Below are 54296 nucleotides of genomic sequence, written 5' to 3' on the forward strand. Positions count from 1 at the left end.
CGCACGCACAAGCGCCTCATCGACATCATCGACCCGACGCCCAAGGCCGTCGACTCGCTGATGCGTCTCGACCTGCCGGCGGACGTCAACATCGAGATCAAGCTCTGAGGCGGTTGTAGAGATGACTGTTGCTCAGAAGAACGTCAAGGGCGTGCTCGGCGAGAAGCTCGGCATGACCCAGGTGTGGGACGCAGACAACAAGCTCGTCCCCGTGACCGTGGTCAAGGCCGGCCCCTGCGTCGTGACGCAGGTGCGTGCCGACGAGACCGACGGCTACTCCGCGGTCCAGATCGCCTTCGGTGCGATCGACCCGCGCAAGGTGAACAAGCCCATGAGCGGCCACTTCGAGAAGGCCGGCGTCACGCCGCGCCGTCACCTCGTCGAGCTCCGCACGGCCGACGCCGCCGCCTACGAGCTCGGCCAGGAGATCACGGCCGAGTCCTTCGAGGCCGGCCAGCGCGTCGACGCGACGGGCACGACCAAGGGCAAGGGCTTCGCCGGTGTCATGAAGCGTCACGGCTTCCACGGCGTCAGCTCCTCCCACGGTTCGCACCGCAACCACCGCAAGCCAGGCTCCATCGGCGGCTGCTCGACCCCGGGCCGTGTCTTCAAGGGCATGCGCATGGCTGGTCGCATGGGTGGCGTTCGCCAGACGACCCAGAACCTCCAGATCCACGCCGTTGACGCCGAGAAGGGCCTCCTGCTCATCAAGGGTGCCGTTCCCGGCCCCCGCGGTGGCATCGTCCTGATCCGTACGGCTGCGAAGGGTGCATGATCCACATGGCCACGAAGACCCCCACGCTTCCCGCTGACATCTTCGACGTCCAGACCAACGTCCCGCTGATCCACCAGGTCGTGGTGGCGCAGCTCGCGGCCGCTCGTCAGGGCACGCACTCGACGAAGACCCGCGGCGAGGTCCGCGGCGGTGGGCGCAAGCCCTACCGCCAGAAGGGCACCGGTCGCGCCCGTCAGGGCTCGACCCGCGCCCCGCAGTTCGCCGGCGGTGGCGTCGTCCACGGCCCGCAGCCGCGTGACTACTCGCAGCGCACCCCCAAGAAGATGAAGGCCGCCGCCCTGCGCGGTGCCCTCTCCGACCGGGCCCGCTTCGACCGCATCCACGTCGTCGACTCCATCGTCTCGGGCGACCTGCCCTCGGCGAAGGACGCCGCCGCGCTGCTCGCCGGTCTGACCGAGCGCCCCAACCTGCTCGTCGTGCTCGAGCGCGGTGACGAGGTGGCGTTCAAGTCGGTCCGCAACCTGCAGAACGTCCACGTCCTGGTCGCCGACCAGCTCAACACGTACGACGTCCTGTGCGCCGACGACATCGTCTTCACCCAGGCCGCCCTCGACGCGTTCGTCGCCGGTCCCGTGAAGGCTGACAAGGCCGACAAGGAGGCCACCAAGTGAGCATCCACACCAAGGACCCCCGCGACATCCTGATCGCGCCGGTCGTCTCCGAGAAGTCGTACGGTCTGCTCGACGAGGGCAAGTACACCTTCATCGTCGACCCCCGTGCGAACAAGACGGAGATCAAGATCGCCATCGAGCAGATCTTCAACGTCAAGGTCGACAAGGTCCACACCCTGAACCGTCAGGGCAAGACCCGTCGCACCCGTTTCGGCCTCGGCAAGCGCAAGGACACCAAGCGTGCGATCGTCTCCCTCCGCGAGGGAACGATCGACATCTTCGGTGCGGGCGCCTGAGATCGACGAAGAATAAGGACACACGAACATGGGTATCCGTAAGTACAAGCCGACCACGCCGGGCCGTCGTGGCTCGTCGGTCGCCGACTTCGTCGAGATCACGCGTTCCACCCCGGAGAAGTCGCTCGTCCGCCCCCTGTCGAAGACGGGTGGCCGCAACAACGCTGGCCGCATCACCACGCGTCACATCGGTGGTGGCCACAAGCGTGCCTACCGCGTCATCGACTTCCGTCGCCATGACAAGGACGGCGTGCCGGCCAAGGTCGCTCACATCGAGTACGACCCCAACCGCACCGCGCGCATCGCGCTCGTCCAGTACTCCGACGGCGAGAAGCGCTACATCCTGGCTCCGAACAAGCTGAAGCAGGGCGACCCGATCGAGAACGGCCCCGCGGCCGACATCAAGCCGGGCAACTCGCTTCCGCTGCGCAACATCCCGGTGGGTACGGTCGTCCACGCGATCGAGCTCAAGCCCGGTGGCGGCGCGAAGATCGCCCGCTCCGCGGGTGCTCGCGTGCAGCTCGTCGCCAAGGACGGCCCCTACGCCCAGCTGCGTATGCCGTCCGGTGAGATCCGCAACGTCGACGCGCGCTGCCGCGCGACCGTCGGCGAGGTGGGCAACGCCGAGCAGAGCAACATCAACTGGGGCAAGGCCGGCCGCATGCGCTGGAAGGGCAAGCGCCCGACCGTCCGTGGTGTCGCCATGAACCCGGTCGACCACCCGCACGGTGGTGGTGAGGGCAAGACGTCCGGTGGACGTCACCCCGTCAGCCCGTGGGGTCAGGCCGAGGGCCGGACCCGCAAGGGACACAAGGAAAGCGACAAGCTCATCGTTCGTCGCCGCCGTACTGGCAAGAAGCGCTGATAAGGAGCCTTTGGAATGCCTCGTAGCCTGAAGAAGGGCCCCTTCATCGACGACCACCTTCAGAAGAAGGTGGACGCCCAGAACGAAGCGGGCACCAAGAACGTCATCAAGACCTGGTCGCGTCGTTCGGTCATCAGCCCGGACATGCTGAGCCACACCTTCGCCGTCCACGACGGCCGCAAGCACGTCCCGGTGTTCGTCACCGAGTCGATGGTCGGCCACAAGCTCGGCGAGTTCGCACCGACCCGCACGTTCAAGGGTCACGTGAAGGACGACAAGAAGGGTCGTCGTCGCTGATGGCCACCGAATCCAAGGAAGAAGTCATGGAAGCCAAGGCTTCGGCGCGGCACGTCCGTGTCAGCCCGCAGAAGGCTCGCCGTGTCGTGGACCTGATCCGCGGCAAGGCCGCCACCGACGCCGTCACGGTGCTCACCTTCGCCCCGCAGTCGGCCTCCGAGCCGGTCAAGAAGGTGCTCGAGAGCGCCATCGCCAACGCGCGGGTCAAGGCTGACCGCGAGTCGGTCGCCTTCGACGAGCGCAACCTCGTCATCACGGCCGCGTTCGTGGACGAGGGCCCGACGATGAAGCGATTCCGGCCGCGCGCCCAGGGCCGCGCCGGTCGCATCAACAAGCGCACGAGCCACATCACCGTGGTCGTCACGCAGCCGGAGAACACGAAGGGAGCCCGCTGATGGGTCAGAAGGTCAACCCGCACGGCTTCCGTCTGGGCATCACCACCGACCACAAGAGCCGCTGGTTCGCAGACTCGACGAAGTCGGGTCAGCGCTACCGCGACTACGTCAAGGAAGATGTCTCGATCCGTCGCCTGATGGAGAAGGGCATGGAGCGCGCCGGCATCGCATCGGTCGAGATCGAGCGCACCCGTGACCGCGTCCGCGTGGACATCCACACCGCCCGCCCCGGCATCGTCATCGGTCGCCGCGGCGCCGAGGCCGACCGCATCCGCGGTGAGCTCGAGAAGCTCACGGGCAAGCAGGTCCAGCTCAACATCCTCGAGGTCAAGAACCCCGAGATCGTGTCGCAGCTGGTCGCCCAGGGCATCGCCGAGCAGCTCTCGGCCCGTGTCGCGTTCCGTCGCGCCATGCGCAAGGGCATGCAGTCCGCCCAGCGCGCCGGCGCCAAGGGCATCCGCGTGCAGGTCTCCGGCCGTCTCAACGGCGCCGAGATGAGCCGCACCGAGTTCTACCGCGAGGGCCGCGTCCCGCTGCACACCCTGCGTGCGCAGATCGACTACGGCTTCTACGAGGCCCGCACCACGTTCGGCCGCATCGGCGTCAAGGTGTGGATCTACAAGGGCGACATGACGGCCAAGGAGCTCGCTGCCCAGCAGGCCGCCGCTCCGCGCCCGTCGCGTGGTCCGCGTCGTGACGGCGGTGACCGTCCGAACCGCGCCCGTCGTGGTGACCGCAACGAGACCGCCGCTGCTCCGGCAGTGAACGAGACCGCTGCTGCCGAGGCCCCCGCCGCGGCCAGCACCGAGAATGAGCAGGCCTGACCATGTTGATTCCCCGTCGAGTCAAGCACCGCAAGCAGCACCACCCGAACCGCCACGGTGCGGCCAAGGGTGGCACGACGATCGCCTTCGGTGACTACGGCATCCAGGCTCTCGAGCCGGCCTACGTGACCAACCGTCAGATCGAGTCCGCTCGTATCGCGATGACCCGCTACATGAAGCGTGGCGGCAAGGTGTGGATCAACATCTACCCCGACCGTCCGCTCACCAAGAAGCCCGCCGAGACCCGCATGGGTTCCGGTAAGGGTTCGCCGGAGTGGTGGATCGCCAACGTCAAGCCGGGTCGCGTCATGTTCGAGATCTCGGGCGTGGCGGAGCCGGTGGCGCGTGAGGCCATGCGCCTCGCGATGCACAAGCTCCCCATGAAGTGCCGCTTCGTTCAGCGTGAGGGTGGTGACATCTGATGGCAGTCGGAACCAAGGACCTGGCTCCCGAGCAGCTGCGTGGTCTGGACGACACGAAGCTGGCGGACGAGCTGAAGAAGGCCAAGGAAGAACTGTTCAACCTGCGTTTCCAGTCGGCCACCGGCCAGCTGGACAACCACGGCCGTCTGCGCGCCGTCAAGAAGGACATCGCGCGCATCTACACCGAGATGCGTGAGCGCGAGCTCGGCATCGGCTCGGCCCCCGCCGCCCCCAAGGCGCCCGAGAAGGCCGAGAAGGTCGAGAAGAAGGCTGCCAAGGCCGACAAGAAGGCCGACAAGGCCGAGAAGGCTGACAAGGCCGAGAAGAAGGCCAAGAAGGCTGACAAGGCGCAGGAGGCTGACGCATGAGCGAGCAGGAGAAGGTCGTGAGCGACCAGGCGAGTGAGCGCAACTACCGCAAGACCCGTCAGGGCTACGTGGTGAGCGACAAGATGGACAAGACCGTCGTCGTCGAGGTCGAGGACCGCGTCAAGCACGCGCTCTACAGCAAGGTCATCCGCCGCACCAGCAAGGTCAAGGCGCACGACGAGCAGAACGAGGCCGGCGTGGGCGACCGCGTGCTCATCATGGAGACGCGTCCGCTCTCCGCGACGAAGCACTGGCGCATTGTCGAGATCCTCGAGAAGGCCAAGTAAGCCACCCCCCATTTCCGTTCGGCAAGGCTCATCCGGGCAACCGGTGAGAACCAGCACGACGACAGGAGTTAGACAGTGATTCAGCAGGAGTCGCGGCTGCGCGTCGCCGACAACACCGGTGCCAAGGAAATCCTTTGCATCCGTGTTCTCGGCGGCTCGGGCCGTCGCTACGCCGGCATCGGCGACACCATCGTCGCCACCGTCAAGGACGCGATCCCTGGCGGCAACGTGAAGAAGGGTGACGTCGTCAAGGCCGTCATCGTCCGCACCGTCAAGGAGCGTCGCCGCGCCGACGGTTCCTACATCAAGTTCGACGAGAACGCTGCGGTGATCCTCAAGGCCGACGGTGACCCTCGTGGTACCCGCATCTTCGGCCCGGTGGGCCGCGAGCTGCGCGAGAAGAAGTTCATGAAGATCATCTCGCTCGCGCCGGAGGTGCTGTGAACATGGCGAAGACCACCATCAGCAAGATGAAGATCAAGAAGGGTGACCTCGTCCAGGTCATCTCCGGCCGCAGCCAGAAGAACGGCGGCGACCGGGGCAAGCAGGGCAAGGTCATCGCGGTCTACCCCGAGACCCAGCGTGTGCTGGTCGAGGGCATCAACCGCGTCACCAAGCACGTCAAGGCCGGCGCGACCGCCCGTGGCACCCGCACCGGTGGCCTGACGCACACCGAGGCCGCGATCCACGTGAGCAACGTGGCGATCGTCGACCCCGAGTCGAAGAAGCCGACCCGCGTCAAGACGCGTGTCGAGACCGTCGAGCGCAATGGCCGTCAGAAGGCGTCCCGCGTCCGTGTCGCGGTCAAGTCGGACAAGGACCTCTGAGAATGACTGACACCAGCACCAAGCCGCGCCTTCAGCAGCGCTACCAGGACGAGATCAAGAGCTCGATGCTCGAGCAGTTCGGCTACGCCAACGTCATGCAGGTTCCCGGCGTCGTCAAGGTCGTCGTCAACATGGGTGTCGGCGACGCGGCCAAGGACAGCAAGCTCATCGAGGGTGCCGTCCGCGACCTCACCGCCATCACCGGTCAGAAGCCGGTCGTGACGAAGGCTCGCAAGTCGATCGCCCAGTTCAAGCTGCGTGAGGGCATGCCCATCGGCGCCCACACGACGCTTCGCGGTGACCGCATGTGGGAGTTCCTCGACCGTCTCGTGACGATCGCCCTCCCGCGCATCCGTGACTTCCGTGGCCTCTCGCCGAAGCAGTTCGACGGCAACGGCAACTACACGTTCGGCCTGACCGAGCAGTCGATGTTCCACGAGATCGACCAGGACCGGATCGACCGCGTGCGAGGCATGGACATCACCGTGGTCACCACGGCGACCAACGATGACGAGGGTCGCGCGCTGCTCAAGCAGCTCGGCTTCCCCTTCAAGGAGAACTGACATGGCCAAGACCGCGCTCGTTAACAAGGCGAACCGGAAGCCGAAGTTCAAGGTCCGCGCGTACACCCGTTGCCAGAAGTGCGGTCGCCCGCACTCGGTGTACCGCAAGTTCGGCCTCTGCCGCATCTGCCTTCGCGAGATGGCTCACGCGGGCGAGCTGCCGGGCGTGACCAAGAGCTCCTGGTAATCGGCTCCCCGAGCCCAGAGCAACCCCAAGACCAACACACCTCTGACACCGTAGGTCGGCCACACGACGGCCCAGCCGTCGCCGGGCAGATAGCCCCGGTCGAAACCCCGGTGAGGAAGGGCGGAGAGCCCACATGACCATGACTGACCCGATTGCGGACATGCTGACCCGCGTCCGGAACGCCAACTCGGCGCACCACGACGTCGTCTCCATGCCGTACTCGAAGCTGAAGAAGAACATCGCCGAGATCCTCCAGAGCGAGGGCTACATCGCCTCGTGGAAGATCGAGGAGGCCGAGGTCGGCCAGACGCTGACCATCGACCTCAAGTACGGCCCGAACCGCGAGCGCTCCATCGCCGGCGTGCGTCGCGTGAGCAAGCCCGGTCTGCGCGTCTACGCCAAGTCGACGAACCTGCCCAAGGTTCTCGGTGGCCTCGGCGTCGCGATCCTGTCGACGTCGAACGGTCTGCTGACCGACCGCCAGGCACACGAGAAGGGCGTGGGTGGGGAAGTCCTCGCCTACGTCTGGTAAGGAGACACTGACATGTCGCGAATCGGACGACTTCCGGTCTCCATCCCCTCGGGTGTGGACGTCAAGGTCGAGGGCCAGGACGTCATCGTCAAGGGCCCCAAGGGTGAGCTCTCCCTGACCGTCGTGCAGCCGATCACGGTCGAGCTGGGCGAGGGCAACCTCGAGGTCAAGCGCCCCAACGACGAGCGCGACTCGCGCTCGCGCCACGGCCTGACCCGGTCGCTCATCAACAACATGGTCCTCGGTGTCACCGAGGGCTACGAGAAGAAGATGGAGATCCACGGCACGGGTTACCGTGTCGCCGCGAAGGGCTCGGACCTCGAGTTCTCGCTCGGATACTCGCACCCGATCCTCATCCAGGCTCCCGCCGGCATCAGCTTCGCCGTCGAGAACCCGACTCGCTTCTCGGTGCAGGGCATCGACAAGCAGCTCGTCGGTGAGGTCGCGGCGAACATCCGCAAGCTGCGCAAGCCCGACCCGTACAAGGGCAAGGGCGTTCGCTACGCGGGCGAGCAGATCCGTCGCAAGGTCGGAAAGGCCGGTAAGTAAGCCATGGCAATGATCATCAAGCGCGGTAAGTCCAAGGCTGCCGCCCGCATCCGTCGCCAGGTTCGCGGTCGCAAGAAGATCGCCGGCACCGCGGCGCGTCCCCGCCTCGTCGTGTCGCGCTCGAGCCGTCACCTCTTCGTCCAGGTCGTCGACGACACCGTCGGCAAGACCGTGGCCTCGGCCTCGACGATGGAGGCCGACCTGCGCTCCTTCGACGGTGACAAGACGGCCAAGGCCAAGAAGGTCGGCGAGCTCGTGGCCGCCCGTGCCAAGGACGCCGGTATCGAGGCCGTCGTGTTCGACCGTGGTGGCAACAAGTACCACGGCCGTGTCGCGGCGATCGCCGAGGGCGCCCGCGAAGGCGGTCTGTCCCTGTGAGCAACTTCGTGAACGCAATTGTTGAGATGAGGAACATCTGATGCCCGGACAGCAGCGTCGAGGCACCGGCCCCGCCGGTGGCGGCGAGCGCACCGAGCGCGGAGACCGCCGTGACAACCGCGGCGGCCGCGACAACCGCGACAGCCGTGACGACAAGAACCAGTACGTCGAGCGCGTCGTGACCATCAACCGTGTCGCCAAGGTCGTCAAGGGTGGTCGTCGCTTCAGCTTCACCGCCCTCGTCGTCGTCGGTGACGGTGACGGCACGGTGGGCGTCGGCTACGGCAAGGCCAAGGAAGTTCCCGCGGCCATCGCCAAGGGTGTCGAGGAGGCCAAGAAGAACTTCTTCAAGGTCCCCCGCATCCAGGGCACCATCCCGCACCCCGTCCAGGGTGAGGCCGCCGCTGGTGTCGTCATGCTCCGCCCCGCCGCCCCCGGTACCGGTGTCATCGCCGGTGGCCCGGTGCGTGCGGTGCTCGAGTGCGCCGGCGTCCACGACGTCCTCAGCAAGTCGCTGGGCTCCGACAACGCCATCAACATCGTGCACGCCACGGCCCAGGCCCTGCGCGAGCTCGAGCGCCCCGAGTCGGTCGCTGCCCGTCGTGGCAAGACCCTCGAGGAGGTCGCTCCGGCGGCCATGCTCAAGGCCCGTGCCGCCGGTATGGCTGAGGCCCAGGCTGCGAAGGCTGGTGCGTGATGGCTCGTCTCAAGGTGACCCAGACCCGTTCCGAGATCGGTGGCAAGCAGAACCAGCGTGACACGCTGCGCAGCCTCGGTCTGAAGCGCATTGGCGACGTCGTCGTCAAGGAGGACCGTCCCGAGATCCGCGGGATGGTCAAGACGGTCACGCACCTCGTGTCCGTCGAGGAGGTTGACTGACCATGGCCGACAACGCCAAGAAGTCGGGCGAGTCCGCCCTCAAGGTCCACCACCTGCGTCCGGCCCCCGGAGCCAAGACCGCCAAGACCCGCGTCGGTCGTGGTGAGGGCTCCAAGGGCAAGACCGCTGGTCGTGGTACCAAGGGCACGAAGGCCCGTTACCAGGTCCCGGAGCGTTTCGAGGGCGGCTCGATGCCGATGCACATGCGCCTCCCGAAGCTCCGCGGATTCAAGAACCCGTTCCGCACGGAGTACCAGGTCGTGAACCTGGACCGCCTGCAGCTGCTCTTCCCGGAGGGTGGTCAGGTGTCCGTCGCCGACCTCGTCGCCAAGGGTGCCGTCCGTGACGGCTTCCCCGTGAAGGTCCTCGGCACGGGCGAGATCTCCGTCAAGGTCGAGGTCGAGGCACACAAGTTCTCGGCCTCCGCCAAGGAGAAGATCGAGGCCGCCGGCGGCACGGTCACGGCCCTCGCCGGCTGAGACCAGGCTTCAGTGAACACCACACATCTCGTGTGAGCAGCGCCCCGGGCGCCCGACCCGCGAGCCGACGTGACGTCGGCCACCGCGGTGGGAGCCCGGGGCGTTGCGCCTTTGCGTTAACCTTCCACGGATTGCATGACTTACGCCGCGCCACCGCGCGGCCCCCCAGGAGGACCCAGTGCTCGCCGCCTTCGCACGCGCGTTCCGTACCCCGGACCTGCGCAAGAAGCTGCTCTTCACGCTCGGCATCATCGTGCTGTTCCGGCTCGGATCACACGTGCCGACGCCGGGCATCAGCTACGGCCTCGTGCAGGACTGCCTGCAGGCCACCAAGGGTCAGAGCGGCGACCAGAGCGGCTTCCTGAACCTGGCCAACCTCTTCAGCGGCGGTGCGCTGCTGCAGCTGTCCGTGTTCGCGCTCGGGATCATGCCGTACATCACGGCCAGCATCATCATCCAGCTGCTCACGGTCGTCATCCCGCGCTTCGAGGCGCTCAAGGAGGAGGGCCAGTCGGGGCAGAGCAAGCTGACGCAGTACACCCGCTACCTGACGATCGGTCTCGCGATCCTCCAGTCGGCGACCCTCGTCACCTTCGCGCGCAACCCGTCCAGCCTCTTCGGCGGCTCCTGCGACTCGATCATGACCGACCAGTCGATGGTCACGATCCTCATCATGGTCCTGACCATGACGGCCGGCACCGGCCTCATCATGTGGTTCGGCGAGCTCATCACCGACAAGGGCGTCGGCAACGGCATGTCCCTCATGATCTTCACCTCGATCGCCGCCGGCTTCCCCGCCTCGCTCTGGGCCATCAAGGAGAACAAGGGCTGGGGCACCTTCCTCGGCATCCTCATCCTCGGTGTCTTCGTCATCGCCGCGGTCGTCTTCGTCGAGCAGTCCCAGCGCCGCATCCCGGTGCAGTACGCCAAGCGGATGGTCGGACGCCGGATGTACGGCGGCACGTCCACGTACATCCCGCTCAAGGTCAACATGGCCGGCGTCATCCCGGTCATCTTCGCCAGCTCCCTGCTCGCCCTGCCGGGTCTCGTCGCGCAGTTCAACACCCGCGCCGACGGCAACAACCCGGGCTGGGTCTCGTGGGTGCAGGAGAACCTCGTCAAGGGTGACCACCCCTTCTACATGGCGACCTATGTCGCGCTCATCCTCTTCTTCACGTTCTTCTACGTGTCCATCACGTTCAACCCGACCGAGGTCGCGGACAACATGAAGAAGTACGGCGGCTTCATCCCGGGTATCCGGGCCGGGCGACCCACGGCCGAGTACCTCAACTACGTCCTGACCCGAATCACCGTGCCGGGTGCCATCTACCTCGCGATCGTCTCGCTCATCCCGCTCGTGGCCCTCGTCCTCGTCGGCGCCAACCAGAACTTCCCGTTCGGTGGCACCTCGATCCTCATCGTCGTCGGTGTGGGCCTGGAGACGGTGAAGCAGATCGAGGCGCAGCTGCAGCAGCGTCACTACGAAGGGTTCCTCCGTTAATGCGACTGATCATCCTCGGCCCGCCCGGCGCCGGTAAGGGCACGCAGGCCGCCCGGATCGCCGAGCGCCTCGGCATCCCGGCCATCTCGACCGGCGACATCTTCCGCGCCAACATCAAGGACCAGACCCCGCTCGGCGTCAAGGTCCACGAGATCATCACGTCCGGCGGCTACGTCTCCGACGACATCACCAACGAGATCGTCGAGGACCGGCTCACCTGGGACGACGCCGCCCACGGCTTCCTCCTCGACGGCTACCCGCGCACCGCGGGCCAGGTCGACGCGCTCGACGAGATGCTGTCGCGGCACGGGCACGCGCTCGACGCGGTCCTCGAGCTCGAGGTCGACGAGGACGCCATCGTCGAGCGACTGCTCAAGCGCGCCGAGACCGAGGGTCGCGCCGACGACACCGAGGACGTCATCCGCGAGCGCCAGGCGATCTACCGCAAGGAGACCGCGCCCCTCGCGGAGCACTACGAGGTCGCCGGCCTCCTCGTCAAGGTCGACGGCATGGGTGCCGTCGACGACGTCACCGACCGTGTCATCGCGGCCCTGCCGCAGCACGCCTGAGCACACCGCAGCGACGCCGCCGTCAGGCGTCGTCGGGTGTCGTCACCGACAAGGACCACCGATGTTCGGACGCCGGAACCGGCTCCAGGGCCGCACCGACGAGCAGCTCCGCCTCATGCGTGAGGCCGGCCTGCTCGTCGGGCGCACGCTCGAGCTGCTCGCGAGCGAGCTGCGTCCGGGCCTGACGACGCTCGAGCTGGACCGCCTCGCGGAGGACTTCATCCGCAGCAACGGCGGCATCCCCAACTTCCAGCTCGTCCCCGGCTACAGCCACACGCTGTGCACGAGCGTCAACGACGAGGTCGTCCACGGCATCCCGGGTCCGCGCGTCCTCGAGGCCGGCGACATCGTCTCGGTCGACTGCGGCGCCGAGGTCAAGGGCTGGAACGGCGATGCGGCCTTCACCGCCGTCGTCGGCGGGCGCGAGGCGGGTCGTCCCGAGGACCTCGCCCTCATCGACGCCACCGAGGCCAGCCTCTACGCCGGGATCGCCGCGATGCAGGTCGGCGGTCGTCTCTACGCCGTCGGTGACGCCGTCGAGGCGAGCATCGAGGCTGCCGCCGAGCGCGACGGTCGCACCTACGGCGTCATCGACGAGTACGTCGGCCACGGCATCGGCACCCAGATGCACATGGATCCCCAGATCCCGAACTACGCGGTGCGCGAGACGGGCCCCAAGCTCGTCGACGGCTTCACCGGTGCCATCGAGCCGATGGTCACCCTCGGCGGCATCGACACCAAGGTGCTCGCCGACGACTGGACCGTGGTGACGCTCGACGGCACGCGGGCCGCGCACTGGGAGCACTCGGTCGCCGTCCGCGACGACGGCCTGTGGATCCTCACGGCCGTCGACGGTGGCCAGGCTGCCCTCGCGGCCGCCGGGGCGGCATACGCCCCCCTCGACGTCACCGCCTGACCGCGCGCGACTCGGGGCCGTCACCGACCCACCTACGGGCTCCGGACGCGTAGCCTCACGCTCGTGAGCCTTCCCCGCAGCACCCCGTCGGCGCAGGGCGTCGACGCCGCCGGCATCCACGCGTTCGTCGACGCCGCCGAGCGTGACCACCTCGGGCTGCACAGCCTCATGGTCGTGCGTCACGGACACGTCGTCGCGGAGGGCTGGTGGAGGCCGTATGCCGCCGGCCGCGTCCACCTCGCGTACTCCCTCTCGAAGACGGTGACGGCCACGGCCGTCGGCTTCCTCGTGCAGGAGGGGCGCCTGTCGCTCGACGACCGGGTCCTCGACCACTTCCCCGAGCTCGACCGCGCCCTGGTGGCCGACGGCTGGGAGGACGTGCGGATCACGCACTGCCTCTCGATGACCGTCGGGCACGAGGAGGATGCGTGGGCACACGTCTTCGACCGGCTGAGCGGCAGCGAGGGCGGCGACGGCGACGACTGGGTCCCGCGCGTCTTCGCGACCCGGCCGACCCGGCAGCCGGGGACGGTCTTCGCCTACAACCAGGTGGCGACCTACCTGCTCGCCGTCATCGTGCGGCGTGTCGTCGGGGTCAGCCTGGTCGAGATGCTGCGACCGCGGCTGCTCGCGCCCCTCGGGCTGCCCGACATCCCCTGGCACCGCGACCCGCTCGGGCGCGAGCTCGGGTTCACCGGGTCGCACCTGACCACCGAGGCCATCGCCTCCATCGCCCAGCTCTACCTCGACCGCGGCCGGTGGGAGGGGCGCCAGCTGCTGGCCGAGGCGTGGGTCGCCGAGGCCACCCGGGGGTTCGGACCGGTCAGCGAGGACCCCGACGCGGACGACGACTGGCGCCGCGGCTACGGCTACTCGTTCTGGATGCAGCGCCACGGCTACCGCGGCGACGGTGCCTACGGCCAGTTCCTCGTCGTGCTGCCCGAGCACGACACGGTCGTGGCGATCACCGCCGAGCAGTCGCGCATGCAGTCCACCCTCGACGGGCTGTGGGCCCACGTCGTGCCGGCCATCGGCGGGAGCGGTTCCGCCGACTCCGACCGTGCCCTCACCGAGCGCCTCGCCGGTCTCGAGATCCCCGCGATGTCCGGGGACGCGCTCGGTCCGGAGTACGCCGAGTTCACCCGCTCGGAGGGCTCCGACCTGTCGGCCGACTACACCGCCGTCTCCGTGACGCGCGACGGCCCCGACGTCGTGCTCGGGCTCAGCCGGCGCGGTGAGTGGCTGCGCGTCCCTGTGGGGCGAGGGCTGTGGCGTGAGGGGGAGCTCGTGGCCGCGGGCGCGACCCTGCCGGTCGTCTCGAGTGGCGGCTGGGTCGACGAGGACACCTTCCGCGCGGAGGTCATCGCCGTCGAGACGCCCCACCGCTTCCGCATCGAGGCGCGGCTGCGCGGCGCCGACGCCGATCTGACCTGGCGGATGGTGCCGCTCACCGGCAACGACCCGCTGTGGCTGGCGACGCGCTGGTCGTACGCCTGAGGCGGGCCCGCGCCGTCATGGGCCGGTCGGGCGTCCGTCCCGGGCCGCTCGAAGGACCACGGAAGGACCCACGGACGGACCCACGGACGGACCCTCGACGGGAGCCTGACGGCTGTCGGTGCCCGGGTGGACAATCAGAGGTGCTGCGTCAGGCAGCGGAAGGGGGCCATCGTGGCCGGTGAGGACAGCACCACCGACGTGACCGGACGCGACGCGACGGGAGAGGTCGTGGCGCCCAGGGCCGCCCCCGTGGCGCCGCTGGGCGGGGTGCCCGACGGGCACAACCCGTGGCCGGCCCTCTGGGCGATGGTCATCGGGTTCTTCATGATCCTCGTCGACTCCACCATCGTGTCGGTGGCGACCCCCGCGATCCTCAGGGGACTCGACACCGACGTCAACAGCGTCATCTGGGTCACGAGCGCCTACCTGCTCGCCTACGCCACGCCGCTGCTCATCACCGGCCGGCTGGGCGACCGCTACGGACCGAAGAACCTCTACCTCGTCGGGCTGACGGTCTTCACGCTCGCTTCCCTGTGGTGCGGGCTCACCGGCACGATCACCGGGCTCATCCTCGCCCGCGTCGTGCAGGGACTCGGCGCCTCGATGCTGACGCCGCAGACGATGGCCGTCATCACCCGCACGTTCCCCGCGGCCTCCCGCGGTCAGGCCATGGCGCTGTGGGGTGCCACGGCCGGCGTGGCGATCCTCGTGGGTCCCGTCGTCGGCGGCCTGCTCGTCGACGGTCCGGGGTGGGAGTGGATCTTCTTCATCAACGTGCCCGTCGGTGTCGTCGCCTTCGCGCTCGCCGCCCGGCTCGTGCCGCGGCTCGAGACGCACAGCCACAGCTTCGACTGGATCGGCGTCGCGCTCTCGGCGGTCGGGATGTTCCTCGTCGTGTTCGGCGTCCAGGAGGGCGAGACCTACGACTGGGGGACCATCTCCGGGTTCGTCTCCGTGCCGCTCCTCATCGGCGTCGGCCTGCTCGTGCTCGGCGTCTTCATCTGGTGGCAGGCGCACAACACCCGCGAGCCGCTGTTGCCGCTGCGCCTCTTCGACGACCGCAACTTCTCGCTCGCCAACGTCGCGATCACGACCATCGGCTTCTCCATCACGGCGATGGCCTTCCCCCTCATGCTCTACGCCCAGGCGGTGCGCGGGATGTCGCCGACCGCCTCGGCGCTCCTGCTCGCGCCGATGGCCGTCATCTCGGGTGGCTTGGCCCCCGTGTCCGGCCGGCTCGCCGACCGGGTCCACCCGCGCGGCATCACCGCGGCCGGGATCGGCCTCACGGCACTGTCGCTGCTCTGGCTCGCCCTCGTCATGCACCCCGAGACCGAGACGTGGGTGCTGCTCCTGCCCATGGCCCTCATGGGAGTCGGCAACGCCTTCATGTGGGGCCCGCTCGGCGCGACCGCCACCCGCAACCTGCCGCTGTCGTCGGCCGGTGCCGGGTCGGGCGTCTACAACACGACCCGCCAGGTCGGTGCGGTCCTCGGCAGCGCAGCCATCGCGGCCCTCATCGAGGCCCGGCTCGCCGCCGACCTGCCGGGGATCTCCGGCCAGCTCGGCGGACTGCAGGGGTCCGGGGCGACGATGCCGGCGCAGGTCGCGAGCGGCTTCGCCGATGCGATGGCCGAGTCGATGATGCTGCCCGCTGCGGTCCTGCTCATCGGCGTCGTCGCCGTCCTCTTCTTCGAGCGACCCGCGATCAACCGGGCCTGAGGAAGGCACGAGGCGCCGTCGACCCGGGCCGGCACGGCGCGGCGGTCGCCGGCCTACCGCCCAGCGGCGAGCGCTCTAGCGGCCGAGGCCCCCGGGCGTGCCGCCGACGTGGACGACCATCCGCTCGGCGACGACGCGCGCGTTCGCCCGGAGCACGTCGAGGGGGACCCGGGGGAGGTTCTCCTCCCAGTCGATGAGGGGTGACCCGCGGAACTGGAGCATGCGCGCGGGACGGCCGAGGAAGAACAGGTGCAGGTGCGCGCCGCCGTCGCCGTACTTCGCCAGCTGGACCCGGCCGACGCTCGGCACGTGCTCGACGGCGTCGGAGACCGCCACGACGAGCTGGCCCATCTCGGCGGCGAGGTCGCCCGGCAGGGAGGGCAGGTCGTGGTGCGCGAGCGGCATGAGCATGAGCATCACCGGCAGGCCGGTATCGACGGAGAGGGTGAGGCGCCAGCGGGCGTTCGACCAGACGAGCCGGTCGTCGGCGTCCCCGAAGCCGTCGGCGCACCAGCAGTCGCGGGCCTGCTCGCCCCGCCGGGCCGGCTCCTCGTCGGCCGGAGGCTGCACCGGCTTGAGGCGCAGGCCCTCGATCTCGTAGGGGTAGATGTCCCAGCCGGGCATCTCCTCGACGGCGACGGGAAGACGACCGTCCGCGCCGGCCGCGGCCGCGATGCGTGCGTAGTAGTCCTCCACGCTCTCCGCGGCCGACGGGGGCGCCGTGACCGCGTCCGTGCGGTCAGGCGGCGTCTCCTGAGCCGGTGACGGCGTGGAGGTGGCGGGTGGGACGGTGGCGTCAGCGCCGGGCTCGGTCACCCGGCCAGTATGCCGCTCCCACCCGCCGGCTCCCGGCTACTTCGAGGGCTGAGGCGTCGAGCAGCCGATGCGCGGGTCGAGCCCGATGTAGTTGAGCGGTCCGGCGACGATCGTCACGGCCGTCGTGGCCAGCCGGCTGCAGCTGGGGTCGGACGAGCCGAAGTAGCCGCGCTGGAAGGCGGCGAAGACGCCGATGAGGAGCCAGAGCAGCACGACGACGGTGGAGGTCTGCGTGCGCGTGCGGGTGCGAGCGCTCATGGTGGCCTTTCGTGGAGGGTCGTCACGACGACGACCGTGGAGGGGTCGCCCACCCATACCCGGGCGACCGGGGGTGGCGAACCCGCCCGTGGCGGCGACGGTGGTGCGACCATGGCCGGGTGGGAACGATCGGCGACTACCTCGGCGGACTCGAGCCGGCCCAGCGCGCAGCCCTCCAGCACGTCGTCGACGTCGCGCGTCGCGTGGCACCCGAGGCGGACGAGGGCACGAGCTACGGGATGCCGGCGCTGCGCCTCGCCGGCCGCCCGCTCCTCGGGATCACGGCGGCGGCCAAGCACCTCTCGGTCTTCCCGTTCAGCCCGGCCGTCGTCGAAGCCGTCGCGCCCGACCTCACGGGGCACTCCCTGAGCAAGGGCACGATCCGTTTCGCCGTCGACCAGCCGATCCCCGACGAGGTCATCGAGCGCATCGTCACCCTGCGCCGGGCCGAGCTCGAGGGCTGAGCGTCGCGGCAGCGTCCGAGGCGTGGTCGGGGGCAGCCACCGGTCCGTGGACCGCGAACGGACTGCCCGTGACGTGGGCCCAGTAGCGGTCCCCGAACGACCAGTGCCACCACTCGGTCGGGTAGTTGACGAGGCCCGCCGGGCCCAGGGCGCAGGCGAGCACGCGCCGCAGGTGGCGTGCCTCGTCGTCGAGACCCGGGGCGTCGAAGTAGCACGCCCCGCCGCTCTCCTCGGGGGTCGCGTCGACGGGGCAACCGAGGTCGAGCCGGCGCCCGTCGTCGTCGCAGAGCGTCAGGTCGACGGCGGCCCCGCTGACGTGCGGGGCCGTGGCCGGTGGGGCCACGAACCGGCTCGCCAGCCGGTCGAGGGCGTGAGCGTCGAGCCCGGGCTGCTCGGTCGCGAGGCGCGCCCGGTACGCGGCGTGGATCATCCGCTGGGTGTCCAGCGGACGAAGTCCCTCGACGACGAGCAGGTGCAGGTCGTCGGGGAGCAGGGCCCCGGCCTCGCCGAGACGGTCGGCGAGCGTGCGTCGGACCAGCCGGTGCGGTCCGGGCGGGGGCGCGGTCGCCCGGTCCGGTGCAGAGCCCGGCAGACCGAGACCTGGTGGTGGTGGCGGGGGCTGGTGCTCGACCCGCACCCCGACGCTCGCGAGGTCGACCAGCGGGGATCCGTCCTCGACGACGGGGATGGAGCTGACCCGTGGGTCGGCGAGCAGCAGCGGGCTCGTGGAGCTGCCCATCGACGTCCGGCTCGGCGACGCGCTCATCCGACGACCACACCACGGGGCGCGTCGACCGGCCGGCCGGCGGCGGTGCGCACGAGGACGTCGACGAGCGCCGGGTAGGTCAGACCGGCGGCGGCCCACATCCGCGGGAACTGCGACGCCGGGGTGAAACCGGGGAAGGTGTTGACCTCGTTGAGCACCGGCCCGTCCGGTCCCACGAGGAAGTCGACACGGGCGAGACCGCGACACCCGAGCGCCCGGTACGCCGTCGTCGCCAACTCACCGAGGCGCGCCGTCTGCTCCGGGGGGAGCGGAGCGGGCACGGTGAACCTCGTCCCGGCCCCGGCGTACTTGGCGGCCTCGGTGAAGAACGGCTCGTCGGGGTCGCTCTCGACGAGCAGGGCGGGCCCGCACCGCACCTGCCCGTCGGGCAGCTCGAGCAACGGCACGTCGACCTCGAGGCCGGCCACCTCTGCCTCGACGAGGACTCCGTCCGTCCCGTGCTCGAGAGCGGTCGAGAGCGCCCGCGACAGGGCGTCCGACAGGCCGCCGCCCGGCAGGGCGCCCGACAGAGCGCCCGGCAGAGCACCCGACGGGGCCCCGGGCGTCCGGCGGCGACCGCCGTCGGCGCTCGCGTCGACCCTGGTGACCCCCACGCTCGACCCCCCGTGCACCGGCTTGACGAAGAGCGGGCCGAGCAGGCCCGCCGCGGTCACGTCGTCGACGAGGCGCTGGAGCTCGGCGGCCGAGCGCGTTGCGGCGACCGCCCGCTCCGAGGGGACGAACAGTCCCGGCGCGACCGCCACCCCGGCGGCGGCCACGACGAGCTTCGTCAGCTGCTTGTCCAGGCACACGGCGCTCGCCGCGACGGGCGAGCCGACGTAGGGCACCCCGAGGATCTCGAGGAACCCCTGCACCGTTCCGTCCTCGCCGAGCACCCCGTGCAGCGCGGGCACCACCACGTCGCAGCCTCGCAGCGTCTCGGCGGCGTGCAGCACGCCCGAGCCCGCGCCGGTCCGCCACTCGCCCGACCGCTCGAGGAGGACGGGAACGACGTCGTGGCCGGCGCTGCGCAGGCCGGCGATGATCCCTTGACCGCTCGCGACGGACACGTCGTGCTCGGTGCTCGTGCCTCCGTGGATGACCGCGACCCTCATCGTTCCTCCGTTCCGACGCCGGGCACCTGGATGCCCCGGGCGAGCCCGACGTGCCGGCGCTCGACGCGTGCGCCGATGCCCGTGTAGATCTCGTGCTCGTTGGTGCCGGCCCAGCGCGCCCAGTCGCGGGCGGTCGGCTCGCCGCACTCGCCCGCTCCGAGGACGAGCACCTCGGCGCCGACCGGGACCGGCTCCGGGCCCACGTCGACGACGACCTGGTCCATGCAGACCCGGCCGATGAGCGGGGCCCGTCGCCCGCCGACCCACACGCTCGCCCGGCCCGTCGCGGCGCGTGGCAGCCCGTCGGCGTAGCCGAGCGGGACGAGCGCCAGATGGGTGTCGCGCGTCGTGCGGCCGACGTGGTCGTAGCCGACCCCGCGACCCGTCGCGACACGACGCACCTGCACGACCCGGGTGCGCAGGGTCAGCGCTGGGCTCAGTCCGTCGCCGATCCCGTAGATCCCGGCTCCGACCCGGACGAGGTCGTATGCCGTGTGGCGTGAGTTTGCCTGCACTGCAGCGGTGTTCGCGAGGTGGACGACCTCGGGGCGCAGTCCGGCGGCACGGGCGAGGTCGACGCCGACGCGGAACATGAGCAGCTGGCGGTGGGTCGCCACCGCGTCCGGCTCGCCGCCGTGCGACAGGTGGGACCACAGGCCGACCACCCGGACCCGACCGGCCGACTCCAGTGCCGCGGCGGCCGACACGAGCCCGGCCCAGTCCTCGCCGGGGCAGCCGCTGCGGTGCAGGCCGGTGTCGAGCTTGAGGTGGAGGCGGGGGCGTCCCGTCGCGCGGGCGACCGCTGCGAGGTCACCGGGGCTGCTCACCGAGAGGTCCACGTCTGCGGCGACCGCCTCCTCGGCGCGGGACGGCTCGAAGAGCCACGCGAGGACCGGAGCCGTGATGCCGACCCGACGCAGCTCGAGCGCCTCGCCGACGCGGGTCACCCCGAGCCAGGACGCGCCGGCGGCGAGGCAGGTGCGGGCGACCGGCACGGCACCGTGCCCGAACGCGTCGGCCTTGACGACGGCCATGAGCCGGGTGCCGGCGGTCGCGCGGAGGGCGCGGACGTTCGCCGCGATCGCCCCGTGGTCGACGACGGCCTCGGCGAGCTCGCCGGCCAGCGAGGTGGGCCCCGGGGGTGCGAGCGCGGCGGTGGCCGACGGGTCTGTCTCGATCATGACTCGACGCTAGGAGCGCGAGCCCGAGGCCCGCATCGGGCCGTGGACCGAGCTCGGCATCCTCCTCAGGGAGGAGCGCGGCGCAGCCCGGGTGGAGAACGCGGCTGTGGACGCGCCCTCGCCCGGCTCAGGACAGCGCCACGGCGCCCGTCTGGTAGGCCAGCACGACGAGCGCGACGCGGTCGCGGACACCGGTCTTGGCCAGGATGTGGCCGACGTGCGTCTTGACCGTCGTCTCGGACACGAAGAGCGCCTCGGCGATCTCGGAGTTCGTCAGGCCGTTGGCGATGGCCACCCAGACCTCGCGCTCCCGGTCGGTCAGGGCCGTCGTGCGGTCGATGAGGGCCGGCGCCACGGGAGCGCTCCGGACATACGTCTCGACGAGCCGGCGCGTCGTCGACGGCGCGATGACGGCGTCGCCGGCGTGCACCGTCCGGATCGCCGCGAGGAGGTCCTCGGGTGGCGCGTCCTTGAGGAGGAAGCCGGAGGCGCCGGCACGCAGGGCCGTGAAGGCATACTCGTCGAGGTCGAAGGTGGTCAGCACGAGAATTCTTGTGGCGCAGTCGCGTTCGACGATCAGGCGGGTGGCCTCGATGCCGTCCATCCGTGGCATCCGGACGTCCATGAGGACGACGTCCACCGGCACCGTCGAGAGGGTGTCGAGGCACTGTTGCCCGTCGGCGCACTCGGCGACCACGACGAGGTCGGGCTGCGAGCGCACGAGCATGGCGAAGCCCGCCCGCACCAGCGCCTGGTCGTCGACGATCATGACGCGGATCACGGCGCGACCTCGATGGGTCGGGTCGCCCCGGCCGCGAGACGGGGCAGTGTCGCCACGACGCGGTAGCCCCCGCGAGGATCAGGTCCGGTGACGAGCGAGCCGCCGAGCACCTCGACCCGCTCGGCCATGCCACGCAGGCCGTGGCCCACACCGCCGTCGACGTGGCTCCCGCCGTCGCCGTCGTCGACGACCTCGACGACGACGCGGCTCGGTCCGACCGTCACGCTGACCCAGGCCGTCGCGTCCTCGCCGGCGTGCTTCATGACGTTCGTCAGGGCCTCCTGGACGATCCGGTAGGCCGTCAGCCCGGTCGCGGCGTCACCCTCGGTCGCGTCGTGGGGCAGCAGCTCGCCCTCCTGGCGCAGGTGCACGACCCTCCCGCCCGCGGTGAGGCCCGCCACGAGCGTCTCGATGTCGGCCAGTCCCGGCTGCGGCGCCTCCGGGACGCCGGTCGTGTCGTCGCGGAGCACGCCCAGCAGCCGCCGCATCTCGGCCAGCGAGGCCCGCCCGGTCGCGGCGATCGTCGCGAGCGCGGTCGTCGCGGCGTCCGGGTCGGAGGCGGCCGCGAAACGCGCACCGTCGGCCTGCACGATCATGACCGAGAGTCCGTGCGCCACGACGTCGTGCATCTCGCGGGCGATCCGCTGCCGGTCGGCCAGGCCGTCAGCGCGGCTCACGGCAGCGCGCTCGGCCTGTTCGTGGGCGGCCGCGTCGGCCGCGTGCGACGCGGACTCGTCCTGGAGCGCGGCCCGCTCCCGGGCGGCGCGCACCTGGTCGGCCACGGCCCAGGTGAGCACGACGACGGCGGCACTGTTGAAGAGGAAGACGGCGACCCGGTCGGACAGGAAGGTCTCGAGCGGCGGGAGGAGGTAGCCGAAGCGGAGGAGGAGCAGCACGGTGGCGAGGCCGATCGAGCCGAGCGCCGCCGCGAGGGCCCACAGCCCGCCGCGCCGGTCGGTCCAGAGGGTGACGCCGAAGAGCGCGACCAGGGCCATGAGCACCGTCGGCAGCCCGAGCATGGCCCCGACGGCGTACAGCAGGTAGGCGAGCACCCCGCACGCCGCGAACGTCGCGCGCGGGAAGCGGGGGAGCAGGAGCAGGGCGAGGGCGCCGAGCCCGATGCCGACGTAGCCGAGGACCGCAGGCTGGTCCCGCACGTTGACCCACCAGGCGCTGCGGCCCAGCCCGGCGGCGACCGTGATCGACGTGACGAAGTAGAGCAAGGCGATGATCGCCCCGACGCGGTCGACGAGCGGCCGGGCCGCCCCGCCGGGTGCGGCCGGCGCAGCGGGAGCCTGGGGTGCGGGCCGGACGGTCACGCGAGCACGCTACCCAAGGCGACGGCATACGGGATCCTCCCGTGGGAGGACCTTCCGCGGGGCCCCCACGGGGGATGGTTCGGGCGGGGTCGTCGCTCCGGCCACGATTTCGGGGAACGGGCCCCCGTGGCGTAGTCTTGTGCGTTGGGTGTCGTGTGCCTCGGCGCCTGAGTTCTCGCTGTGCGACGAGCACGGCACCCAGGCACGTCCCAAAGGCCGGTTCAGTCCGGGTCGGCCACCAACAGATAGACGGAGGATATGGCCAAGAAGGACGGTGTCATCGAGATCGAGGGCACGATCGTCGAGGCTCTCCCGAACGCGATGTTCCGGGTGGAGCTCTCCAACGGTCACAAGGTGCTCGCACATATCTCGGGCAAGATGCGACAGCACTACATCAGGATCCTCCCGGAGGACCGTGTGGTGGTCGAGCTCTCGCCCTATGACCTGACCCGCGGTCGGATCGTCTTCCGCTACCGCTGAGCACCAGGGTCGGCCGCGACCGGTCCGCGAGAGCGGGCATGTCAGGCCGGGACGAGTGCGAGGCACCAACTCCCGATTACACAACCAAGCACCTGATCGTCACGTGCCCTCCGGGGCCCGCGGTGGCAGGCGCGCGATCTGAAGACAGCAGGCAGATGAAGGTTCAGCCGAGCGTCAAGAAGATCTGCGACAAGTGCAAGGTGATCCGCCGCAACGGTCGGGTCATGGTGATCTGCGAGAACCTGCGCCACAAGCAGCGCCAGGGCTGAGCAGAAACACCACCCTCGCCGTCGACAGAACTTCGACAGCACGCAAGACAAGTGAATGAAAGCAGCACCCGGCCCCTGATGACCGACCGTCGTGTCGGCGCAGGACGTCACCCCCGGCACGGAGGCCGGGGACCGGTGGTCCGTCCTTCTGAGTGGCGGACCGTGACCCCGGATCGGTGCCTTGCTCCAGACCTCCGCGTCACAGAAATCAGGAGACAACCCAACATGGCTCGTCTTGTTGGAGTCGACCTTCCGCGCGAGAAGCGCGTCGAGGTCGCACTGACCTACATCTTCGGTGTGGGTCGCACCCGTTCCAAGGAGGCGCTGGTTGCCACCGGCGTCGACCCCAACACCCGCGTCAAGGACCTCGGTGAGACCGAGCTCGTTGCGCTTCGTGACTTCCTCGAGGGCAACTACCGCCTCGAGGGTGACCTTCGCCGTGAGGTGCAGGCCGACATCCGCCGCAAGGTCGAGATCGGCTCCTACGAAGGTCTCCGTCACCGTCGTGGTCTGCCCGTGCGCGGTCAGCGCACCAAGACCAACGCGCGCACCCGCAAGGGCCCGAAGCGCACCGTGGCCGGCAAGAAGAAGGCCAAGTGACGCTGATCGCCTCGCGATCACGTCTCACCGACATTCAGTTCTGACGTAGGAGAAAAATGCCTCCCAAGGCTCGTGTGACGAAGGTTCGTCGCAAGGAGAAGAAGAACGTCGCCCACGGGCACGCTCACATCAAGAGCACGTTCAACAACACGATCATCTCGATCACGGACCCCACCGGCGCCGTGATCGCGTGGGCCTCTGCCGGCCAGGTCGGCTTCAAGGGCTCGCGCAAGTCCACCCCGTTCGCCGCCCAGATGGCCGCCGAGGCTGCTGCCCGCCGCGCCATGGAGCACGGCATGCGCAAGGTCGACGTCTTCGTCAAGGGCCCGGGCTCGGGCCGCGAGACGGCGATCCGTTCGCTCACCGCCACCGGCCTGGAGGTCGGCGCGATCAGCGACGTCACGCCCACGCCGCACAACGGTGTCCGCCCGCCCAAGCGCCGTCGCGTCTGATCCGGCCTGAGCGAGAGAGAGAACTAGAAACATGGCTCGTTACACCGGCCCGATCACCAAGAAGTCCCGCCGCCTCAAGATGGACCTCGTCGGCGGCGACAAGAACTTCGAGCTCCGTCCCTTCCCGCCCGGCCAGCACGGCCGTCGCCGGATCCAGGAGAAGGAGTACCTCACCCAGCTCCAGGAGAAGCAGCGCGCCCGCTTCCAGTACGGCGTCATGGAGAAGCAGTTCGTCCGCTACTACAAGGAAGCGGCGAAGCGCCCCGGCAAGACCGGTGAGAACCTCCTCCAGATCCTCGAGTCGCGTCTGGACAACGTGGTCTACCGCGCTGGCCTGGCCCGCACGCGTCGCCACGCCCGCCAGCTCGTGACGCACGGTCACTTCGAGGTCAACGGCGTGCGCGTCGACGTCCCGAGCTACCGCGTCGAGCAGTACGACATCATCACGGTCCGCAAGCAGTCCGTCGAGAGCTTCCCGTTCGAGCTGGCTCGCCAGACGTTCGGCGAGCGTCCCGTCCCGGCGTGGATGCAGGTCGTCGACGGCTCGCTGCAGATCCTCATCCACCAGCTCCCGGTGCGTGCGCAGATCGACTCGCAGCTCACCGAGCAGCTGATCGTCGAGCTCTACTCGAAGAACTGATCAAGGCCCCGTATGCCGTGAAGCCCGCTTCACGGCATACGGGGACCCTTGTGCCTGGGGTCGCGCTCGCAGACAGAGCCGAGCCGGCCCGCCCGGATCACGACCGGGCAGTTTCACGAGGCGTCATATGGCGGTCGCCCGTGGGAAGGAAATGAACAGTGCTCATCGCACAGCGTCCCGTGCTCTCCGAAGAGGTCGTGGTCGAGAACCGCAGCCGCTTCACCATCGAGCCGCTCGAGCCCGGCTTCGGCTACACGCTCGGCAACTCCCTCCGTCGCACCCTGCTCTCGAGCATCCCGGGCGCGGCGGTCACCTCCATCCGCATCGACGGCGTGCTCCACGAGTTCACGACCGTTCCGGGCGTGAAGGAGGACGTCACCGAGATGATCCTCAACATCAAGGGCCTCGTCGTCTCCTCGGAGCACGACGAGCCGGTCGTCATGTACCTGCGCAAGCAGGGTCCGGGTGCGGTCACCGCCGCCGACATCACGCCTCCGGCTGGTGTCGAGGTGCACAACCCCGACCTGCACATCGCGACGCTCAACGACAAGGGCAAGCTCGAGATGGAGCTGACCGTGGAGCGTGGCCGTGGCTACGTCTCGGCGCAGCAGAACAAGTCCGGTGACCAGGAGATCGGCCGCATCCCGGTCGACTCGATCTACAGCCCGGTGCTCACCGTGACCTACAAGGTCGAGGCGACCCGTGTCGAGCAGCGCACCGACTTCGACAAGCTCATCGTCGACGTCGAGACGAAGAACTCGATGACCCCGCGTGACGCCATGGCCTCGGCCGGCAAGACGCTGGTCGAGCTCTTCGGTCTGGCTCGCGAGCTCAACGTCGAGGCCGAGGGCATCGACATGGGCCCGTCGCCGACTGACGCCGCGCTCGCCGCCGACCTCGCCCTGCCGATCGAGGACCTCGACCTCACCGTTCGTTCCTACAACTGCCTCAAGCGCGAGGGCATCCACACCGTGGGTGAGCTCGTGGGCCGCAGCGAGGCCGACCTGCTCGACATCCGCAACTTCGGTGCGAAGTCGATCGACGAGGTCAAGGCCAAGCTCGTCGGCATGGGTCTGGCCCTCAAGGACAGCCCGCCCGGGTTCGACCCGTCTGCCCTCGTCGACGGCTACGGCGAGGACGACTACAGCGACGACGACGACCAGTCGTTCGTCGAGGACGAGCGTCTCTGACCAACCGCTTCTTGACCGAGCCCTCGGCGAACTGCTCGAGAACGGCCTGGTCGGACTTCTAGGAGAAACGAAATGCCCACCCCCACCAAGGGTCCCCGCGTCGGTGGCGGCCCCGCCCACGAGCGGCTGATCCTGGCCAACCTCGCGACGTCGCTCTTCGAGCACGACAAGATCACGACGACCGCGGCCAAGGCCAAGCGTCTGCGCCCGCTCGCCGAGCGTCTCATCACGTTCGCCAAGCGCGGCGACCTGCACGCCCGTCGCCGCGTCCTCACGGTCGTGCGCGACAAGGGTGTCGTCCACCGCCTGTTCGCCGAGATCGCCCCTGACATGGCGGCCCGCGACGGTGGCTACACCCGCATCACGAAGATCGCCGCCCGCAAGGGCGACAACGCCCCCATGGTCGTCATCGAGCTCGTCCGCGAGCCGCTGTCGGCCAAGAAGGCGACGGTCAAGGAGGCCGAGGCCGCCACGAAGCGCGCTGCGAAGCAGAGCGAGTCGAAGCAGGCGGCTGCCGAGACGAAGGCCGCCGAGGACGCCGAGAAGGCCGAGGCCACCGAGGCTGCTGTCGAGCTGCCGAAGGGCGCCGTCGCCGCGAACGAGGACGGCTCGTCGCCCGAGGACGGCTACACCGTCAAGGGCAACGCCGACTCCGGCAAGTACCACGAGGCCGACGGTCAGTGGTACGACCAGACGATCGCCGAGTTCTGGTTCAAGTCCGCCGAGGACGCCGAGGCCGCCGGCTTCACGAAGGCCGGCTCCGGCTCCTGAGCCACCTGAGCCACCAGAGTGACCTCGCGCTCCGGCGCGACGAGAAGGGCCCCGCACCAGTGGTGCGGGGCCCTTCTCGTTCACCACCGGTGGGCGACGTCGACGACGAGACGGCGGCCACCGTCGGTGTCGGTCAGGACGAAGGCGCGCATCGGCAGCCGCGCCCGCACGCCGAGCCCGTAGTCGGTGTAGCCCTCGAAGCTGCCGACGCCCCGCAGCTGCCGGAAGGTGGTCCATCCGGAGAAGGTCGTCGTGGTCCGGCCGAGGACCGACGGCGCGTCGACGGTGACCTGGATCTTCGCGCCACCGCTCACGGGGACGGGGAGGCCGCTGCCCGGCGCGGTGACGGCGCCGACGTAGCGGACGTCGTAGCCGAGGATGCCACGGCCACGGGCGAGGTCGATGACGAGCCGGTCGTAGCAGGCGTGCCGGCCGGCCAGGACCCCCGTGACGGCGCCGGTCCAGAGCTGGGTGGGGCTCGTCGCCTTCGCGCCGGATCCCCACGTGATGCCGCAGGACGGCGCGGTCGAGGCGGTCGCGGGGGTGATGGTGCCGGCGGACGCGACCGGGGCGGTGAGTGCGGCCGCGCACGCGGCGACGAGGATGCGGCGGGTGACGGTGTGCATGGAGGTTCCCCCTTCTGGCGGGCCCGGACCGGGTCGTCCGGTGTCCCACTCATAGGACGTGCAGGGCCCCGGCGCGGTTGACGGGCGCGCGTCACGGGCCCATCGGATCCCGTTAGGCTCGGGCGCCATGAGCGAGTCGAGTGGGTCCACGCTGCGCGTGCGCCTCGACCTGGCCTATGACGGGACAGCCTTCTCGGGGTGGGCCGTCCAGCCGGCGCTGCGCACGGTGCAGGGCGAGCTGACCGCTGCCCTGTCGACGGTGCTGCGCAGCCCCGAGCCCGTCCGGGTCACCGTGGCCGGCCGCACCGATGCCGGCGTCCACGCGCGCGGTCAGGTCGCCCACGTCGACCTCGACGCCCACGCCTGGGCCACCCTGCCGGGTCGCTCCGACCGGGAGCCGGGGGTCGCCCTCGTCAGTCGTCTCGGGGGCCTGCTGGGCACGGACGTCGTCGTGCGCCGTGCGGTGGTGGCCCCCCTTGGCTTCGACGCACGTTTCTCAGCCGTCGAGCGGCGCTACCTCTACCGCCTCGCCGACCCCGACGCAGACCGTGACCCGCTGCGACGCCACGACACGGTCTGGTGGCGCCGGCCCCTCGACGTCGCGGCCATGGACGAGGCGTCGCGCTCGCTCATCGGGCTGCGCGACTTCGCGGCGTTCTGCAAGCAGCGGGAGGGTGCGACGACCGTGCGAACGCTGCTCGACTTCTCATGGGTCCGCCTTCCCGACGGCGTGCTCGCCGCCACGGTGCGGGCCGACGCGTTCTGCCACTCGATGGTGCGGTCGCTCGTCGGTGCCGTCGTGCCCGTCGGCGAGAGCCGTCGCGCTGTGGACTGGCCGCGGGCGCTCCGGGACCGGGCCGAGCGCACCGCGGGAATCCACGTCATGCCGCCGCACGGCCTCAGCCTCGAGGAGGTCGTCTACCCGGACGACGACGACCTCGCCGCGCGGGCCGTGGCCACGCGGGCACGCCGTTCTGCCGTCTGAGCGGTGTCTCAGGCCCGAGACCGGACCGGCGGCCACCAGCCACCTGTGGTTGGATCGTCCGCATGAAGGCCCGCCCGACCCGTGTCGTCTCGGTGGGCGTCCTCACCTGCGCCCTGGTGCTCACGGGCTGCTCGAAGGACACCACCGCCTCGCCGCCGGCGAGCAGCCCCGCCTCCGCGTCGGGTGCGACGTCCACGGCGACCGGCTCGGCCACGACGGCAGCTGGCGACGAGGTCCGGGGCCGCTCGGGTGCCTTCACCGTGGTGCCTCCGGAGGGGTGGACCGAGGCGACCGACAAGGCCACCGGCGTGGCCGACATCGACCTCGTGCTCCTCTCGTCCAAGAAGGTCGGTGCCTTCGCCAACAACCTCGTGGTCACCTCGGCCGCCGGCGACCAGTCGGTCCTCGACGACGAGCTGGCCAAGGGACGCCAGCAGCTCGGGGCCGCCGGACGCACCGTGTCCTCGGCCCCCGGCAAGAGCGTGTCCGGCTCCGCGGCCGCCGGCTTCACGACGACCTTCGAACAGCAGGGCATCAAGGTGCTCGCCCGCTCCTACGGCGTGTCGCGCGGCGGCCGCATCTACCTGCTCACCCTCAGCTCCTCCCAGGCCGACGCGACGCACGCGATGGCCGAGTTCGACGAGCTCCTCTCGACCTGGGCGTGGACGTAGCCCCATGGCGTCTCGCGTGAGGACGTCGGCGGCACTGCTTCCGGCGATCGCCCTGGTCGTGGCCCCGTGCCTCGCCGGCTGCTCCGCCGACCCCGCCCCGGTGGCGCCCACGCCGACCGACGTCGGCGTCGTCCACCTGCCGACGTCCGCGGCGCCGACGACCGACAGCGGCGGCCACCGCATCGAGCCGCTCCCCACCGCGGTCGGCCCCGTGGCGATGACCGAGGACCGTGTCCGCGGCGTGGACTACAGCTACCTCCAGCCCGCCGGGTGGAGCCGGGCCGAGCGCGACCTCGACCCGCCGCCGGACACCCTCGTGCAGCCCGACGACGACGGCGTGCCGGCGTTCATCGCGGTCGAGCGGCCGATCAAGGTGGGCTCGCACTCGCTGGCCGAGGTCGTCGACGGGATCCGTCAGGGCTTCGAGGCCAAGGGCCTGACGCCCATGGCGGCCCCCGAGCGTGAGATCGCCGGCTACCGGGCGATGGGCATCGTCGTCGACCAGTCGGAGCAGGTGCGCCACGTCTACTACGTCGTCGCCTACACGGAGCAGGCCTTCGCGATCCGGCTCACCTACGACCCTGCCCACCCGGAGGCGCTCGACGTCTACCGCGCCGTGCTCGACTCCTGGGCGTGGGGGTGACGCGTGCGCGACCGGATGCTTAACCGGGTGACGCGGCCACACGGCATACGTCAGGCTTGACTCTCGTGGGCCATGTCGACGTCAACTCCGTCTCGTTCAGCCTGCCTGACGGCAGGCCGCTGCTCAACGACGTCTCCGTGCGGGTCGGGGAGGGCGCCAAGGTCGCACTCATCGGTCCCAACGGGACCGGGAAGACGACACTGACGCGGATCATCGCCGGCGACATCGCGGCCCACGAGGGCGCGGTGACGCGCTCGGGCGGTCTGGGCGTCATGCGCCAGTTCATCGGCAAGGTGCGCGACGACACGACCGTGCGCGACCTGCTCGTCTCGGTGGCGCCCGACCGCATCCGCGCCGCCGCCGAGGAGATCGACCGCAGCGAGCTGCTCATGATGGAGCGCGACTCCGAGGACGACCAGATGGCCTACGCCCACGCGCTCGTCGAGTGGGGCGAGGCGGGTGGCTACGAGCAGGAGACGCTCTGGGACCAGTGCACCGTCGCGGCCCTCGGCATCCCGTACGAGCAGGCGCAGTGGCGCACGGTCACGACGCTCTCCGGCGGTGAGCAGAAGCGGCTCGTGCTCGAGGCGCTGCTGCGCGGACCCGAGGAGGTGCTGCTCCTCGACGAGCCCGACAACTACCTCGACGTGCCGACGAAGCGCTGGCTCGAGGAGGCGCTCGTCGCCTCGCCCAAGACGGTGCTCTTCATCAGCCACGACCGCGAGCTGCTCGACCGGGTCGCCACCCGCGTCGCGACGCTCGAGCCCGGAGCCGCCGGCGCCACCCTCTGGGTGCACCCCGGCCGTTTCGCGACCTACGCCCAGGCCCGCACCGACCGCAACGACCGCCTCGAGGAGCTGCGCCGCCGCTGGGACGAGGAGCACGTCAAGCTCAAGACCCTCGTGCAGACGCTCAAGGTCAAGGCCAAGTTCAACGACGGCATGGCCTCGCGCTACCAGGCCGCGCAGACCCGCCTCGCGAAGTTCGAGCAGGCCGGGCCGCCCGAGGAGACGCCGATGACTCAGTCGGTCAAGATGCGCCTCACCGGGGGTCGCACGGCCAAGCGGGCCATCGTCGCGACGGGGCTCGAGCTGACCGGCCTGATGAAGCCCTTCGACCTCGAGGTCTGGTACGGCGAGCGCGTCGCGATCCTCGGCAGCAACGGCTCGGGCAAGTCGCACTTCCTGCGGCTGCTCGCGTGCGGTGGCACCGACCCCGAGCGCGAGCACCAGCCCGTCGGCGACGTGCGGCCGGTGCCCGTCGATCACTCCGGCGTCGTGCGGCTGGGGTCGCGCGTGCGTCCGGGATGGTTCGCGCAGACGCACGAGCACCCCTCGCTCATGGGACGCACGCTGCTCGAGATCCTGCACCGGGGTGACGAGCACCGCGAGGGGCGCCCACGCGAGCAGGCCGCCCGCGCGCTCGACCGCTACGAGCTGGCGCGCTCGGGCGAGCAGAAGTTCGAGTCGCTGTCGGGCGGGCAGCAGGCCCGCTTCCAGATCCTGCTGCTCGAGCTCTCGGGCGCGACGATGCTGCTGCTCGACGAGCCCACCGACAACCTCGACCTCCAGTCGGCCGAGGCGCTCGAGGAGGGGCTCGACCGCTTCGAGGGGACCGTCGTGGCCGTGACCCACGACCGGTGGTTCGCGCGCGGCTTCGACCGCTTCCTCGTCTTCGGCGCCGACGGCCGCGTCTACGAGTCGACCGAGCCGGTGTGGGACGAGGGGCGGGTCGTCCGGCCGCGGTGACCCCGCCCACACTCCCCACGTCGGCCGCACGGCCCGGTGCCCCGGGCGGGGGAGCGGAGTAGCGTCGGGGCATGCTGCTGCGAACGCTCGAGACCGGTGTCGTCGGCGCCCCGATGGCGGGAGGCCCGACCTCTCCCGAGCTCGTCGCCGCGGTCGGCGAGGCCGGTGGTCTGGGCTTCCTCGCTGCCGGATACCTCACCGCACCTCAGCTCGCCTCGGCGATCGCCGAGGTGTGGGACGCGAGCTCGCGCCCCTTCGGCGTCAACCTCTTCGTGCCCGCCCAGGCGAACGCGTATGCCGTCGGGCCGGGCGAGCTGACCGGCGCCGAGCGCGCGGACGCGGTGGCCGCCTACCGCGAGACGCTGGGCGACGACGCGCGGTCCGTCGGCGTGGAGCCCGGTGAGCCGAGGCCCGGCGACGACGACGACTGGGAACGCAAGCTCGACCTCGTCGTGCGGGAGCGAGTTCCCTTGGTGTCCTTCACGTTCGGGCTGCCGAGCACGGCGGTGCTCGGTGAGCTGCGCCGTGCCGGCATCGAGACCGTCGCCACGGTCACCGACGTCGACGAGGCGGCAGCGGCCCTCGGTGCCGGCGTCGACGGGCTCTGTCTCCAGGGACCGGAGGGCGGCGGACACCGTGGCACCCTCGATCCGGCCAAGGAGCCGTCGGCGTCCGACCTGCTGGACCTCGTCGCCGCCGTGCGGTCGCAGACGGACGTGCCGATCGTCGCCGCCGGCGGGATCTCGACCCCGGAGCGTGCCGCGCAGGTGCGGGCCGCCGGGGCTGACGCCGTCCAGGTCGGGACCGCCCTGCTCCTCACTCCTGAGGCCGGGACCGGCCTCGCCTACCGCCGCGCGCTCGCCGACCCTTCCTACGAGCGCACCGCCGTGACCCGGGCCTACTCGGGCCGCCTCGCCCGCGGTCTCGAGACCGAGTTCCTGCGTCGGCACGACGGCCACGCCCCGGCCGCCTACCCGGAGGTCCACCACCTCACGGTGCCGTTGCGGCGGGCGTCGGCACGGGCGGAGCGCTCGGACCTGCTCGCCCTGTGGGCCGGCTCGGGCTGGAGGTCGGCGCGGCCGGTGCCCGCGGCCACGGTCGTCGCCCTGCTCTCGCACTGACCCGGGCGTCGGCCGCGTGAGAGCGCCGGTTTCGCGTTGCGAGGGACCGGCCGCGGCGGTTGACTGCCGCACGTTCGTGCAGTTGAGCGCAGACCGTATGCCGTCGGGCGGGCCGACGGCATACGAGCCCTCTGGGCGGTGCGGGAGCGGGCGGCATACGCTCGGGCCATGCCGAGCGCCGAAGGAAACCTGACGTGGGTGGCCGCCTCCGAGCGCCCCGACCTGCTCGCCCCGCCCGTCGCGGCGGCACTCGAGCACGTGCCGGGGGTCCGGGTCGCCCCGATCGACGCCACGCTCGCCGACACGGCGGCCTTCTGCGAGGCCTACGACGTCGCACCCGAGGCGTCGGCCAACTGCGTCGTCGTCGAGGCACGCCGCGGTGACGACACGACCCTCGCGGCCGTCATGGTGCTCGCGACCGACCGGGCCGACATCAACCGCGTCGTGCGCAAGCACCTCGGCGCCCGCAAGATCTCCTTCGCCGACCAGGCGAAGGCCCAGAAGCTGACCGGGATGCAGCAGGGTGGCATCACGCCGGTCGGGCTGCCGGCGGGCTGGCCGGTGCTCGTCGACGAAGCCGTCGTCGCGGCAGGTCCGGTCGTCATCGGCGCCGGCGTCCGCGGCGCGAAGCTGCTGCTCGACGGGGCGTCCCTCGCCGGACTGCCGACGGCGCAGGTCATCGCCCTCGCCGTGCGCTGACGGCTCGCTCAGCCGGCGACGTCCCAGAGCATCTGGGCGCGCTCGGTCGGCGTCGTGCCGCCCCAGATGCCGAAGGTCTCGGGAACCCGGAGCGCGTGGTCGAGGCACCGCTCCCGGACGGGGCACGAGGCGCACACCATGCGGGCGGCCTCGGTCTGCTCGCGGCGCTCGCGCTGGTCGAGCTCCTGGTCGTCGGCGAAGAACTGCTCGACGGCCTTGGTGCGGCAACGACCCTGCTCCTGCCACTCGTACGAGGAGTAGGTGGGGCGCGGAAGGCGAGTGATCGTCATGGCTTCCTCCGTCGGTCCGGTCGAGCGATCTGATGCAGAACCTACGCAGAACTTATGCATTGCACAAGAGGTCTGCATAAGTTTATGATCTGGGGAGCCCGATCGGCGCTGGAGCGGTCCATGACGGGAATCTCGGACCGCTCCGCCCGACGCGGGTGACCAACGTGAAACGGTGATGATCGACATGAACCCGCAGCCGGCAGCCTCGAGGGAGCCCGGCCAGACGGAGCCTGACCACCCCGAGCCGGGGGAGCGGGCGCCCGATCTGGGCTGGCCCGTGGGAGTCGTGTCCGAGCGACTCGCCATCGCCGCGCCGACGCTCCGGTCCTGGGATCGCCGCCACGGCATCGGACCGAGCCTGAGGACCCGGGGCAACCACCGCCGGTACACCGAGCTCGACATCCGGCGCGTGCTGCTGATGTCCCGCCTGACCGCCCAGGGGGTGCCCGCGCAGAGCGCCGCGGACTCGGTGCTGGCGATGGACTCTGGGGCGATCGCCGAACGTCTCGACGGGGACCGCAGGTCCGCAGCCCCGGGCGAGGGGGACGGGCTGGGTCGCCTGCCCGGCGAGCCCGGCGAGCCCGGTGTCGGTGGTGCGCGCGCGGGTGAGGTCGAGGGCTCCGAGCAGGATGCGACCGACCTCGTCGAGGCCATCGTGGGCGCGGCCCGAGCTCTCGACCCCCGCACCATGGCGCTGCTCTACCGCCAGGTCATGCGCCGCCGCGACGTCGGTCGGGCCTGGGTCGAGGTCTTTGCGCCGGCGCTGCGCCGCGTCGGTAACCTCTGGGAGGAGGGGCGGCTCGGGGTGCAGTCCGAGCACCTGACGAGCGAGCTGCTCCAGTCCGAGCTGCGCGCGGTCGTGCGGGCCAACCGGCTCCGGGTCGCAGGTCTGCCCGTCGTGCTGGCCAGCGCCGACGACGAGCAGCACCACCTCCCGCTGCTCGCGCTCGAGGCCGAGCTCGCGTGCCACGGGGTGGCGAGCCTCTTCCTCGGCCCGCGCGTGCCGTCCGACGCCCTCGTGTCGGCGCTGCGGGAGTCGCAGCCGCGGGCCGTCTTCCTCTGGGCCTCGCTCGCGCGCCCGCAGGCCGAGCCGTTCTGGCGCGACCTCGAGATCATCGACTGGCCGCTCGAGGTCGTCATCGGCGGGCCCGGCTGGCCCGACGGGATCGCCGCGCCCGAGGGGCCGGTGACCGTGAGGCGAGCCGCCGACTTCGGCGCGGCCGTGACTGCCCTCGTACCGCGCCCGGGTGCCTCGGTGGGCTGAACGGCTGTCGTTCGGCGCAAGAAACCGCAACATCCTGAGCCTGAGTGCAAGATTTTGCAGTCCAGGTCTGGCGTGGTGTCCGATTCGGGCGCTAAGTTCTCCCCCGGTGGTCGAGCGTCCAGACGCGGGCGTGAGCGACCCAGCCCACAAAGGAGTGCGCATGCGCCGTCGCCCGGCCCTGTCCGTCGCCAGCATCTCGGCCCTCGTCATGGCGGGACTCGCCGTCCCGCTGGCCGGGGCACCGACCGCCCGGGCGGACGCTCCGCGCACCGCAACGGTCGTCGGGTCCCTGCAGGACGAGCTCGGCTGCAGCGGCGACTGGACGCCGGACTGCAGCGCCACCGACCTCGCGCTCGAGCCGGGCACGACGACATATGCCGCCGAGTTCCGTCTGCCCAAGGGCAGCTACGAGCTCAAGGTGGCCATCAACCACTCGTGGGACGAGAGCTACGGCCAGGGCGGCGGCAACGTGCCGCTCGTCCTCGCCGGCCCGGCCACGCTGCGCTTCACCTACGACGACACGACCCACGCCATCGGGATCGCCCCCACCGACCTGCCCGGTGCCGCCACGAAGGCCGACATGAAGCTGGCCGCCTCGTCGCTGCGCTCGCTCGCGACGAAGGAGCGCTTCTACTTCGTCATGGCCGACCGCTTCGCCAACGGCGACACGGCCAACGACCAGGGCGGCCTGACAGGCGGACCGCTCTCCACCGGCTTCGACCCGACGAACGAGGGGTTCTACCACGGTGGTGACCTCAAGGGCCTGACCGGCAAGCTCGACTACATCAAGGGACTCGGCACGACCGCGATCTGGCTCACGCCGTCGTTCAAGAACCGCCCCGTGCAGGGCAGCGGCTCCGACGCGAGCGCCGGCTACCACGGCTACTGGATCACCGACTTCACCCGGATCGACCCGCACCTGGGCACGAACGCCGACATGAAGGCGCTCATCTCGGCCGCCCACGCGAAGGGGATGAAGGTCTACTTCGACATCATCACCAACCACACGGCCGACGTCATCTCCTACGAGGGCGGCTCCTCCACCTACGTCAACAAGGAGACGAGCCCCTACAAGGACGCCCGCGGCAAGGCCTTCGACGACGCCGCTGTCGCCGGCAAGCCGGCCTGCGCCGGCGACACCGTGCCGGACTGCTTCCCGAAGATGACGGCGGGCACGTCCTTCCCGTACGTGCCGAAGGTCGCCGACGCCGACAAGGACGTCAAGGTCCCGGCGTGGCTCAACGACACGACGCTCTACCACAACCGCGGTGACTCCACGTATGCCGGCGAGTCGTCGACCTACGGTGACTTCTCCGGTCTCGACGACCTCTTCACCGAGAACCCCAAGGTCGTCACGGGCATGGAGGACATCTACAACTCCTGGGTCGACTTCGGCGTCGACGGCTTCCGCATCGACACCGTCAAGCACGTCAACATGCAGTTCTGGCAGGCCTTCTCGCCGGCGATCCTCAGCCATGCCAAGGCGATCGGCAACGACGACTTCTTCATGTTCGGCGAGGTCTACGACGGCAACCCCGCCTACACGAGCCAGTTCACGACAAAGGGTGCGCTGCCGGCGACCCTCGACTTCGGCTTCCAGGGTGCGGCGCTCGGCTTCGCCCAGGGCAAGGCGACCACCGGCATCCGCGACCTCTTCGCGGGTGACGACTACTACACCGACACGGACTCGAACGCCTACGAGCTGCCGACGTTCCTCGGCAACCACGACATGGGTCGCGTCGGCGCGATGCTGCTCGCCGGCGGCGCCACCGGTGACGACCTGCTGGCCCGCGACCGGCTCGCGACGTCCCTGATGTTCCTGACGCGCGGCAACCCGGTCGTCTACTACGGCGACGAGCAGGGCTTCACCGGTCCGAAGAGCGACTTCGGCGACAAGCGTGCGCGCCAGGACATGTTCGCCAGCCGGACGCCGATCTACCAGGACGACGTCGTCGTCGGGGGCAGCGAGCCCGCCGGCTCCGACTCGCACTACGACACGTCCGCACCGCTCTACCGGGAGATCAAGGCGCTCTCCACCCTCCGCGCGGCCAACCCGGCCCTCGCGGACGGGGCGCAGGTGCACCGCTACGCCTCGGACGCGGCCGGCATCTACGCGATCAGCCGCATCGACAAGGCGGCCAAGCGCGAGTACGTCGTCGTCGCCAACAACGCCACGACGGCGAAGACCGCGACCTTCTCGACCTACTCCGCCGGCTCGAAGCTCGTGCCGCTCCTCGGCGCCACCTCGGACCTGCGCGCCGCGGCCGACGGGCGCGTCACGGTGACCGTCCCGCCACTGTCGGTGGCGGTCTATCGGGCGAACTCGACCATGGCGCAGCCGAAGTCGGCTCCCGCGATCTACCCGACGTCGCCCAGCGCGGGTGGTGTCGTGGGTGGTCGTGCGGAGATCGGCGCCGCCCTGCCCGGTAACACGTTCGCGGAGGTCTCCTTCCTCCAGCGCCCGGTGGGCACCTCCTCCTGGACGCCGCTGGGAACGGACGACAACGCGCCCTACCGCGTCTTCCACGACGTGTCCGGCCTCGCCAAGGGAACGCTCGTCGAGTACCGCATCGTGGCCAAGGACATCGCCGGCCACGTCTCGGCGACCTCCACCTACGGCATCGTGGGTGAGCCCGAGACGTCCGGCGGCGGTGGCGGCGGTGGTGTCGGCCCCGTCACCCAGCCCGACAACGTCAGCGTCCCCGGCAACCACAACTCCGAGATGGGCTGCCCGGGCGACTGGCAGCCGGACTGTGCGGAGGCGCAGCTCGCCCTCGACGCCAAGGACGACATCTGGAAGGGCACCTTCGACGCCATCCCGGCCGGCGACTACGAGTACAAGGCCGCGATCGACAAGTCGTGGGACGAGAACTACGGTGCCGGAGCGGTCAAGGGCGGCGGCAACATCGCCTATACGGCCGCCGGCAAGCCCGTCACCTTCTACTACGACCACCGCACCCACTGGGTGACCAACGACGCGACGGGCCCGATCATCACGGCTCCCGGCAGCTTCCAGAGCGAGCTCGGCTGCCCGGGAGACTGGGCGCCCGACTGCATGCGGTCGTGGCTGCAGGACCCCGACGGTGACGGCACGTACGTCTTCACCACCGACCAGATCCCCGCGGGCTCGTACGAGTTCAAGGTCGCCGTGGGTCTGTCCTGGACCGAGGCCTACCCGGCCAACAACGTCGCCTTCTCGGTCCCGGCCGACGGCGTGCTGACCACCATCACCTACAAGACCTCGACGCACGAGGTCACGGTCAAGACGTCCAAGGCGGGCGCCGCGCCCGACCTGACGAAGTCCAAGGCCTACGTCGTGGGTCCCGACCTCGTCGCCTGGCCCGCGTCGGCGCTGCCGGCCGGCACCGACCCCGCGACGCTCGACTGGCGCCTGCACTGGTCGGCCGACGGCGGTCTCGCCGTCGACGCGGAGGCCGTCACCGGCGGCTCCGTGGCGAGCCTGACGCGCGACCCGGCAGGGCTGCCCGCCTCGCTCGTGGCCGCCCACCCGGAGCTCAAGGGGGCCGTGGCCCTGCGTCTCGACAAGGCGACCGCCGCACTGATGCCCGAGATCCTCAAGGGCCAGGTCGCCGTCGCGATGTACGCCTCCACGGGCCAGCTGCTCGACGCGACGGGCGCGCAGACGGCCATCGCCCTCGATGCGATCTACGCCGCCAGGGCGGCCGCTCGCACCTACGGTGTCGGCTTCACGCGCAGCCGCGCGACGTTCAGCCTCTGGGCCCCCACGGCGCAGCAGGTCACCCTGCTCACCTGGCCGGCCCGCTCGGCGGACCGTCCGGTCGACACGGCCCGACGCACGACGATGACGCGCTCGTCCGACGGGGCGTGGACGACGAGCCTCAGCACCTCGACGGCGCTCAACGCCCGCTACCTCTACGAGGTGAAGGTGTGGGCGCCGACGACGGGCACGGTCGAGACCAACGTCGTCACCGACCCGAGCTCGGTGGCGCTGACGCTGAACTCCACGCGGTCCGTCGCCGTCGACCTGACGAGCCCGGCGTTCATGCCCTCGGTGTGGAGCCGCACCCCGTCGCCGAAGCTCGCCCAGCACGTCGACTCGACGATCTACGAGCTGCACATCCGCGACTACTCCATGTCGGACGCCAAGGTCCCGGCGGCCCTGCGTGGCAGCTACCTCGCCTTCGCCGCGGACGGTGACGGCAGGGCGCACCTCAAGGCGCTCGCCAAGGCCGGTCTCAACACCGTGCACCTGCTGCCGAGCTTCGACATCGCCTCGATCGAGGAGGACAAGGCCAAGCAGCAGACGCCGCAGTGCGACCTCGCCTCCTACGCGCCCGACAGCGAGGAGCAGCAGAAGTGCGTCGGGGCCGTCGCGGCCAAGGACGCCTTCAACTGGGGCTACGACCCCTACCACTACAGCGTTCCCGACGGCTCGTACGCGTCGAGCACCGCTGCGGCCGACGGCGGGACCCGCGTGGCCGAGTTCCGCACGATGGTCGGAGCCCTGCACCAGGACGGCCTCCGCGTCGTGCTCGACCAGGTCTTCAACCACACGGCCCAGTCGGGCCAGGGCGACAAGTCCGTGCTCGACAAGGTCGTGCCCGGCTACTACCACCGCCTGAACGCGAGTGGCGCCGTCGAGACCTCGACGTGCTGCCAGAACGTCGCCACCGAGCACGCCATGGGCCAGAAGCTCATGGTCGACTCCGTGGTGTCGTGGGCCCGCAACTACCGGGTCGACGGCTTCCGCTTCGACCTCATGGGCCACCACAGCAAGGCCAACATGCTCGCCGTGCGCTCGGCCCTCGACGCCCTGACGCTCTCGAAGGACGGCGTCGACGGCAGGTCGATCTACCTCTACGGCGAGGGCTGGAACTTCGGCGAGGTCGCCGACAACAAGCTCTTCGTGCAGGCGACGCAGGGCCAGCTCGGTGGCACGGGCATCGGCACCTTCTCCGACCGCCTGCGTGACGGCGTGCGTGGAGGCGGACCGTTCGACGAGGACCCGCGTCGTCAGGGCTTCGGCTCCGGCGAGGCGACCGACCCGAACGGTGCCGCGATCAACGCCGACGCGGCCACCCGCCTCGGCAGCGACACCGACCTGGTCCAGCTCGGGCTGGCCGGCAACCTCAAGACGTTCACCTTCCGCAGCCAGAAGACCGGGACGGTCGTCAACGGCACACAGGTCGACTACAACGGGTCCCCGGCCGGCTACGCCGACCAGCCCGACGAGGTCGTCAGCTACGTCGACGCCCACGACAACGAGACGCTCTTCGACTCGCTGACGTACAAGCTGCCGGTCGCGACGTCGATGCAGGACCGGGTGCGGATGAACACCCTGTCCCTCGCGACGACCGCTCTGGCGCAGACGCCGTCGTTCTGGCACGCCGGCGCCGACCTGCTCCGCAGCAAGTCGCTCAACCGCGACTCGTACGACAGCGGTGACTGGTTCAACCGGCTCGACTGGACCGGCGCCGACAACGGCTTCGGCCACGGCCTGCCGCCGCAGGAACAGAACTCCGCCAAGTGGCCGTTCATGAAGCCGCTGCTCGCCAACCCGGCGCTCAAGCCGTCCGCCGCCGATGTGCGCAGCGCCGACGCGATGGCGCAGGACCTGCTGCGACTTCGCTTCAGCACCAAGCTGTTCCGTCTCGGTAACGCGGCTGCCATCAACGCCAAGGTGACCTTCCCGGTCTCCGGCACGGCCGACGCGAAGCAGGGTGTCATCGTCATGCGGATCGACGACACGAAGGGAGTCGACGTCGACCCGGCGCTGCGCGGAGCGGTCGTCGTCTTCAACGCGACCCCCGACGCCGTGACCCAGAAGGTCCCCGGCCTCAGCGGCGCGGTCTCGCTGAACCCGGTTCAGGCGAACGGCGCCGACAGCGTCGTCAAGCAGGCGGCATACGACGCAGGCAGCAGCTCGTTCTCGGTGCCCGCCCGCACGGTCGCGGTCTTCGTCCAGCCGAACTGACCACGCAGCCTCCTCGAAGGCCGGTCCCCGCCACGCGGGGGCCGGCCTTCGTCATGGGTGCGGGACCTGCCGACCGACCGGGCCCGGGCATAGGTTGGACGGGTGACTGCGACTCCTGACATGACCTACCGGCAGCTCGGCGACAGCGGGCTCACCGTCTCGACCGTCGGCATCGGCTGCAACAACTTCGGTCGGCGCCTCGACCAGGACGGCACGAACGCCGTGGTGCGCCAGGCCCTCGACAGCGGCATCACGCTCTTCGACACCGCCGACATCTACGGCCAGGGCTCCAGCGAGGAGATGCTCGGCCTCGCTCTGGGATCTGAGCGTGAGAACGTCGTGGTGGCAACGAAGTTCGGCATGGACATGCAGGGCGCCAACGGCCCCGACTGGGGTGTGCGTGGGTCGCGCCGCTACGTGCGCAAGGCCGTCGAATCGAGCCTGCGGCGCCTCGGCACCGACTGGATCGACCTCTACCAGCTGCACAGACCCGACCCGCAGACCCCGATCGACGAGACGCTCGCGGCACTCGACGAGCTGGTCCGCGAGGGCAAGGTGCGCTACCTCGGCAGCAGCAACTTCACGGGATGGCAGGTCGTCGACGCGGACTGGACCGCGCGCGCCGCCGGGTCCTCGCGGTTCGTCTCGGCGCAGAACGAGTACTCCCTGCTCGAGCGTGACGTCGAGGACGAGGTCGTCCCCGCGTGCGAGCATGTCGGCGTCGGGCTGCTCCCGTTCTTCCCGCTCGCCTCCGGCCTGCTCACCGGGAAGTACCGTCGGGGCGAGCCGGCCCCCGAGGGCACGCGCCTGGCCGGGATGGCCGACCGGCTCGACGGCGCCGACTGGGACACGATCGAGGCCCTCGAGGCGTATGCCGCCCAGCGCGGTCTGCGCCCCATCGACGTCGCGATCGGCGGGCTCGCGGCCCAGCCGGCCGTCGCCTCGGTGATCGCGGGGGCGACGCGCCCCGAGCAGGTCGTCGACAACGTCCGGGCCGGCCTGTGGGAGCCCACCGCCGAGGACCTCGCCGAGCTCGACGCCGTCACCACCCCGCCCGCCTGACCCCCGCTTCACGTCGAGTGAGCGCCCCGTCCCACTCGAGTGAGCGCCCCGTCCCACCCCTTCCGTCGAGTGGCCCCGTCCCTCCGGGCGCACGCCCGCGATCGACGAGTGACCCCGCCGTCGCAGGCTCGGGAGGCGGGTGTGGGGGCGGGGCCACTCGTGTGGGGGTTGAGGGCGGCTCAGTCGACGGCCGGGTGGAGCGCAGGCCCGGTCGTGACGCCCTCGGCCGCGCGGGCCTTCTCGGCGTGCAGGGCGTGCCGGTAGAACCAGGCGCCGAGGATGCTGACGGCTCCTGCGGTCACCATGGCCACCTGTGTCGAGGTGCGCTCGGCGAGCAGGCCCAGGAGCGGGGCCGCGATGCCGAAGGCCACGGAGGCGACCATGGAGTTCATCGACAGGACCGTGGCGCGGTTGCGGGCCTGGGCCTCGCGGTGGAGCAGCGCGGAGTGGGCCGGACCGGCCGCGCCGTGCAGCAGGTACGTGACGCCGTAGGCGGCGATGAGCGCCGCAGGCCCCGCGACGAGTCCCATGACGACCGCGCCGAGGCCGTTGAGCACGCGGGCGGCGATCGCGGTGCGGGTGACGCCGATGCGGCGGCTCGACCATCCCGAGAGGGCCGCGCCGAGGGCGAAGACGGCCCATCCTGCGGCGGCCACCGGGCCCATGATCGCGCCGGCGCGCTCCTCGCCACCGACGAGCTCGGCGAGACGGATCGGCTGGAAGGTCTCGAAGACGATCATCGCCACCGACCAGAACACCTCGACGCAGACGATGCCGCGCAGCGCGCGGTTGCTCCGCAGCAGGCCCAGGCCGTCGCGCACGACGGCGGGAGCCTCCTTCGCGGAGGCGAGGGCGCGGCGGGCACCCGAGGCGTCGAGGTGCTCGGCGCCGCGCGGCTCGCGCAGGAGGACGAGGACGGCGACGAGGTGCACGACGTTGAGGGCGACGAAAACGGCGACGGGTAGGACGAGCGCCGACGCACCCGCGAACGGGTGCCACCAGACGAGGCCGCCGGAGACGAGGGCCCCAGAGGCGATCGCCCCGCCGAGCACGGTGCCCTGGGCCGCGAGGGCACCGTCGACGTCGGCGCCGGGAGTCGTGGCGTGCACCGTGTCGACGAACCACGCCTCGAGGGGGCCGGAGTCGAGGGCGCGGAAGATGCCGGTGAGCACGGCGCCCGCGAAGAAGGCCCAGAAGGAGTGCGCCACGAGCAGGATGCTGCTCGCGAGGACGTTGACGACGGCCGAGACGACGAAGACCGGCCGGCGGCCGAAGGCGTCCGCGAAGCCGCTCGTCGGCAGCTCGAGCGCGAAGATCGTCAGCCCGGCGGCGGACGAGATGGTCATCGCCTGCGCCACGGTGAGGCCTCGCTCCAGCTGCCACAGGGTGAGCAGGCCGACGACGAGCCCGACCGGGAACCACCGGGTGAAGCTCAGGGCGAGGAAGACGCGGCGGGCCGCAGTGGGGGAGAGCAGGGTGTCCCGAGGGCTCATCGGGCTCAGTCCTTCGTCGTCGTCGTCGGGGGTCGGTCGAGGTCGAGCGGGTAGGCGAAGGCGTAGACGGCGATCCGCCGCGCCTGCGGGTTGCCCTGTCCGACGCGGCGGTAGCGCTCGATGAGGTCCCACATCTCCTCCCGCATCGCCTCGAGGGACTCGGCGGTGACGAGCACGGCCGCGTCGCTCGAGCCGCAAGCGTCCTGCCACGCGGTGGGCCACGTCGTCGAGACGTCGAGCCACTTGTCGTACTGCTCGCTGAAGTGGCGGGCGTAGTCGCGCGTGAGCCAGTTGAGGGCGGTCTCGGAGTCCTCGTCACCCTCGAAGTCGCTCGGGTGCCAGGAGTGGTACTCGGAGCTCGCGCGCCACAGCCGGCGCTTGCCCTCGCCCTCCTCGGTGTCGTGGACGAGCCCGACCGACTCGAGCTTGCGCAGGTGGTAGCTCGTGGCGCCGGAGTTGGTGCCGAGGAGCGTGGCGAGGTCGGTCGCGGTCGACGGGCCGCCTCGGCGCAGCGCCCCGAGCAGGCGTGACCGCAGCGGATGGGCGAGGACGCGCACGCTCTCCGGCGTGAGCCAGACGTTCTCGTCCTCCGAGGGCCCGGACGACGCGGTCGGGGAGGGGTTCGAGGGATCCTGTGCAACCATAGTGTGCACAATACCTCTGCACACTTCATGTGCACAAGATCTATGCACGGAGGTCTCGATCTGCCATCCGTGCAGGTCAGGCCCTGTTTTCGGTGTCCGTGTCCGTGATTTGGGCGCAGGCACGCGACCCCGTAACATGGATGAAGTTGTGCACCGGGCCGTCAGGCGAACCCGTCATCCCCACCTCGTGGACGAGACGGGCGACGCGGACCGAGCCCAGCGGCATTCACTGCTCCACCATTTTCAGAAGCGAAGGCAGACTCCATTGCGCACGTACACCCCGAAGCCCGGCGAGGTCACTCGCACGTGGCACGTCATCGACGCGACCGACGTCGTGCTCGGCCGTCTCGCGAGCCAGGCCGCTGTCCTGCTCCGGGGCAAGCACAAGCCGCAGTTCGCACCGCACGTCGACACCGGTGACTTCGTCATCATCATCAACGCCGACAAGGTTGCCCTGACCGGCGCCAAGCTCGAGCAGAAGAAGGCCTACCGCCACTCGGGCTTCCCGGGCGGCCTGCGGTCGACCTCCTACACCGAGCTGCTCGCCAAGAGCCCCGAGAAGGCCGTCGAGAAGGCCATCCGCGGCATGCTCCCGAAGAACTCGCTGGCCCGCCAGCAGCTCTCCAAGCTCAAGGTCTACCGCGGTGCCGAGCACCCGCACGCGGCCCAGCAGCCCGTCCCCTTCGAGATCACCCAGGTTGCGCAGTAAGCCCCCGGCTGCTGCGTAGAAAGCGACAAGACACGTGACTGACATCGTGAACGAGGAAGTCCTCGACACCGACGAGCCCGAGCTGACCGAGTACACCTCGGAGTCCGACGGCTCCGTCGCCGGCGAGCCGAAGCGCGCCCGTGAGGTCTCGACCCCCGGCGCTGCGACCGGTCGCCGCAAGCAGGCCATCGCCCGCGTGCGCATCGTCCCCGGCACCGGCGAGTGGAAGATCAACGGCCGCACCCTCGACGCCTACTTCCCCAACAAGGTGCACCAGCAGATCGTCAAGGAGCCCCTGACGCTCCTCGAGCTCGACGGCTCCTACGACGTGCTCGTCCGCGTGCACGGCGGTGGCCCCTCCGGCCAGGCCGGCGCGGTCCGCCTCGGCGTCGCCCGCTCGCTGAACGGCATCGACGAGGAGCTCAACCGTCCCGCCCTCAAGAAGGCCGGCTTCCTCACCCGTGACCCCCGCGTCCCGGAGCGCAAGAAGGCCGGTCTCAAGAAGGCCCGCAAGGCTCCCCAGTACTCCAAGCGCTGATCTGGCTGCCTCAGCTGGTTGCACGAAGGCCCCCGAGCACTGCTCGGGGGCCTTCGTCGTTCCCGAGGGCGTATGCCGCCGGGCCGGGTCGGTGACGCGTCAGCCCACCGTGGCGTGGCTGAGGTCGCACCGGTTGGTGTCGTTGGACCACGTGGCCTGCATCGCGAAGCTGCCGGACGTCGTCGAGACGTTGCCCGCGCCGCCCGCGCTGCCCGGTGCGATCCACGCGCACTCGTCGGCGTTCTCCTGACCGGAGTAGGTGCGCGACGTCGTGTTCGTCCATCCGCCGGCCGGGTTCTGGTCGGTGATCGTCTCGGCGTACTCGTGGCCCTCGACCATGGAGTAGCCGTCGTCGGTGCCCGCGGCGCCGGTGTTGACGAAGTTCTGCCCGCAGCTCGTGCCCATGTCCATGACGTAGGGCATGTTCGTGAAGGCGATGTCGCCGTACGGGCTGGTCGACCCGACGTAGGGGTCACCGTTGTAGTCGTGCCAGGCGCAGAACTGCCCGGACGAGGTGTTGAAGCCGTCCGGGTGCGTGCCGGTCGGGGAGAGGACGACGTACTGCGCGTCGCGGTTGCTGGCGGCGGTGGTGTTGCCGAAATGCCCTGCGGCGCGGACGGCTTCGTCGCCGAGCTGCTTGGCCGTGGCGTTCGCGGGCGCCGCGACGGACGGGTCGAACCACACGCCGGCGAGGGCCCCACCGGTCGGGTAGCGCACGTGCGCAGCGCTCGACGGGCAGGAGGTCGCGCCCTTGGCCACGAGCGGACCGTCGCAGTACTGCGTCATGACGCCCGACCAGGCCTCGCCGCCCGTCCCCAGGCTCTTGAAGAGCTTCTGGACGACCGGGGCCCCTGACTTCGGGTCGCCGGTGAAGGTCAGGTTGCCGCCGGCGTCGGTGCCCTGGCTGCCCCACTGGCTGCCGTAGAACACGAGGTAGACCTTCTCGGCGCCGCCGCTCGTGACGCCGATCCCGTCGACGCCGCCGCCGTAGGAGAGCGTCTTGGCCTGCGTGGGCCGCGCCCCTTTGGTCTGGGCCTCCCACCGGTGCATCTGGGTGTTGAGCTCGCGGGTCGGCACCGCGCCGTGGCGGTAGGGGTGGCCGTAGGCCGGAGAGTACGGGTTGGTCACCCCTGCGCCGGACGCGCCGGCAGCGGGCGCGGACGTGCTCGGTGCCGCGGCGGACGCGCCGAGCGCCGTCGCCACGCTGAGGACGGTGGCGGCGGTGGCGGTGGCGGCGACCAGTCGCCGTGAACGTCGAGTGCTCATCGAGTGCCTCTCTGGGAAGGACCCGGGAAGGCCCGCGGGTGTCGGGCCCCGGGATGGCCACATCGTCGCGGGGTGCGTCTGTGAAGTGGATGGGAGCCACCTGCCAGTTCCCTGCCACTTTCCGGCACGATCAGAGCGGGTATGTCCGTTGTGACCGTTTCGGGCTCCGCCGGATGGCCGTATGCCGTGGGGGCGGTATCGTCGTGCGAGCACATCAGCCGGCCCAGTGGGTCGGACCCATCGGGAAGGCACACAAGCGTGGCTCGACTCTTCGGCACGGACGGCGTCCGTGGTGTGGCGAACAAGGACATCACCGCCGAGCTCGCGCTCGACCTCTCCGTCGCCGCGGCGCACGTCCTCGGCGAGGTGGGCGCCTTCAACGGTCACCGCCCCGTCGCCGTCGTCGGCCGCGACCCCCGGGCGTCCGGCGAGTTCCTCGCGGCCGCCACGGTGGCCGGCCTCGCCTCGGCGGGCATCGACGTGCGCGACGCGGGCGTGCTGCCCACACCGGCGATCGCCTACCTCGTGGGCGAGCAGGACGCCGACCTCGGTGCCATGCTCTCGGCGTCGCACAACCCGATGCCCGACAACGGCATCAAGTTCTTCGCCCGGGGCGGGCACAAGCTCGCCGACGACCTCGAGGACCGCATCGAGGCCCGGCTGCGCGACGAGTGGCAGCGTCCCACGGGCGGTGACGTCGGCCGCATCACGCCCCTGCTCGACGGCGCGGACCGCTACGTCGCGCACCTGCTCTCGGTGCTGCCGCACCGGCTCGAGGGCCTGCACGTCGTCGTCGACGCCGCGCACGGGGCTGCGTCGGAGGTCGCCCCGCGCGCCTTCCGCGAGGCCGGCGCGCAGGTGACCGTCATCGGCGGCGAACCCGACGGGCTCAACATCAACGACGGCTACGGCTCCACGCACCTCGAGCACCTCAAGGAGACCGTCGTCTCGGTCGGCGCCGACTTCGGCATCGCCCTCGACGGCGACGCCGACCGCTGCCTCGCCGTCGACGCCGCCGGCCACGAGGTGGACGGCGACCAGATCATGGCGATCCTCGCGCTCGCCATGAAGGAGCAGGGCGTGCTGCGCGGCGACACGCTCGTCGCGACCGTCATGTCCAACCTCGGCATGATCCAGGCTCTCGGCGGCGCCGGCATCAAGGTGCTGCAGACCGCTGTCGGCGACCGCTACGTCCTCGAGGGGATGAAGTCCGGCGGCTACGCGCTCGGCGGCGAGCAGTCCGGCCACGTCGTCATGCTCGACCACGGCACGACAGGCGACGGCACCCTCACCGGGCTCATGCTCGCCTCACGGGTCGCTGCGACCGGCCGGACGCTCGCCGACCTCGCCGGCATCATGACCCACTTCCCGCAGGTGCTCGTCAACGTCAAGGACGTCGACAAGTCGGCCCTCGAGGCCAACACGGCCGTCGCCGACGCCGTGCGTGCGGCCGAGGGAGAGCTGGGGGAGAGCGGTCGGGTCCTGCTACGCAAGTCCGGCACCGAGCCGGTCGTCCGCGTCATGGTCGAGGCCGCCGACGGCGACCAGGCCCGCACGCTCGCCGACCGCCTCGTCGGGGTCGTCAGGGCCGAGCTGTCGCTCTGAGCCCGCCGGACGGCATACGCCCTCGGGTTTCCGGTCGAAACCGGGTCGAGGGCGGAGCCGCTGCTGCGTAGGGTTCAGGCCATGCCCGACGAGACCCCGGCCGCCAACCCGCTGCTCGCCCCGAGCCCGCTGCCCCACGGGCTGCCGCCCTTCGCCCTGATCCGTGACGGGCACTACCGCGAGGCGTTCGACCGCGGCATGGCCGAGCACCTCGCCGAGGTCGAGGCGATCGCGGCCGACCCGGCGCCCGCGACCTTCGAGAACACCCTCGTCGCGCTGGAGCGCTCGGGGCAGACGCTGAGCCGGACGAGCCTGGCCTTCTTCGGGACGTCGAGCTCCCTCGCCACCGACGCCGTGCAGGCGATCGAGGAGGAGTATGCGCCGCGTCTCACCGCGCACGCCGACGCGGTCCGGCTCGACCCGCGCCTCTACGCCCGGATCCGGGCCGTCCACGACGACGAGGTGGCGATGGCCGCCCTCGACCCGGAGTCGCGACGGCTCGTCGAGCGGCACCTCACCGAGATGACCGTCGCCGGGGCCGGGCTCGACGAGAGCGCGAAGGACCGCCTGCGTGAGCTCAACGGGCGGCTCGCGAGCCTCGGCACCCAGTTCGAGAAGCGCCTGCTGGCCGACTCCAACGACCTCGCCGTCCTCGTCGACGACGTGGCGGCGCTCGACGGGCTGACCGCCGGCGAGATCTCGGCCGCCGCGGCGGCTGCGGCCGAGCACGGGCACGAGGGGGCCTGGCTGCTCACGCTCGTCCTGCCGACCGGGCACCCGCACCTCGCCTCGCTCACCGACCGGGACCTGCGCGGCCGGCTCCACGAGGCGCAGGGCTCCCGCGGCAACCGCGACAACGCCAACGACACCAAGGCCCTCGTCCTCGAGACCGTCCGGCTCCGGGCCGAGCGGGCCCGGCTCCTGGGCTACGACACGCATGCCGCCGCGGCGCTCGCCGACTCCACGGCGCGCACCCCCGAGCGCGTCATGGACCTGCTGGGGCGCCTCGCCCCGGCCGCGGCCCGCAACATCGAGGCCGAGCGGGCGCTGCTCGAGGACGAGGCGGGCCATCCGGTCGAGGCGCACGACTGGGCCTTCTGGGCCGAGAAGGTCCGTGCGTCGAGGTATGCCGTCGACCTCGCGGCGATGCGGCCCTACTTCGAGGCCGAGCGGGTGCTCCACGACGGGATCTTCCACGCGGCCGGGCTGCTCTACGGCCTGACCTTCCACGAACGGGACGACCTCGAGGGCTACCACCCCGACGTCCGCGTCTTCGAGGTGCACGACGCCGACGGGACGCCCTTCGGGCTCTACCTGCTCGACCTCCACACCCGCGACACGAAGAAGGGTGGGGCGTGGATGAACAGCCTCGTCCACCAGAACACCCTGCTGGGCCGGACGAGCGCCGTCGTGTGCAACAACCTCAACGTCCCCAATCCCGGTCCGGGTGAGCCGACGCTGCTCACCTACGACGAGACCCGCACGTTCTTCCACGAGTTCGGGCACGCGATCCACGGCCTGCTCGCCCGGGTCACCTACCCGCACTTCGCCGGGACCCGCGTCTTCCGCGACTTCGTCGAGTACCCGAGCCAGGTCAACGAGATGTGGATGCTCTGGCCCGAGGTGCTCGGGAGCTATGCCGTCCACCACGAGACGGGGGAGCCGCTGCCGCAGGAGCTCGTCGACCGGCTCGTCGCCGCGCAGACGTTCGGAGAGGGCTTCGCGACGGGCGAGTACCTCGCTGCAGCGCTGCTCGACCAGGCGTGGCATGCCATCGACGTCGAGGAGGCCTCGCGCGTCACGGACGTCGAGGCCTTCGAGGCGTCCGCCCTGGCCGCGGTCGGGCTCGCGAACCCGCTCGTGCCGCCGCGCTACCGGTCGACGTACTTCGCGCACACCTTCTCGTACGCCTACGACGCGCAGTACTACGCCTACATCTGGAGCGAGGTGCTCGACGCCGACACCGTCGCATGGTTCCGCGAGAACGGCGGCCTGACCCGCGCCAACGGCGACCACTACCGCCGGCACGTCGTCGGGATCGGGGGCGCGGCCGACCCGCTCGAGTCCTACCGCGAGTTCCGGGGCGCCGACGCCGACATCCGGCACCTCATCGAGCGGCGCGGTCTCGGCTGACGGGGGCACCGGCCGGCGCGCTGCTGGCAGACTCGGCCCGTGAGCCACGTCAACGTCGTGCCCCTGTCGCGGCGCATGCAGCCCCGTGACCCCCACGAGCCGCATCGCGTCGCGACCCCGCTCGAGCTGCTCTTCGACCTCGTCTTCGTCGTCGCGATCGCGAGTGCCGCCGCGCAGTGGCACCACGGCCTCGCAGAAGGACATCTCGGCGACCTCGTCAACTTCGTCATGGTCTTCTTCGCCATCTGGTGGGCGTGGATGAACTACACGTGGTTCGCCTCGTCGTACGACTGCGACGACGTGACGTACCGCCTGCTGACCTTCGCCATCATGGCCGGCTCGCTCATGCTCGCCGCGGGCATCCCCGAGCTCTTCAGCACGGAGCAGTCGGGACTCGTCGTCGGCGGCTACGCCGTGATGCGCTTCGCGATGGTGGCCATGTGGCTCCGCGCGGCGGCCGGCCACCCCGAGGGGCGGCGCACCGCGCTGACGTATGCGTCGGGCATCGCGATCGTGCAGGTGCTGTGGATCGCCCGGCTGCTCCTGAACGGGCAGACGGCGCTGCTCGTGTCGTTCTTCGCCCTCGTCGTCCTCGAGCTGCTCGTGCCCATCGTGGCCGAGCGGCACGGCATCACGCCGTTCCACCCGCACCACATCGCCGAGCGCTACGCCCTGCTGACGATCATCGTGCTCGGCGAGGTCATCCTCGCCTCGGTGCAGGCGGTCCAGGGGGCGCTGGAGCAGGGCGCGGAGGCCGGGCTGCTCGCCATCGTCGTCGGCGGGCTGCTCATCGTCTTCTCCATGTGGTGGCTCTACTTCAAGCGCGAGCACGCGGGTCTCTTCGAGGGCGGCATCCGGAGCACGTTCGTCACCGGCTACGGCCACTACCTCGTCTTCGTCTCGGTGGCGGCGACCGGGGCGGCGCTCGCGGCCGCCGTCGACCTCGTCCAGGGCGAGGCGCACACGACGGACCGTGTCGTGGGGGTGGCGCTCGCCGGTGCGGTGGCCGTCTACGTGTGGTGCCTGACGGCCATGCACGCGATGGCGGGAGCGCCCGTCGTCGAGACCCGGGTGGGCGTCGTCGTCGGGCTCGTCCTGCTGGGCGTCGCCGCCATCGGCCCGCCGGTGGGCTTGACGGTGCTGACGACGGGGCTCGTGCTGGCCGCCGCCGTCGCGCACCACGTCTGGACCACGCGCGCGGTCACCTGACCCACGACCGGGAGCGGGTCAGGCGACGGGCCGGAGCAGTCCGGAGTCGACGTCGTAGATGAAGCCGGCGACCTCGACGCCCTCGGCGATGAGCGGGTGAGTGCGCACCCTGGCGAGGTCCTCGCGCAGGGCGCGCTCCTGGTCGGCGATGGCGTGGAACGTCATCCACGACGCGTCCTTGCCGGCGCTCGCACCGACACGTTCGCGCAGCTCGGCCTCGCTGTTCGACGCCATGGCGCACCGGGTGTGGGGCACGACGAGGATGCGGTCCACATTGAGCAGGTGGGTGGCGAGGACGAGCGCCTCGAGGGCCTCGGAGGCCACGCGCCCGCCCGGGTTGCGGAAGATCTTGGCGTCGCCCGGCTTGAGGCCGACGAGGCCGAGGGGATCGATGCGGGAGTCCATGCACGTGACGATCGCGACGCCGGCCTGGGCGATGCCGTCGAAGCCGGCCATCTCGAAACGGTCGGCATAGGCGCGGTTGGCGGCGAGAAGGTCGTCGAATCCCGCTCCCGCAGAGGCGTTCTCGCTCATATCTGTCCTTTCGGTCATTGGAGTCCGGGTCGCTTCGAGATGGTGAAGGCCATCGGCTTGCTCACCTCGGCGAAGAAGTCGTTGCCCTTGTCGTCGACGACGATGAAGGCGGGGAAGTCCTCGACGTCGATCTTCCACACCGCCTCCATGCCGAGCTCTTCGTACTCGAGCACCTCGACGTGCTTGATGCAGTCCTGGGCCAGCCGGGCCGCCGGGCCGCCGATCGAGCCGAGGTAGAAGCCGCCGTGTGCATCGCACGCCTCGGTGACCTGCTTGCTCCGGTTGCCCTTGGCGAGCATCACCTTGGACCCGCCGGCGGCCTGGAACTGGTCGACGTAGGAGTCCATCCGCCCGGCGGTGGTGGGCCCGAACGAGCCGGACGGCATACCTTCTGGCGTCTTGGCGGGGCCGGCGTAGTAGACGGGGTGGTCCTTGAGGTACTGCGGCATCTCCTCGCCCGCGTCGAGCCGCTCCTTGATCTTCGCGTGCGCGATGTCGCGCGCGACGACGAGCGGCCCGGTGAGCGAGAGCCGGGTCTTGACCGGGTGCCGGGCGAGCTCGGCGAGGATGTCGTCCATCGGCTGCGTCAGGTCGACCTTGACGACGACGTTCTTGCTGATCGAGCTGACACCCATCGCGTCGTCCTCGTGCTCGCCGAGGTCGACGGCGCCGGCGTCGGGAAGGAAGCGTGCCGGGTCGGTCTCGAGCTGCTCGATGAAGACGCCCTCGGCGGTGATCTTGCCGAGCACCTGCCGGTCGGCCGAGCACGAGACGGCGATGGCCACCGGGAGGCTCGCGCCGTGTCGGGGGAGGCGGACCACGCGCACGTCGTGGCAGAAGTACTTGCCGCCGAACTGGGCTCCGATGCCGAACTGGCGGGTCAGCTCGAGCACCTTCTCCTCGAGCTCGGTGTCGCGGAAGCCGTGGGCCGTCAGCGACCCTGAGGTGGGCAGCGTGTCGAGGTACTTCGCCGACGCGTACTTGGCTGTCTTCAGGGCGAACTCGGCGCTCGTGCCGCCGATGACGATGGCGAGGTGATAGGGCGGGCAGGCCGCCGTGCCGAGGGAGCGGAGCTTCTCGTCGAGGAAGCGCATCATGGCGTCCTCGTTGAGGATCGCCTTCGTCTCCTGGTAGAGGTAGCTCTTGTTGGCCGAGCCGCCGCCCTTGGCCATGAAGAGGAACTTGTACTGCGCCTCGTGGCCGGGCAGCGTGTCGGCGTAGAGCTCGACCTGCGCCGGCAGGTTGGAGCCGGTGTTCTTCTCCTCCCACGTCGTGAGGGGGGCCATCTGCGAGTAGCGCAGGTTGAGGCGGGTGTACGCGTCGTAGACGCCCTCGCTGATCGCCTGCTCGTCGGTGCCCGGCGTCAGCACGTGCTGGCCCCGCTTGCCCATGACGATCGCGGTGCCGGTGTCCTGGCACATCGGCAGCACGCCACCGGCCGCGATGTTGGCGTTCTTGAGCAGGTCGAGCGCGACGAACTTGTCGTTGTTGCTGGCCTCGTCGTCCTCGAGGATGTTGCGCAGCTGCTGCAGGTGCGCCGGGCGCAGGTAGTGGGCGATGTCGTGCATCGCCGTCTCGGTCAGCAGCCGCAGCGCCTCCGGGTCGACCTCGAGGAACGTGCGCCCCCCCGGCCCGTCGACGGCGCGCACGCCCTCGGTCGTCAGCAGCCGGTAGGGCGTCTCGTCGGCGCCGATGGGCAGCAGGTCCTCGTAGGCGAAGTCGGCCACGAAACGCTCCTTGCGATACAGGTGGGCTCGAGCTGGTCGGGCGTATGCCGCCGAGCCCCACGGCATACGACAGTCCCCTCCCAGCCTAGTGACGGCCGGGAGGGGACTGGCGAGCAGGTCGGTGCGCGAGCGCCGAGGCGGGTGCCTCAGCCCTTGACGGCGCCGGAGGTCATGCCGCGGACCATGAACCGCTGCAGGGTGAAGAACACGATCATCGGGACGACGATCGAGATGAACGCGCCAGCCGTCAGGAGCTCCTGGCCCTGGCCCTGGGTGCCGAGGAGCTGCTGGAGCTTGACGATGACGGTCGTGTTCTCGCTCTTGAGGAACAGCTTGGCGATGAGCAGGTCGTTCCACACCCAGAGGAACTGCAGCGTCGCGAACGCCGCGATGGCCGGGATCGACATCGGCGCGACGAGCCTCCAGAAGGTCTGGAAGTGGCTGCACCCGTCGATCTTGGCCGACTCGACGACGCTGCGCGGGAGCGTGCTCATGTAGTTGCGCAGGGTGT

General features: G+C 70.6%; 63 protein-coding genes (2 of these 63 running past the window's edge). 48 read left to right on the forward strand and 15 right to left on the reverse strand.

Annotated elements, in window-relative coordinates:
• The 26 genes from rpsJ to AC1DW8_RS02955 form a co-directional block, all read left to right on the forward strand.
• Positions 1–108 carry the 3' end of a 30S ribosomal protein S10 gene (gene rpsJ, locus AC1DW8_RS02830; protein ID WP_009775966.1) on the forward strand. The gene continues 201 nt to the left of window position 1, outside the view, so only the last 108 of its 309 coding nucleotides appear in the window; its start codon lies beyond the left edge, outside the window; it ends in the stop codon at positions 106–108.
• A 13-nt stretch (positions 109–121) separates the two neighbouring features.
• Entirely contained in the window at positions 122–775 is a 654-nt protein-coding gene (gene rplC, locus AC1DW8_RS02835; RefSeq protein ID WP_056822086.1) for a 50S ribosomal protein L3, read from the forward strand.
• Positions 772–1407, forward strand: coding sequence for a 50S ribosomal protein L4 (gene rplD, locus AC1DW8_RS02840; RefSeq protein ID WP_056752799.1), 636 nt, complete (start codon positions 772–774; stop codon positions 1405–1407). The genes rplC and rplD overlap by 4 nt, the downstream gene beginning before the upstream one ends.
• Positions 1404–1703, forward strand: a complete 300-nt coding sequence (rplW, locus tag AC1DW8_RS02845; protein ID WP_056771080.1) for a 50S ribosomal protein L23 — start codon at positions 1404–1406, stop codon at positions 1701–1703. The genes rplD and rplW overlap by 4 nt, the downstream gene beginning before the upstream one ends.
• A 28-nt stretch (positions 1704–1731) precedes the next feature.
• Positions 1732–2568 (forward strand): 50S ribosomal protein L2, encoded by an 837-nt coding sequence (gene rplB / locus AC1DW8_RS02850; RefSeq protein WP_020143241.1) that lies wholly within the window; start codon positions 1732–1734, stop codon positions 2566–2568.
• A gap of 15 nt (positions 2569–2583) precedes the next feature.
• Complete coding sequence (rpsS, locus tag AC1DW8_RS02855; RefSeq protein ID WP_020143240.1) at positions 2584–2865, forward strand: 30S ribosomal protein S19; 282 nt, start codon at positions 2584–2586, stop codon at positions 2863–2865.
• Between the two features lie 26 nt (positions 2866–2891).
• Complete coding sequence (rplV, locus tag AC1DW8_RS02860) at positions 2892–3260, forward strand: 50S ribosomal protein L22 (RefSeq protein ID WP_020143239.1); 369 nt, start codon at positions 2892–2894, stop codon at positions 3258–3260.
• Positions 3260–4084 (forward strand): 30S ribosomal protein S3, encoded by an 825-nt coding sequence (gene rpsC / locus AC1DW8_RS02865; RefSeq protein ID WP_020143238.1) that lies wholly within the window; start codon positions 3260–3262, stop codon positions 4082–4084. Before rplV ends, rpsC begins: the two co-directional genes overlap by 1 nt.
• A 2-nt stretch (positions 4085–4086) precedes the next feature.
• Positions 4087–4506 carry a 50S ribosomal protein L16 gene (gene rplP, locus AC1DW8_RS02870; protein ID WP_020143237.1) on the forward strand — a complete coding sequence of 140 codons (420 nt, stop codon included), beginning with the start codon at positions 4087–4089 and terminating at the stop codon, positions 4504–4506.
• A complete protein-coding gene (gene rpmC, locus AC1DW8_RS02875) occupies positions 4506–4874 on the forward strand; it encodes a 50S ribosomal protein L29 (protein ID WP_056771079.1) in 369 nt (122 codons plus the stop codon). The genes rplP and rpmC overlap by 1 nt, the downstream gene beginning before the upstream one ends.
• Complete coding sequence (gene rpsQ / locus AC1DW8_RS02880; protein ID WP_020143235.1) at positions 4871–5161, forward strand: 30S ribosomal protein S17; 291 nt, start codon at positions 4871–4873, stop codon at positions 5159–5161. Before rpmC ends, rpsQ begins: the two co-directional genes overlap by 4 nt.
• Positions 5162–5236: 75 nt before the next feature.
• Positions 5237–5605 (forward strand): 50S ribosomal protein L14, encoded by a 369-nt coding sequence (gene rplN, locus AC1DW8_RS02885; RefSeq protein WP_020143234.1) that lies wholly within the window; start codon positions 5237–5239, stop codon positions 5603–5605.
• Between the two features lie 2 nt (positions 5606–5607).
• A complete protein-coding gene (gene rplX, locus AC1DW8_RS02890; RefSeq protein WP_056771076.1) occupies positions 5608–5988 on the forward strand; it encodes a 50S ribosomal protein L24 in 381 nt (126 codons plus the stop codon).
• Between the two features lie 2 nt (positions 5989–5990).
• The gene (rplE, locus tag AC1DW8_RS02895) at positions 5991–6551 is read left to right on the forward strand and encodes a 50S ribosomal protein L5 (protein ID WP_056752812.1); all 561 of its coding nucleotides are present in this window, start codon (positions 5991–5993) and stop codon (positions 6549–6551) included.
• A 1-nt stretch (position 6552) separates the two neighbouring features.
• Positions 6553–6738, forward strand: a complete 186-nt coding sequence (locus tag AC1DW8_RS02900; protein ID WP_020143231.1) for a type Z 30S ribosomal protein S14 — start codon at positions 6553–6555, stop codon at positions 6736–6738.
• 133 nt (positions 6739–6871) lie between these two features.
• Positions 6872–7270 carry a 30S ribosomal protein S8 gene (rpsH, locus tag AC1DW8_RS02905; protein ID WP_020143230.1) on the forward strand — a complete coding sequence of 133 codons (399 nt, stop codon included), beginning with the start codon at positions 6872–6874 and terminating at the stop codon, positions 7268–7270.
• A 12-nt stretch (positions 7271–7282) separates the two neighbouring features.
• Entirely contained in the window at positions 7283–7819 is a 537-nt protein-coding gene (gene rplF / locus AC1DW8_RS02910) for a 50S ribosomal protein L6 (RefSeq protein ID WP_028785452.1), read from the forward strand.
• A gap of 3 nt (positions 7820–7822) precedes the next feature.
• Complete coding sequence (gene rplR / locus AC1DW8_RS02915) at positions 7823–8197, forward strand: 50S ribosomal protein L18 (RefSeq protein WP_056752819.1); 375 nt, start codon at positions 7823–7825, stop codon at positions 8195–8197.
• A 40-nt stretch (positions 8198–8237) separates the two neighbouring features.
• Complete coding sequence (gene rpsE, locus AC1DW8_RS02920; RefSeq protein WP_020143227.1) at positions 8238–8894, forward strand: 30S ribosomal protein S5; 657 nt, start codon at positions 8238–8240, stop codon at positions 8892–8894.
• Complete coding sequence (gene rpmD, locus AC1DW8_RS02925; RefSeq protein ID WP_020143226.1) at positions 8894–9076, forward strand: 50S ribosomal protein L30; 183 nt, start codon at positions 8894–8896, stop codon at positions 9074–9076. The genes rpsE and rpmD overlap by 1 nt, the downstream gene beginning before the upstream one ends.
• Positions 9077–9078: 2 nt before the next feature.
• Complete coding sequence (gene rplO / locus AC1DW8_RS02930) at positions 9079–9555, forward strand: 50S ribosomal protein L15 (protein WP_020143225.1); 477 nt, start codon at positions 9079–9081, stop codon at positions 9553–9555.
• 178 nt (positions 9556–9733) lie between these two features.
• Entirely contained in the window at positions 9734–11056 is a 1323-nt protein-coding gene (gene secY, locus AC1DW8_RS02935; protein ID WP_056771074.1) for a preprotein translocase subunit SecY, read from the forward strand.
• Positions 11056–11625 carry an adenylate kinase gene (locus tag AC1DW8_RS02940; protein ID WP_056771072.1) on the forward strand — a complete coding sequence of 190 codons (570 nt, stop codon included), beginning with the start codon at positions 11056–11058 and terminating at the stop codon, positions 11623–11625. The genes secY and AC1DW8_RS02940 overlap by 1 nt, the downstream gene beginning before the upstream one ends.
• Positions 11626–11686: 61 nt before the next feature.
• The gene (map, locus tag AC1DW8_RS02945; protein ID WP_056771070.1) at positions 11687–12541 is read left to right on the forward strand and encodes a type I methionyl aminopeptidase; all 855 of its coding nucleotides are present in this window, start codon (positions 11687–11689) and stop codon (positions 12539–12541) included.
• Positions 12542–12604: 63 nt separating this feature from the next.
• Positions 12605–14038: a serine hydrolase domain-containing protein gene (locus tag AC1DW8_RS02950; RefSeq protein ID WP_056771068.1), complete on the forward strand. Its 1434-nt coding sequence runs from the start codon at positions 12605–12607 to the stop codon at positions 14036–14038.
• A 306-nt stretch (positions 14039–14344) separates the two neighbouring features.
• Positions 14345–15760, forward strand: a complete 1416-nt coding sequence (locus AC1DW8_RS02955) for a DHA2 family efflux MFS transporter permease subunit (protein ID WP_235508557.1) — start codon at positions 14345–14347, stop codon at positions 15758–15760.
• A gap of 75 nt (positions 15761–15835) precedes the next feature.
• On the opposite strand, the gene AC1DW8_RS02960 is transcribed toward AC1DW8_RS02955, so the two are convergent.
• Positions 15836–16576 (reverse strand): hypothetical protein, encoded by a 741-nt coding sequence (locus AC1DW8_RS02960; RefSeq protein ID WP_056771065.1) that lies wholly within the window; start codon positions 16574–16576, stop codon positions 15836–15838.
• A 36-nt stretch (positions 16577–16612) separates the two neighbouring features.
• The gene (locus AC1DW8_RS02965) at positions 16613–16834 is read right to left on the reverse strand and encodes a hypothetical protein (RefSeq protein WP_056771060.1); all 222 of its coding nucleotides are present in this window, start codon (positions 16832–16834) and stop codon (positions 16613–16615) included.
• A gap of 119 nt (positions 16835–16953) precedes the next feature.
• Here AC1DW8_RS02965 and AC1DW8_RS02970 point away from each other — a divergent pair, with 119 nt between their 5' ends.
• Positions 16954–17298 (forward strand): iron chaperone, encoded by a 345-nt coding sequence (locus AC1DW8_RS02970; RefSeq protein WP_056771057.1) that lies wholly within the window; start codon positions 16954–16956, stop codon positions 17296–17298.
• Here the strand turns inward: AC1DW8_RS02970 and AC1DW8_RS02975 are convergent.
• The 5 genes from AC1DW8_RS02975 to AC1DW8_RS02995 all read right to left on the reverse strand — a co-directional run bounded on the left by AC1DW8_RS02975 (position 17267) and on the right by AC1DW8_RS02995 (position 22460).
• Positions 17267–18064 carry a M15 family metallopeptidase gene (locus tag AC1DW8_RS02975; protein WP_200958935.1) on the reverse strand — a complete coding sequence of 266 codons (798 nt, stop codon included), beginning with the start codon at positions 18062–18064 and terminating at the stop codon, positions 17267–17269. The genes AC1DW8_RS02970 and AC1DW8_RS02975 overlap by 32 nt on opposite strands.
• Positions 18061–19179, reverse strand: a complete 1119-nt coding sequence (locus AC1DW8_RS02980) for a D-alanine--D-alanine ligase family protein (protein ID WP_478091719.1) — start codon at positions 19177–19179, stop codon at positions 18061–18063. Before AC1DW8_RS02980 ends, AC1DW8_RS02975 begins: the two co-directional genes overlap by 4 nt.
• A complete protein-coding gene (alr, locus tag AC1DW8_RS02985; protein ID WP_082619359.1) occupies positions 19176–20360 on the reverse strand; it encodes an alanine racemase in 1185 nt (394 codons plus the stop codon). Before alr ends, AC1DW8_RS02980 begins: the two co-directional genes overlap by 4 nt.
• Before the next feature lie 127 nt (positions 20361–20487).
• Positions 20488–21141 carry a response regulator transcription factor gene (locus AC1DW8_RS02990; protein ID WP_478091721.1) on the reverse strand — a complete coding sequence of 218 codons (654 nt, stop codon included), beginning with the start codon at positions 21139–21141 and terminating at the stop codon, positions 20488–20490.
• Positions 21138–22460 carry a sensor histidine kinase gene (locus AC1DW8_RS02995; RefSeq protein ID WP_056771053.1) on the reverse strand — a complete coding sequence of 441 codons (1323 nt, stop codon included), beginning with the start codon at positions 22458–22460 and terminating at the stop codon, positions 21138–21140. Before AC1DW8_RS02995 ends, AC1DW8_RS02990 begins: the two co-directional genes overlap by 4 nt.
• 258 nt (positions 22461–22718) lie before the next feature.
• On the opposite strand from AC1DW8_RS02995, the gene infA reads away from it, so the two are divergent.
• The 7 genes from infA to rplQ all read left to right on the forward strand — a co-directional run bounded on the left by infA (position 22719) and on the right by rplQ (position 26862).
• A complete protein-coding gene (infA, locus tag AC1DW8_RS03000; RefSeq protein WP_013493543.1) occupies positions 22719–22940 on the forward strand; it encodes a translation initiation factor IF-1 in 222 nt (73 codons plus the stop codon).
• A 155-nt stretch (positions 22941–23095) separates the two neighbouring features.
• On the forward strand, positions 23096–23209 hold the full coding sequence (gene rpmJ / locus AC1DW8_RS03005) for a 50S ribosomal protein L36 (RefSeq protein WP_006592630.1): 114 nt from the start codon (positions 23096–23098) through the stop codon (positions 23207–23209).
• Between the two features lie 225 nt (positions 23210–23434).
• Positions 23435–23809 (forward strand): 30S ribosomal protein S13, encoded by a 375-nt coding sequence (gene rpsM, locus AC1DW8_RS03010; RefSeq protein WP_020143209.1) that lies wholly within the window; start codon positions 23435–23437, stop codon positions 23807–23809.
• A 56-nt stretch (positions 23810–23865) separates the two neighbouring features.
• Complete coding sequence (rpsK, locus tag AC1DW8_RS03015; protein WP_020143208.1) at positions 23866–24261, forward strand: 30S ribosomal protein S11; 396 nt, start codon at positions 23866–23868, stop codon at positions 24259–24261.
• A gap of 31 nt (positions 24262–24292) precedes the next feature.
• Positions 24293–24901, forward strand: a complete 609-nt coding sequence (rpsD, locus tag AC1DW8_RS03020; protein ID WP_045191881.1) for a 30S ribosomal protein S4 — start codon at positions 24293–24295, stop codon at positions 24899–24901.
• Between the two features lie 158 nt (positions 24902–25059).
• Positions 25060–26091 carry a DNA-directed RNA polymerase subunit alpha gene (locus tag AC1DW8_RS03025; RefSeq protein ID WP_020143206.1) on the forward strand — a complete coding sequence of 344 codons (1032 nt, stop codon included), beginning with the start codon at positions 25060–25062 and terminating at the stop codon, positions 26089–26091.
• Positions 26092–26163: 72 nt separating this feature from the next.
• Complete coding sequence (gene rplQ, locus AC1DW8_RS03030) at positions 26164–26862, forward strand: 50S ribosomal protein L17, sunset domain variant (RefSeq protein WP_056771050.1); 699 nt, start codon at positions 26164–26166, stop codon at positions 26860–26862.
• 80 nt (positions 26863–26942) lie between these two features.
• Here the strand turns inward: rplQ and AC1DW8_RS03035 are convergent, their stop codons facing one another.
• Positions 26943–27488, reverse strand: a complete 546-nt coding sequence (locus AC1DW8_RS03035; RefSeq protein WP_478091726.1) for an AMIN-like domain-containing (lipo)protein — start codon at positions 27486–27488, stop codon at positions 26943–26945.
• Between the two features lie 127 nt (positions 27489–27615).
• On the opposite strand from AC1DW8_RS03035, the gene truA reads away from it, so the two are divergent.
• The 6 genes from truA to AC1DW8_RS03065 all read left to right on the forward strand — a co-directional run bounded on the left by truA (position 27616) and on the right by AC1DW8_RS03065 (position 33355).
• Positions 27616–28473 (forward strand): tRNA pseudouridine(38-40) synthase TruA, encoded by an 858-nt coding sequence (truA, locus tag AC1DW8_RS03040; RefSeq protein ID WP_478091728.1) that lies wholly within the window; start codon positions 27616–27618, stop codon positions 28471–28473.
• A 62-nt stretch (positions 28474–28535) separates the two neighbouring features.
• A complete protein-coding gene (locus tag AC1DW8_RS03045) occupies positions 28536–29144 on the forward strand; it encodes a hypothetical protein (RefSeq protein WP_478091731.1) in 609 nt (202 codons plus the stop codon).
• Positions 29145–29148: 4 nt separating this feature from the next.
• On the forward strand, positions 29149–29787 hold the full coding sequence (locus AC1DW8_RS03050) for a hypothetical protein (protein WP_056771036.1): 639 nt from the start codon (positions 29149–29151) through the stop codon (positions 29785–29787).
• 65 nt (positions 29788–29852) lie between these two features.
• On the forward strand, positions 29853–31535 hold the full coding sequence (locus AC1DW8_RS03055; RefSeq protein ID WP_020143200.1) for an ABC-F family ATP-binding cassette domain-containing protein: 1683 nt from the start codon (positions 29853–29855) through the stop codon (positions 31533–31535).
• Positions 31536–31606: 71 nt separating this feature from the next.
• A complete protein-coding gene (locus tag AC1DW8_RS03060) occupies positions 31607–32656 on the forward strand; it encodes a nitronate monooxygenase (protein WP_478091735.1) in 1050 nt (349 codons plus the stop codon).
• A 168-nt stretch (positions 32657–32824) separates the two neighbouring features.
• On the forward strand, positions 32825–33355 hold the full coding sequence (locus tag AC1DW8_RS03065) for a YbaK/EbsC family protein (protein WP_478091737.1): 531 nt from the start codon (positions 32825–32827) through the stop codon (positions 33353–33355).
• 8 nt (positions 33356–33363) lie between these two features.
• On the opposite strand, the gene AC1DW8_RS03070 is transcribed toward AC1DW8_RS03065, so the two are convergent.
• The gene (locus AC1DW8_RS03070; RefSeq protein WP_020143197.1) at positions 33364–33645 is read right to left on the reverse strand and encodes a WhiB family transcriptional regulator; all 282 of its coding nucleotides are present in this window, start codon (positions 33643–33645) and stop codon (positions 33364–33366) included.
• Positions 33646–33820: 175 nt separating this feature from the next.
• On the opposite strand from AC1DW8_RS03070, the gene AC1DW8_RS03075 reads away from it, so the two are divergent.
• The 3 genes from AC1DW8_RS03075 (at position 33821) to AC1DW8_RS03085 (ending at position 41927) form a co-directional block, all read left to right on the forward strand.
• Entirely contained in the window at positions 33821–34909 is a 1089-nt protein-coding gene (locus AC1DW8_RS03075; RefSeq protein ID WP_478091797.1) for a MerR family transcriptional regulator, read from the forward strand.
• Positions 34910–35069: 160 nt separating this feature from the next.
• Positions 35070–40865, forward strand: coding sequence for a pullulanase-type alpha-1,6-glucosidase (pulA, locus tag AC1DW8_RS03080; protein WP_478091740.1), 5796 nt, complete (start codon positions 35070–35072; stop codon positions 40863–40865).
• 120 nt (positions 40866–40985) lie between these two features.
• Positions 40986–41927, forward strand: a complete 942-nt coding sequence (locus tag AC1DW8_RS03085; protein ID WP_478091799.1) for an aldo/keto reductase — start codon at positions 40986–40988, stop codon at positions 41925–41927.
• Positions 41928–42106: 179 nt separating this feature from the next.
• Here AC1DW8_RS03085 and AC1DW8_RS03090 read toward each other — a convergent pair whose 3' ends face one another.
• Both AC1DW8_RS03090 and AC1DW8_RS03095 read right to left on the reverse strand, forming a co-directional pair.
• Positions 42107–43420 carry an MFS transporter gene (locus AC1DW8_RS03090; protein ID WP_478091742.1) on the reverse strand — a complete coding sequence of 438 codons (1314 nt, stop codon included), beginning with the start codon at positions 43418–43420 and terminating at the stop codon, positions 42107–42109.
• Positions 43421–43425: 5 nt separating this feature from the next.
• Positions 43426–44064 carry a winged helix-turn-helix domain-containing protein gene (locus tag AC1DW8_RS03095; protein WP_478091744.1) on the reverse strand — a complete coding sequence of 213 codons (639 nt, stop codon included), beginning with the start codon at positions 44062–44064 and terminating at the stop codon, positions 43426–43428.
• A 265-nt stretch (positions 44065–44329) separates the two neighbouring features.
• On the opposite strand from AC1DW8_RS03095, the gene rplM reads away from it, so the two are divergent.
• Together rplM and rpsI are read left to right on the forward strand one after the other, a co-directional pair.
• Positions 44330–44773: a 50S ribosomal protein L13 gene (gene rplM / locus AC1DW8_RS03100; protein WP_020143191.1), complete on the forward strand. Its 444-nt coding sequence runs from the start codon at positions 44330–44332 to the stop codon at positions 44771–44773.
• A gap of 34 nt (positions 44774–44807) precedes the next feature.
• A complete protein-coding gene (rpsI, locus tag AC1DW8_RS03105) occupies positions 44808–45311 on the forward strand; it encodes a 30S ribosomal protein S9 (protein WP_020143190.1) in 504 nt (167 codons plus the stop codon).
• Positions 45312–45410: 99 nt separating this feature from the next.
• Here rpsI and AC1DW8_RS03110 read toward each other — a convergent pair whose 3' ends face one another.
• Positions 45411–46577, reverse strand: a complete 1167-nt coding sequence (locus AC1DW8_RS03110; RefSeq protein WP_478091750.1) for a hypothetical protein — start codon at positions 46575–46577, stop codon at positions 45411–45413.
• A gap of 258 nt (positions 46578–46835) precedes the next feature.
• Between AC1DW8_RS03110 and glmM the strand changes: the two genes are divergently transcribed.
• The 3 genes from glmM to AC1DW8_RS03125 all read left to right on the forward strand — a co-directional run bounded on the left by glmM (position 46836) and on the right by AC1DW8_RS03125 (position 51524).
• Positions 46836–48182: a phosphoglucosamine mutase gene (gene glmM, locus AC1DW8_RS03115; protein ID WP_056771011.1), complete on the forward strand. Its 1347-nt coding sequence runs from the start codon at positions 46836–46838 to the stop codon at positions 48180–48182.
• 81 nt (positions 48183–48263) lie between these two features.
• Positions 48264–50315 carry a M3 family metallopeptidase gene (locus tag AC1DW8_RS03120; protein WP_478091753.1) on the forward strand — a complete coding sequence of 684 codons (2052 nt, stop codon included), beginning with the start codon at positions 48264–48266 and terminating at the stop codon, positions 50313–50315.
• A 39-nt stretch (positions 50316–50354) separates the two neighbouring features.
• Positions 50355–51524 carry a low temperature requirement protein A gene (locus AC1DW8_RS03125; RefSeq protein WP_200961743.1) on the forward strand — a complete coding sequence of 390 codons (1170 nt, stop codon included), beginning with the start codon at positions 50355–50357 and terminating at the stop codon, positions 51522–51524.
• 18 nt (positions 51525–51542) lie between these two features.
• On the opposite strand, the gene AC1DW8_RS03130 is transcribed toward AC1DW8_RS03125, so the two are convergent.
• The 3 genes from AC1DW8_RS03130 to AC1DW8_RS03140 form a co-directional block, all read right to left on the reverse strand.
• On the reverse strand, positions 51543–52058 hold the full coding sequence (locus AC1DW8_RS03130) for a beta-class carbonic anhydrase (protein WP_056771004.1): 516 nt from the start codon (positions 52056–52058) through the stop codon (positions 51543–51545).
• Between the two features lie 14 nt (positions 52059–52072).
• Positions 52073–53785: a fumarate hydratase gene (locus AC1DW8_RS03135; RefSeq protein ID WP_056771001.1), complete on the reverse strand. Its 1713-nt coding sequence runs from the start codon at positions 53783–53785 to the stop codon at positions 52073–52075.
• A gap of 146 nt (positions 53786–53931) precedes the next feature.
• Positions 53932–54296, reverse strand: partial view of a carbohydrate ABC transporter permease gene (locus tag AC1DW8_RS03140; RefSeq protein ID WP_200958933.1) — the 3' portion only. It continues 499 nt past the right edge of the window; 365 of the gene's 864 nt are visible here — the last part of the coding sequence; its start codon lies off the right edge, out of view — the gene reads right to left on this strand; its stop codon occupies positions 53932–53934.

The sequence above is a fragment of the Terrabacter sp. P2_E3 genome (genome assembly GCF_056403915.1).

What these genes read in the sequence shown, in the direction of transcription:
- rpsD (WP_045191881.1), top strand. Translation starts at nt 24,293, where the DNA reads ATGGCTCGTTACACCGGCCCGATCACCAAGAAGTCCCGCCGCCTCAAG.
- AC1DW8_RS03110 (WP_478091750.1), bottom strand. Translation starts at nt 46,577, where the DNA reads ATGAGCACTCGACGTTCACGGCGACTGGTCGCCGCCACCGCCACCGCC.
- rplV (WP_020143239.1), top strand. Translation starts at nt 2,892, where the DNA reads ATGGAAGCCAAGGCTTCGGCGCGGCACGTCCGTGTCAGCCCGCAGAAG.
- AC1DW8_RS03070 (WP_020143197.1), bottom strand. Translation starts at nt 33,645, where the DNA reads ATGACGATCACTCGCCTTCCGCGCCCCACCTACTCCTCGTACGAGTGG.
- rpmC (WP_056771079.1), top strand. Translation starts at nt 4,506, where the DNA reads ATGGCAGTCGGAACCAAGGACCTGGCTCCCGAGCAGCTGCGTGGTCTG.
- rpsQ (WP_020143235.1), top strand. Translation starts at nt 4,871, where the DNA reads ATGAGCGAGCAGGAGAAGGTCGTGAGCGACCAGGCGAGTGAGCGCAAC.
- rplB (WP_020143241.1), top strand. Translation starts at nt 1,732, where the DNA reads ATGGGTATCCGTAAGTACAAGCCGACCACGCCGGGCCGTCGTGGCTCG.
- rplQ (WP_056771050.1), top strand. Translation starts at nt 26,164, where the DNA reads ATGCCCACCCCCACCAAGGGTCCCCGCGTCGGTGGCGGCCCCGCCCAC.
- rplC (WP_056822086.1), top strand. Translation starts at nt 122, where the DNA reads ATGACTGTTGCTCAGAAGAACGTCAAGGGCGTGCTCGGCGAGAAGCTC.
- AC1DW8_RS02975 (WP_200958935.1), bottom strand. Translation starts at nt 18,064, where the DNA reads ATGAGCGCGTCGCCGAGCCGGACGTCGATGGGCAGCTCCACGAGCCCG.
- AC1DW8_RS03065 (WP_478091737.1), top strand. Translation starts at nt 32,825, where the DNA reads ATGCCGAGCGCCGAAGGAAACCTGACGTGGGTGGCCGCCTCCGAGCGC.
- AC1DW8_RS02965 (WP_056771060.1), bottom strand. Translation starts at nt 16,834, where the DNA reads ATGAGCGCTCGCACCCGCACGCGCACGCAGACCTCCACCGTCGTCGTG.
- rpmJ (WP_006592630.1), top strand. Translation starts at nt 23,096, where the DNA reads ATGAAGGTTCAGCCGAGCGTCAAGAAGATCTGCGACAAGTGCAAGGTG.
- AC1DW8_RS03075 (WP_478091797.1), top strand. Translation starts at nt 33,821, where the DNA reads ATGATCGACATGAACCCGCAGCCGGCAGCCTCGAGGGAGCCCGGCCAG.
- rpsH (WP_020143230.1), top strand. Translation starts at nt 6,872, where the DNA reads ATGACCATGACTGACCCGATTGCGGACATGCTGACCCGCGTCCGGAAC.
- rplX (WP_056771076.1), top strand. Translation starts at nt 5,608, where the DNA reads ATGGCGAAGACCACCATCAGCAAGATGAAGATCAAGAAGGGTGACCTC.
- alr (WP_082619359.1), bottom strand. Translation starts at nt 20,360, where the DNA reads ATGATCGAGACAGACCCGTCGGCCACCGCCGCGCTCGCACCCCCGGGG.
- rpsM (WP_020143209.1), top strand. Translation starts at nt 23,435, where the DNA reads ATGGCTCGTCTTGTTGGAGTCGACCTTCCGCGCGAGAAGCGCGTCGAG.
- rpsK (WP_020143208.1), top strand. Translation starts at nt 23,866, where the DNA reads ATGCCTCCCAAGGCTCGTGTGACGAAGGTTCGTCGCAAGGAGAAGAAG.
- rpsC (WP_020143238.1), top strand. Translation starts at nt 3,260, where the DNA reads ATGGGTCAGAAGGTCAACCCGCACGGCTTCCGTCTGGGCATCACCACC.
- AC1DW8_RS02940 (WP_056771072.1), top strand. Translation starts at nt 11,056, where the DNA reads ATGCGACTGATCATCCTCGGCCCGCCCGGCGCCGGTAAGGGCACGCAG.
- AC1DW8_RS03090 (WP_478091742.1), bottom strand. Translation starts at nt 43,420, where the DNA reads ATGAGCCCTCGGGACACCCTGCTCTCCCCCACTGCGGCCCGCCGCGTC.
- AC1DW8_RS02955 (WP_235508557.1), top strand. Translation starts at nt 14,345, where the DNA reads ATGGTCATCGGGTTCTTCATGATCCTCGTCGACTCCACCATCGTGTCG.
- AC1DW8_RS03050 (WP_056771036.1), top strand. Translation starts at nt 29,149, where the DNA reads ATGGCGTCTCGCGTGAGGACGTCGGCGGCACTGCTTCCGGCGATCGCC.
- map (WP_056771070.1), top strand. Translation starts at nt 11,687, where the DNA reads ATGTTCGGACGCCGGAACCGGCTCCAGGGCCGCACCGACGAGCAGCTC.
- rplP (WP_020143237.1), top strand. Translation starts at nt 4,087, where the DNA reads ATGTTGATTCCCCGTCGAGTCAAGCACCGCAAGCAGCACCACCCGAAC.
- pulA (WP_478091740.1), top strand. Translation starts at nt 35,070, where the DNA reads ATGCGCCGTCGCCCGGCCCTGTCCGTCGCCAGCATCTCGGCCCTCGTC.
- rplR (WP_056752819.1), top strand. Translation starts at nt 7,823, where the DNA reads ATGGCAATGATCATCAAGCGCGGTAAGTCCAAGGCTGCCGCCCGCATC.
- AC1DW8_RS03060 (WP_478091735.1), top strand. Translation starts at nt 31,607, where the DNA reads ATGCTGCTGCGAACGCTCGAGACCGGTGTCGTCGGCGCCCCGATGGCG.
- rpmD (WP_020143226.1), top strand. Translation starts at nt 8,894, where the DNA reads ATGGCTCGTCTCAAGGTGACCCAGACCCGTTCCGAGATCGGTGGCAAG.
- AC1DW8_RS03095 (WP_478091744.1), bottom strand. Translation starts at nt 44,064, where the DNA reads ATGGTTGCACAGGATCCCTCGAACCCCTCCCCGACCGCGTCGTCCGGG.
- AC1DW8_RS03035 (WP_478091726.1), bottom strand. Translation starts at nt 27,488, where the DNA reads ATGCACACCGTCACCCGCCGCATCCTCGTCGCCGCGTGCGCGGCCGCA.
- rplD (WP_056752799.1), top strand. Translation starts at nt 772, where the DNA reads ATGATCCACATGGCCACGAAGACCCCCACGCTTCCCGCTGACATCTTC.
- rpsE (WP_020143227.1), top strand. Translation starts at nt 8,238, where the DNA reads ATGCCCGGACAGCAGCGTCGAGGCACCGGCCCCGCCGGTGGCGGCGAG.
- rplE (WP_056752812.1), top strand. Translation starts at nt 5,991, where the DNA reads ATGACTGACACCAGCACCAAGCCGCGCCTTCAGCAGCGCTACCAGGAC.
- AC1DW8_RS02900 (WP_020143231.1), top strand. Translation starts at nt 6,553, where the DNA reads ATGGCCAAGACCGCGCTCGTTAACAAGGCGAACCGGAAGCCGAAGTTC.
- AC1DW8_RS02980 (WP_478091719.1), bottom strand. Translation starts at nt 19,179, where the DNA reads ATGAGGGTCGCGGTCATCCACGGAGGCACGAGCACCGAGCACGACGTG.
- AC1DW8_RS03045 (WP_478091731.1), top strand. Translation starts at nt 28,536, where the DNA reads ATGAAGGCCCGCCCGACCCGTGTCGTCTCGGTGGGCGTCCTCACCTGC.
- rplO (WP_020143225.1), top strand. Translation starts at nt 9,079, where the DNA reads ATGGCCGACAACGCCAAGAAGTCGGGCGAGTCCGCCCTCAAGGTCCAC.
- infA (WP_013493543.1), top strand. Translation starts at nt 22,719, where the DNA reads ATGGCCAAGAAGGACGGTGTCATCGAGATCGAGGGCACGATCGTCGAG.
- rpsS (WP_020143240.1), top strand. Translation starts at nt 2,584, where the DNA reads ATGCCTCGTAGCCTGAAGAAGGGCCCCTTCATCGACGACCACCTTCAG.
- AC1DW8_RS03120 (WP_478091753.1), top strand. Translation starts at nt 48,264, where the DNA reads ATGCCCGACGAGACCCCGGCCGCCAACCCGCTGCTCGCCCCGAGCCCG.
- AC1DW8_RS03085 (WP_478091799.1), top strand. Translation starts at nt 40,986, where the DNA reads ATGACCTACCGGCAGCTCGGCGACAGCGGGCTCACCGTCTCGACCGTC.
- AC1DW8_RS03130 (WP_056771004.1), bottom strand. Translation starts at nt 52,058, where the DNA reads ATGAGCGAGAACGCCTCTGCGGGAGCGGGATTCGACGACCTTCTCGCC.
- rplF (WP_028785452.1), top strand. Translation starts at nt 7,283, where the DNA reads ATGTCGCGAATCGGACGACTTCCGGTCTCCATCCCCTCGGGTGTGGAC.
- truA (WP_478091728.1), top strand. Translation starts at nt 27,616, where the DNA reads ATGAGCGAGTCGAGTGGGTCCACGCTGCGCGTGCGCCTCGACCTGGCC.